The organism is Vibrio sp. 10N.286.51.B11 (genome assembly GCF_041469245.1).
Lineage (GTDB): Bacteria > Pseudomonadota > Gammaproteobacteria > Enterobacterales > Vibrionaceae > Vibrio > Vibrio crassostreae_C.
In genome coordinates this window covers 57,672-115,342 of sequence record NZ_JBFRKI010000030.1, presented here as the reverse complement: position 1 = coordinate 115,342, position 57,671 = coordinate 57,672, and the positions used below count along the sequence as shown (strand labels likewise).

Annotated in this window: 43 protein-coding genes and 2 pseudogenes (2 of these 45 cut by a window edge); 25 read left to right on the top strand and 20 right to left on the bottom strand. The window is 44.6% G+C overall.

Annotated features, from left to right (window positions below; translation table 11 throughout):
* From AB4154_RS15830 to speA, 3 genes are all read right to left on the bottom strand, one after another.
* Positions 1-4,426, bottom strand: partial view of a retention module-containing protein gene (locus AB4154_RS15830; RefSeq protein WP_372123517.1) — the 5' portion only. 20,528 nt of this gene lie to the left of the window's left edge; the window shows 4,426 of its 24,954 coding nt (coding positions 1-4,426); the start codon lies at positions 4,424-4,426; its stop codon lies off the left edge, out of view.
* 663 nt (positions 4,427-5,089) lie between these two features.
* On the bottom strand, positions 5,090-6,019 hold the full coding sequence (speB, locus tag AB4154_RS15825; protein WP_102456477.1) for an agmatinase: 930 nt from the start codon (positions 6,017-6,019) through the stop codon (positions 5,090-5,092).
* A complete protein-coding gene (gene speA / locus AB4154_RS15820) occupies positions 6,019-7,926 on the bottom strand; it encodes an arginine decarboxylase (protein ID WP_371692027.1) in 1,908 nt (635 codons plus the stop codon). The genes speB and speA overlap by 1 nt, the downstream gene beginning before the upstream one ends.
* Before the next feature lie 561 nt (positions 7,927-8,487).
* On the opposite strand from speA, the gene AB4154_RS15815 reads away from it, so the two are divergent.
* The 4 genes from AB4154_RS15815 to AB4154_RS15800 all read left to right on the top strand — a co-directional run bounded on the left by AB4154_RS15815 (position 8,488) and on the right by AB4154_RS15800 (position 13,920).
* On the top strand, positions 8,488-9,924 hold the full coding sequence (locus AB4154_RS15815) for a coniferyl aldehyde dehydrogenase (protein WP_372123515.1): 1,437 nt from the start codon (positions 8,488-8,490) through the stop codon (positions 9,922-9,924).
* Positions 9,921-10,499, top strand: coding sequence for a TetR/AcrR family transcriptional regulator (locus AB4154_RS15810; RefSeq protein WP_372123514.1), 579 nt, complete (start codon positions 9,921-9,923; stop codon positions 10,497-10,499). Before AB4154_RS15815 ends, AB4154_RS15810 begins: the two co-directional genes overlap by 4 nt.
* Positions 10,500-10,991: 492 nt before the next feature.
* Positions 10,992-12,566: an ABC-F family ATP-binding cassette domain-containing protein gene (locus AB4154_RS15805; protein ID WP_372123512.1), complete on the top strand. Its 1,575-nt coding sequence runs from the start codon at positions 10,992-10,994 to the stop codon at positions 12,564-12,566.
* A 115-nt stretch (positions 12,567-12,681) separates the two neighbouring features.
* On the top strand, positions 12,682-13,920 hold the full coding sequence (locus AB4154_RS15800) for a leucine-rich repeat-containing protein kinase family protein (protein WP_372123510.1): 1,239 nt from the start codon (positions 12,682-12,684) through the stop codon (positions 13,918-13,920).
* Between the two features lie 81 nt (positions 13,921-14,001).
* Here the strand turns inward: AB4154_RS15800 and AB4154_RS15795 are convergent, their stop codons facing one another.
* The 7 genes from AB4154_RS15795 to AB4154_RS15765 all read right to left on the bottom strand — a co-directional run bounded on the left by AB4154_RS15795 (position 14,002) and on the right by AB4154_RS15765 (position 19,348).
* Complete coding sequence (locus tag AB4154_RS15795; RefSeq protein WP_017063604.1) at positions 14,002-14,451, bottom strand: hypothetical protein; 450 nt, start codon at positions 14,449-14,451, stop codon at positions 14,002-14,004.
* A gap of 68 nt (positions 14,452-14,519) precedes the next feature.
* Positions 14,520-14,834, bottom strand: a complete 315-nt coding sequence (gene yqfB, locus AB4154_RS15790) for a N(4)-acetylcytidine aminohydrolase (RefSeq protein WP_017063603.1) — start codon at positions 14,832-14,834, stop codon at positions 14,520-14,522.
* A 210-nt stretch (positions 14,835-15,044) separates the two neighbouring features.
* Positions 15,045-15,398: a 50S ribosomal protein L20 gene (gene rplT, locus AB4154_RS15785; RefSeq protein WP_004733517.1), complete on the bottom strand. Its 354-nt coding sequence runs from the start codon at positions 15,396-15,398 to the stop codon at positions 15,045-15,047.
* Positions 15,399-15,440: 42 nt separating this feature from the next.
* Entirely contained in the window at positions 15,441-15,635 is a 195-nt protein-coding gene (gene rpmI / locus AB4154_RS15780; protein WP_004738430.1) for a 50S ribosomal protein L35, read from the bottom strand.
* Positions 15,636-15,739: 104 nt separating this feature from the next.
* Entirely contained in the window at positions 15,740-16,291 is a 552-nt protein-coding gene (gene infC / locus AB4154_RS15775) for a translation initiation factor IF-3 (RefSeq protein WP_076654893.1), read from the bottom strand.
* Between the two features lie 2 nt (positions 16,292-16,293).
* Positions 16,294-18,222, bottom strand: a complete 1,929-nt coding sequence (gene thrS / locus AB4154_RS15770; RefSeq protein WP_017059786.1) for a threonine--tRNA ligase — start codon at positions 18,220-18,222, stop codon at positions 16,294-16,296.
* A 382-nt stretch (positions 18,223-18,604) separates the two neighbouring features.
* Positions 18,605-19,348 carry a sporulation protein gene (locus tag AB4154_RS15765; protein ID WP_372123508.1) on the bottom strand — a complete coding sequence of 248 codons (744 nt, stop codon included), beginning with the start codon at positions 19,346-19,348 and terminating at the stop codon, positions 18,605-18,607.
* Between the two features lie 181 nt (positions 19,349-19,529).
* Between AB4154_RS15765 and hutC the strand changes: the two genes are divergently transcribed.
* From hutC to AB4154_RS15735, 6 genes are all read left to right on the top strand, one after another.
* Entirely contained in the window at positions 19,530-20,243 is a 714-nt protein-coding gene (gene hutC / locus AB4154_RS15760; RefSeq protein WP_017078663.1) for a histidine utilization repressor, read from the top strand.
* 113 nt (positions 20,244-20,356) lie between these two features.
* Positions 20,357-21,601, top strand: a complete 1,245-nt coding sequence (gene hutI / locus AB4154_RS15755) for an imidazolonepropionase (RefSeq protein WP_372123506.1) — start codon at positions 20,357-20,359, stop codon at positions 21,599-21,601.
* Positions 21,588-22,616 (top strand): formimidoylglutamase, encoded by a 1,029-nt coding sequence (hutG, locus tag AB4154_RS15750; protein WP_102393420.1) that lies wholly within the window; start codon positions 21,588-21,590, stop codon positions 22,614-22,616. Before hutI ends, hutG begins: the two co-directional genes overlap by 14 nt.
* Positions 22,617-22,694: 78 nt before the next feature.
* Positions 22,695-24,389: a urocanate hydratase gene (hutU, locus tag AB4154_RS15745; RefSeq protein WP_017063597.1), complete on the top strand. Its 1,695-nt coding sequence runs from the start codon at positions 22,695-22,697 to the stop codon at positions 24,387-24,389.
* Between the two features lie 14 nt (positions 24,390-24,403).
* The gene (hutH, locus tag AB4154_RS15740) at positions 24,404-25,936 is read left to right on the top strand and encodes a histidine ammonia-lyase (RefSeq protein ID WP_372123504.1); all 1,533 of its coding nucleotides are present in this window, start codon (positions 24,404-24,406) and stop codon (positions 25,934-25,936) included.
* 208 nt (positions 25,937-26,144) lie between these two features.
* Complete coding sequence (locus AB4154_RS15735; protein ID WP_017067089.1) at positions 26,145-26,870, top strand: DUF3581 domain-containing protein; 726 nt, start codon at positions 26,145-26,147, stop codon at positions 26,868-26,870.
* A gap of 91 nt (positions 26,871-26,961) precedes the next feature.
* Here AB4154_RS15735 and AB4154_RS15730 read toward each other — a convergent pair whose 3' ends face one another.
* Positions 26,962-27,423 (bottom strand): isoprenylcysteine carboxylmethyltransferase family protein, encoded by a 462-nt coding sequence (locus AB4154_RS15730; protein ID WP_017059772.1) that lies wholly within the window; start codon positions 27,421-27,423, stop codon positions 26,962-26,964.
* Between the two features lie 66 nt (positions 27,424-27,489).
* Positions 27,490-30,525, bottom strand: coding sequence for an FAD-binding and (Fe-S)-binding domain-containing protein (locus AB4154_RS15725; RefSeq protein ID WP_017066184.1), 3,036 nt, complete (start codon positions 30,523-30,525; stop codon positions 27,490-27,492).
* Between the two features lie 222 nt (positions 30,526-30,747).
* Here AB4154_RS15725 and AB4154_RS15720 point away from each other — a divergent pair, with 222 nt between their 5' ends.
* The 8 genes and pseudogenes from AB4154_RS15720 to AB4154_RS15685 all read left to right on the top strand — a co-directional run bounded on the left by AB4154_RS15720 (position 30,748) and on the right by AB4154_RS15685 (position 36,865).
* Positions 30,748-31,431 (top strand): DUF3334 family protein, encoded by a 684-nt coding sequence (locus AB4154_RS15720; protein WP_017059770.1) that lies wholly within the window; start codon positions 30,748-30,750, stop codon positions 31,429-31,431.
* Positions 31,432-31,640: 209 nt separating this feature from the next.
* Positions 31,641-32,330 (top strand): DUF2786 domain-containing protein, encoded by a 690-nt coding sequence (locus AB4154_RS15715; RefSeq protein WP_017059769.1) that lies wholly within the window; start codon positions 31,641-31,643, stop codon positions 32,328-32,330.
* Positions 32,331-32,429: 99 nt separating this feature from the next.
* Entirely contained in the window at positions 32,430-33,095 is a 666-nt protein-coding gene (locus AB4154_RS15710) for an OmpA family protein (RefSeq protein ID WP_372123534.1), read from the top strand.
* Positions 33,096-33,252: 157 nt separating this feature from the next.
* Positions 33,253-33,820, top strand: a pseudogene (locus AB4154_RS15705) (tetratricopeptide repeat protein); the annotation flags it as partial.
* Between the two features lie 80 nt (positions 33,821-33,900).
* Positions 33,901-34,338: pseudogene (locus AB4154_RS15700) on the top strand (hypothetical protein); the annotation flags it as partial.
* Between the two features lie 165 nt (positions 34,339-34,503).
* Positions 34,504-34,692 carry a hypothetical protein gene (locus AB4154_RS15695; RefSeq protein ID WP_017059767.1) on the top strand — a complete coding sequence of 63 codons (189 nt, stop codon included), beginning with the start codon at positions 34,504-34,506 and terminating at the stop codon, positions 34,690-34,692.
* Positions 34,693-35,042: 350 nt separating this feature from the next.
* Positions 35,043-35,450, top strand: a complete 408-nt coding sequence (locus AB4154_RS15690) for a SulA-like leucine-rich domain-containing protein (RefSeq protein ID WP_017055178.1) — start codon at positions 35,043-35,045, stop codon at positions 35,448-35,450.
* 311 nt (positions 35,451-35,761) lie between these two features.
* Positions 35,762-36,865: a phosphoribosylaminoimidazolesuccinocarboxamide synthase gene (locus AB4154_RS15685; protein WP_372123503.1), complete on the top strand. Its 1,104-nt coding sequence runs from the start codon at positions 35,762-35,764 to the stop codon at positions 36,863-36,865.
* 140 nt (positions 36,866-37,005) lie between these two features.
* On the opposite strand, the gene AB4154_RS15680 is transcribed toward AB4154_RS15685, so the two are convergent.
* Both AB4154_RS15680 and AB4154_RS15675 read right to left on the bottom strand, forming a co-directional pair.
* A complete protein-coding gene (locus AB4154_RS15680; protein WP_019821854.1) occupies positions 37,006-37,383 on the bottom strand; it encodes a hypothetical protein in 378 nt (125 codons plus the stop codon).
* 203 nt (positions 37,384-37,586) lie between these two features.
* A complete protein-coding gene (locus AB4154_RS15675) occupies positions 37,587-39,965 on the bottom strand; it encodes a helicase-related protein (protein WP_372123501.1) in 2,379 nt (792 codons plus the stop codon).
* Between the two features lie 183 nt (positions 39,966-40,148).
* Between AB4154_RS15675 and AB4154_RS15670 the strand changes: the two genes are divergently transcribed.
* The 3 genes from AB4154_RS15670 to AB4154_RS15660 all read left to right on the top strand — a co-directional run bounded on the left by AB4154_RS15670 (position 40,149) and on the right by AB4154_RS15660 (position 44,377).
* Positions 40,149-41,837, top strand: a complete 1,689-nt coding sequence (locus tag AB4154_RS15670; RefSeq protein WP_372123500.1) for an NAD-dependent malic enzyme — start codon at positions 40,149-40,151, stop codon at positions 41,835-41,837.
* Between the two features lie 172 nt (positions 41,838-42,009).
* Positions 42,010-42,810 carry a vancomycin high temperature exclusion protein gene (locus AB4154_RS15665; protein WP_017063589.1) on the top strand — a complete coding sequence of 267 codons (801 nt, stop codon included), beginning with the start codon at positions 42,010-42,012 and terminating at the stop codon, positions 42,808-42,810.
* A 196-nt stretch (positions 42,811-43,006) separates the two neighbouring features.
* Positions 43,007-44,377, top strand: a complete 1,371-nt coding sequence (locus AB4154_RS15660) for a DASS family sodium-coupled anion symporter (RefSeq protein ID WP_017059762.1) — start codon at positions 43,007-43,009, stop codon at positions 44,375-44,377.
* A 261-nt stretch (positions 44,378-44,638) separates the two neighbouring features.
* Here AB4154_RS15660 and AB4154_RS15655 read toward each other — a convergent pair whose 3' ends face one another.
* The gene (locus AB4154_RS15655; protein ID WP_372123498.1) at positions 44,639-45,934 is read right to left on the bottom strand and encodes a GGDEF domain-containing protein; all 1,296 of its coding nucleotides are present in this window, start codon (positions 45,932-45,934) and stop codon (positions 44,639-44,641) included.
* 303 nt (positions 45,935-46,237) lie between these two features.
* On the opposite strand from AB4154_RS15655, the gene AB4154_RS15650 reads away from it, so the two are divergent.
* Positions 46,238-47,062 carry a DUF2797 domain-containing protein gene (locus AB4154_RS15650; RefSeq protein ID WP_017063586.1) on the top strand — a complete coding sequence of 275 codons (825 nt, stop codon included), beginning with the start codon at positions 46,238-46,240 and terminating at the stop codon, positions 47,060-47,062.
* Positions 47,063-47,194: 132 nt separating this feature from the next.
* Here AB4154_RS15650 and AB4154_RS15645 read toward each other — a convergent pair whose 3' ends face one another.
* Together AB4154_RS15645 and AB4154_RS15640 are read right to left on the bottom strand one after the other, a co-directional pair.
* Positions 47,195-48,445 carry a sensor domain-containing diguanylate cyclase gene (locus AB4154_RS15645; RefSeq protein WP_017059759.1) on the bottom strand — a complete coding sequence of 417 codons (1,251 nt, stop codon included), beginning with the start codon at positions 48,443-48,445 and terminating at the stop codon, positions 47,195-47,197.
* Positions 48,446-48,791: 346 nt separating this feature from the next.
* Entirely contained in the window at positions 48,792-49,676 is an 885-nt protein-coding gene (locus tag AB4154_RS15640) for a LysR family transcriptional regulator (protein ID WP_372123496.1), read from the bottom strand.
* Between the two features lie 227 nt (positions 49,677-49,903).
* Between AB4154_RS15640 and AB4154_RS15635 the strand changes: the two genes are divergently transcribed.
* Complete coding sequence (locus tag AB4154_RS15635; protein WP_102398220.1) at positions 49,904-50,575, top strand: type 1 glutamine amidotransferase domain-containing protein; 672 nt, start codon at positions 49,904-49,906, stop codon at positions 50,573-50,575.
* A gap of 155 nt (positions 50,576-50,730) precedes the next feature.
* Here AB4154_RS15635 and AB4154_RS15630 read toward each other — a convergent pair whose 3' ends face one another.
* From AB4154_RS15630 to AB4154_RS15620, 3 genes are all read right to left on the bottom strand, one after another.
* Positions 50,731-51,966 (bottom strand): cysteine desulfurase-like protein, encoded by a 1,236-nt coding sequence (locus AB4154_RS15630; RefSeq protein ID WP_050621231.1) that lies wholly within the window; start codon positions 51,964-51,966, stop codon positions 50,731-50,733.
* Complete coding sequence (locus tag AB4154_RS15625; RefSeq protein ID WP_372073733.1) at positions 51,950-52,606, bottom strand: 2OG-Fe dioxygenase family protein; 657 nt, start codon at positions 52,604-52,606, stop codon at positions 51,950-51,952. Before AB4154_RS15625 ends, AB4154_RS15630 begins: the two co-directional genes overlap by 17 nt.
* 784 nt (positions 52,607-53,390) lie before the next feature.
* The gene (locus AB4154_RS15620; RefSeq protein ID WP_017059753.1) at positions 53,391-55,058 is read right to left on the bottom strand and encodes a diguanylate cyclase; all 1,668 of its coding nucleotides are present in this window, start codon (positions 55,056-55,058) and stop codon (positions 53,391-53,393) included.
* Between the two features lie 529 nt (positions 55,059-55,587).
* Between AB4154_RS15620 and trxB the strand changes: the two genes are divergently transcribed.
* Entirely contained in the window at positions 55,588-56,547 is a 960-nt protein-coding gene (trxB, locus tag AB4154_RS15615; protein ID WP_372123494.1) for a thioredoxin-disulfide reductase, read from the top strand.
* A 161-nt stretch (positions 56,548-56,708) separates the two neighbouring features.
* On the top strand, positions 56,709-57,671 hold the 5' portion of the coding sequence (gene cydD, locus AB4154_RS15610) for a heme ABC transporter permease/ATP-binding protein CydD (protein ID WP_017059751.1). Its footprint extends 822 nt past the window's final position; the window shows 963 of its 1,785 coding nt (coding positions 1-963); the start codon lies at positions 56,709-56,711; its stop codon lies beyond the right edge, outside the window.

Here is a 57,671-nt window from a genome sequence, read left to right as displayed (position 1 = left end):
TCACATCGATGGTATTGGTCGTTACAGTACCACCAGCCAAATCAGCAACATTCGGTTCAACGATATCTAATGTGCCGTTTTGCATGATTTGGACATCATCACCGATAGTCACATTGAGTTGAGACACCAGTGAATCATCACCATCTTTATCAACAGCGTAAACCGGCAGGTCAAAGCTTAGGTTGTTATTTCCTAGCCCATCAACGTGATCTAACGCTTCCAACAGTGTGAAGGTGTATTGACCGATATTGGTATCCGAAAAACTAATCGTGAACACGTTCGTTTCAACATTAGGCGCCGTCGTCACAAAGCCGATGTAGCCACCCGGCGTACTTGGGTCGACTTTCAACTCAACCGTCAGTCCATTCGATTTTAGAAGGCCGCCAATATTGAACTCAGTAGGTTCAATACGGAAACTCGTCACATCATCACTTTGGTTGGTGAAGGTAATCGTCTCAGTTTGACTGACCGCGCTACCGCTTGGTGCAGAGCCATCACTCAGATTGGTTTCCGACAAGTTCACAGTTGGCACATTATCAATGGTCGGAATATCACCATCGGTAATGGTCAGCGTGACGGTTGAGGTAAGCACATCGTTATCGGAGTCACTAGATGTCACCACGATTGATTTCACAATGTCTTCGTTCAGCGTGTGGTCGAGATTGCGGTTGGGCTCAAAGCGCACTTCGCCTTGAAGCGTGATGAATAGTTCGCCTTCAGTAAAACTGAATTGCTGTTCACCATTGTCATTCTGATCAAGGGTTCGTAGTTGACCGTCATAAGTAAACTGAGTGATCGTCGCGCCATCAGCACTCTGATTTGGCATCACATCAATGGTGTTAGTTGTTACCGTACCATCTGCAAGATTGGGCTCGACGATATCTAACGTACTATCTTGCATGATTTGAACATCATCACCGATAGTGACGTTTAACGGAGACACCAATGAATCATCGCCATCACTATCTACCGCGTAAACAGGTAAATCAAAACTGAGGTCGTTGTTGCCACGGGCATCTTGGTGGTCCAACGCTTCGATGAGTGTGAACGTGTATTCACCTAATGATCCAGAATTAAAGCTTAATGTGAATACTGGAGTTTCTACGTTCGTCGCACTGGTCGTAAAACCAATGTAGTCACCCGACCCTGCCGGGTCTTCACGTAACTCAACAGCTAAACCGTTCGATTTAAGATCATCGTTAGTATTGAACTCCGTTGACTCAATACGGAAACGAACCACATCATCACTTTGATTGGTAAAAGTAATAGTTTGAGTCGAGCTTACCGCGCTGCCACTTGGAGCAGAGCCATCGCTCAGGTTAATTTCAGAAAGCGTAACACTTGGAATAACATCAATCGTCGGGTTATCACCATCAGTGATCGTCAGCGTAATGGTTGAAGTCACCGGATCGTTATCGAAGTCGCTTGAAGTCACCACAATCGACTTCACGATATCTTCACTCACTGAGTGGTCTAGATCGCGATTAGGCTCAAAGCGCACTTCACCTTCAAGGGTGATAAACAGTTCGCCTTCTGTGAAGCTGAACTGCTGTTCTCCTGAAATACTTTGATCCAGTGTGTTTACGACACCGTCATAAGTGAACCGAGTGATCGTCGCGCCATCAGCACTTTGATTTGGCATTACATCAATGGTGTTGGTTGTGATTGTACCGTCAGCAAGATTTGGCTCGGTGATATCTAACGTACCGTCTTGCATGATTTGAACATCATCACCGATAGTCACATTAAGCTGAGACACCAATGAATCGTCGCCGTCCGTATCAACCGCATAAATAGGCAGATCAAAGCTCAGATCGTTCTTATCTAAACCATCTACATGGTCTAACGCTTCAAGCAGAGTAAAGGTGTATTCACCCAATGTGCTCGTAGAGAAAGCAATCGTAAACACTGGGATTTCAGCGCCCGAACCGTTGGTAATAAAGCCAATGTAAGTACCCGGATTAGCCGAATCTTCTTTTATCTCAACCGAAAATCCATTCGATTTAAGTGCACCGCCCACATTAAACTCTGTTGGTTCAATACGGAAACTTGCTACATCGTCGCTGCCTGCGGTAAAGGTAATCGTCTCGGTTGCGCTAACTGTACTTCCGCTGGGAGCAGAGCCGTCATTAAGGTTGGTTTCAGAGAGAGTCACAGGCGGGATCAAATCAATGATCGGATCTTGGCCATCGGTAATACTTAACTCAAGCGTCGAACTATCAGTATCCCCATCACCATCTTCGGCTAAAAATGAGAACTGTTTGACGATAGTTTCACTGCTTGAGTGGTCGATATCACGAGCGACTTCAAAACTGAAGTCACCGTTTAATGAGATAGTGACGACACCTTCAGTAAAACTGAAAATCTGGGTAGCATCGGGGAGCAGGCTTTGATCGAGTGAGTAATCAACACCGTCGTAGTTAAACGATTGAATTGTAGAACCATCTGCGCCTTCAAAATTGAACAGGTTATACGAAACAATAGTATCGCCCGCTAAGGTCGGCTCGGTGACTGATTCAACCTTATCAACTAATTCAACGACATCGTCTTTAACATTAACGAGGATCTCAGCAGCTTCTGGTGTGTTCGAACCTCCAGACAGTGCAGAACGGTCGCCATCGGCATCAACAGCATAAATTGGCAATGCAAAAGTTAACAGCGCATCTTCAGCGCCTTGATGAGAAAGTTCTTCATAAAGATTAAACTCATAGTTGCCCAATGAAGGGCTATCAATTTTAACGTCAAAGACCGTAATTCTCGAACCATTGACCTCAACATAACCTTCGTAAGTTCTTACACCGTTGGTTTCATCAATCAACTCAAGTAGCACAGCCTCGCCATTTGAAACCAAGGTGCCATTAGTATTAAATTCAGTGGGTTCTAGCTCATAATGGTCAATGATGTCACTTTCAAAAATGTCCGCGGTGATACTGCCAGTGCCAGACACTGGCGCCGTGCCCTCTTGTGAGCCGCCAACAATGCCCGCTTCATCAACATCAATACTGTCAACATTAGTAATAACAGGGCTATCGCCATCAGTAATGGCAATGTTGATCGTATTGGTTACAACATCTTGGTCAAAATCGGTAATCGTGATTGGCAAAGCGAACGTCAGTGAATCGGTACCCACTTGTTCTATCGGATTAGACTGCTCGAATTTATAGGTGCCATCGGTATCTAGAGAGATAGTGAGAACAACCTCACCTCGACCTTGGATGGACAGAGTAATCGTTGTTCCATCATCAGAAAGTCTCGCAAGCGTGTTTTGATTATCACTGAGCAACCCATCAAACTGGTCCAGTGCACTTGCATCAAATACGGCTGATTGAAGGTTATCACTACCAATATTTGAGAACGTCCCTTCGATTGCCGCGCTGCTAGTTTCAACGTTAGTGATATTGACACTTTCAACAGACGGATCTATCCCGTCAAACACTGAAACTTGTGCGTTAACGGGTGTTGCTAGCGGGTTCCCAGCGGTGTCTTCACCTTGAATATCAAAGGCAATATCTATTTGATCGCCAGTGTAAGAAACCTGACCACCGCCAACCGACGGTACATGATCAATCGGCTGGGAAATCGTTGTGGTTAGAGAAAGCTCAATGTTATTGCCAACACTGACGGCATCAATGTCGATACGTAATACTTCGTCGGTACCTTGAACACCAACGATAGAATTAGTCGTCGCGTCATAGGTGAAGATAACGGACTGACCACTTGAAGTAATGTCGCTGTTTAATTCACTAAGTAGTGAAGCGAGGGATAAAGTTTCTGGAATGAAAGAGTCAGGGGTGAGAGCTAAACTACCAGCAATAATCGTTTCTGTCGTTGTTACAGATTGGGGATAGGTATTGCCAGATATGGAGCCTTCAGTCAGTGTTTCACTGATTGATTGGCCACCTGATGAACGAGTGATAGATCTGAATTCTTCTCTGTCTTCATCAACAGTTTGTTCTGCTAGACCAGCGGTCTCAAAGAAAGTCGATGGATGAGTTTCAGTGTAGTTATAGTCAATCGTCACAAAGCCAGCATTTGCAGAACCTAGTCCGCCACCAGCAGCCGTTGCTTCTAAGATTTGAGTCGGATCAGCACCACCTAAAATGGCTTCTTGAATTGCAGCAAGGTCGTCTTCAGTGAAGGTTTCTGCGTCTGCTTGCTGTAAGTCAAAATTAACCTCACCAGCTATTGGGGCATCTACCCATGCAGCGTTTTCATCAACACAACCGACGCAATTCTCTGCAACCGGAATCGAATCATTCTGAACGCCTAATACAAGCTCTGACTTGTTGGCCGTAATCACGATCTCATTTTCACGGATGGTATCGCCAACTGAAACTTTTCTTGCGCTGCCGTCTGGCTTAACTACGACGACATCTCCACTCGTTGCTTCAACTACCGCAACCTGGCGCGAAACTTCAATATCCATACATCCCCCGTTGTCACAAAGCACTATTTTTAAGCGCTGTGAAAATTATTTGTAATAGCAATTTCAGGTTTTAATTGAACGCATACTTAGCTCTCATCAATGGCAATCCATTGTTATGCCCAATCGGCTTGAAAAGAGAGAAGTATTTCACCTGTTTTTTTATAGTTTACTTACCCTTAAGCCTAGTCTTCCCCATAAAAAATGCCATGTCTGTGCGAAGAGACATCTTTTCGCAAATCCAAGTATTCTTTCAAGGCTTAAAAACCCTAGTCAAAAGTTAGTAGGATGCTGATTAATATGCAAATGAGCGCGCAATATAAATACACATCTTCGTTTTATAAATATATACAGTAACAAAGTTGATAAATCATTAGCGAATACAGGGTATTAATAGCGGTAAGCTCTGCATCCTTAGTAAAGCAGAGGCAAGTCCCATCTTTGAGACACCTCTCAGAATCAATGTGATGATTTTTCGCTCACAAACCATGAGATAGACCGTAGAATACGAGCCTTTTAGCCTATTAGTTCACAGCCAAGAAAAGACTACTTACTGAGATGCGAGAATAGAATTTTTGTTGCTCGACAAAACAAAAAAGCCCACTAAGTTGAAACTTAGTGGGCTTTAAAATCAGTATGTAGCGTTACGCTTTTAACAATCAAACACTATGATTTAGCGAGGCGGTTCGCCGTCCAAACGTAAAGCAGCTCTAGAGCAATCGTCGCACCAGCCAATGCTGTAATCTCGCTTTGGTCATACGCAGGTGAAACCTCAACAACATCCATACCAACCATATTAATGCCCTGCAAACCGCGGATGATTTTCAGGACTTTATCTGAGTTCAAACCGCCGCATACTGGCGTACCTGTACCCGGAGCAAAAGCAGGATCCAGACAATCGATATCAAACGTTAAGTACACTGGCTTATTACCAACAATACCTTTCACTTGAGCAATGATCTCGTCAACGCTCATGTCATTGGCTTGCATCGCATTAATGACATTGAAGCCGTGACCTTCCTGCTTGTACTCTGTACGAATACCAATTTGCACTGAATGTTCAGGCGAAATTAAACCTTCATTTGGCGCATGGTAGAACATAGTACCGTGATCGTAACGACTGCCCTGACTGTAAGTGTCAGTGTGCGCGTCGAAGTGAATCAGAGCCATCTCACCGTACTTCTTGCCGTATGCTCTTAACAAAGGCAGTGTAATGAAGTGATCGCCACCTAAACCTAACAGAGTTTTACCACTATTTAGAATCGCATCAGCAGCCGCTTCTAAACGTTGAGTTAAATCTTCAGCATCACCGCAATCAAACACAAGATCGCCAGCATCAATCACCGAGGTATGTTCAAATACATTGAAGTCCCAAGGAAACTTTTTTCCTTCCCACGCCAAGTTTACTGACGCACGACGAATCGCATCAGGCCCCATACGAGCGCCCGGGCGACCCGACGTCGCCATATCTAACGGCGCGCCCAACACAACCACGTCAGCGTCGTTATCGATTGGGTTCTGCACCAGTGGACGACGCATAAACGTCATCGCATTGGAATACAGCGAGTAATCTGGTTTGGTAAATAGATCGTTCATTAAAAATCCTCAAGATAGGTGTAACCCATCAAGCCTTGCTCTAACTCTTCAAGTACGCTTTGTTGCTCTTGTGCTGGTACTTTCGCCGTGACCAAATCTCTGTAGTTCTGACGAATCAGATCTGTATCGATGTGAACATAACGCATCATGTCTTCAACCGTGTCGCCTTCGTTGATGTAATCGATGTTCGCTTCACCGCTTTCGTCAACGTTGACCACTACGCTGTGCGTATCACCAAATAGGTTGTGCATATCGCCCAAGATCTCTTGGTATGCGCCTACTAGGAAAAAGCCCATCAGATAAGGTTCATCTGGGTTCCATGCAGGAACTGGCAGTGTTGTTTCAATACCTTGACCATCAACGTACTGATCAATCGTACCGTCAGAATCACAGGTGATATCCAGTACTACAGCGCGTCGCTCGTCCGCATTATCCAAACCGCTCAGTGGCAACACAGGGAACACCTGATCGATACCCCACGCGTCTGGCAACGATTGGAACAACGAGAAGTTCACGAAGAACTTATCTGCTAGACGCTCGCTCAACTCGTCCAAAATAGGACGGTGGTAACGGTTCTTAGTGCTCATACGAGAGCTAAGTTCGTAGTTAATACGCAAAGACATCTGCTCTGCCCAAGCACGGTGCTGAAGATTCAGCATGCCTGTTGCAAATTGGTTGTGCGCTTCTGCGATATCACTCTGCGTGTCGTTATAGATCTCGATCAACGCTCGATCATCGTTACCTGCATCTAGTTCTAAAAAATTCTTCCACATGTTATTTAGCAACATTGGTGCATCAACTTCAGGCGCAGCCATATCTTCCGGAGAATAGCTTTCTGTACCGATCACGTTAGTAACAAGCACAGCGTGATGCGCAGTCAACGAACGACCAGATTCAGAAATGATCACAGGTTGTGGCTGATTGTAGAGCTTACAGATATCCCCTACTGTCATCACAATATTGCGAGCGTACTCAAGCAAGCCGTAGTTCATTGAGTTTGAAGATTGACTGCGTGTGCCGTCGTAATCAACCGCCAAACCACCACCAACATCTAAGTACTTCAATTGAGCACCGATATCGCGCAGTTCACAGTAGAAACGAGCCGCTTCACTCACACCATTTCGTACATCACGAATATTCGCCATTTGCGAGCCAAGGTGGAAGTGCACGAGCTCTAGAACATCCAGTTGATCTTCTGCTTTTAAACGTTCAATAACAGTCAGCACTTGTGATGCAGACAAACCGAACTTCGACTTCTCACCACCACTTGCTTGCCATTTACCTGCGCCTTGAGAAGCAAGACGAATACGCAAACCTAAACGAGGTTTCACACCAAGCGCTTTCGCTTCAGAAAGAACAAGATCAAGCTCAGATAGCTTCTCTAGAACGATAAATACTTTATGACCTAGCTTTTCGCCAATAAGAGCAAGACGGATGTATTCTCTGTCTTTGTAACCGTTACACACGATCACCGAGCTCGCTTTTTGAGCCAGTGCCAATACCGCTAATAGTTCAGGCTTGCTGCCCGCCTCTAAACCAAGCTGCTTCTGCTCTAATTGAGCTTGGCTCGCTAAGATCTCGTCAACCACTTCTTTCTGTTGGTTAACTTTAATCGGGTAAACAAGTAGGTAACGGTTATCGTACTGATATTCGTCGATCGCTTGGTTGAATGCGTTACAGATATTGTGCACACGTTGATGCACGATTTGAGGAAAACGCACAAGAGCAGGCAAACCAATATTTCTCTGCTCTAACTGTTTTACGATCTGACTAAGAGGAACTTGATGATCGGTTTCGCTCGGTGAAACATACACCTCGCCATTATCATCAATTCCATAAAAACCTTGGCTCCAGTGCTTTACATTATACTCAGCACGGATGCGTTCCAAATTAACCGAATTTTCCAATTCTAGAGACCTCACACTATAGGGCCATCGACAGAAGATACCTCATTGGAATAGCGAGGTATAACCCAACAAAAAACGTTCGAAAACGATTTGTTGGCTGCATTAACCGATATTATTAAGAGTGAGTCCAACCATTGATATTTGTGGTTACGATTACGTTTTTTTATCGTCGATCCGACTTAAAGTGACAGGTAAGGTATTACAAGGTTTTAGACCAAAAACCAGGCTGAAGCGCATGAGATTTAAAGCACTTTCTAACAAAAAATCAGGTGAATAAAATACCAAAGACACATAAAACTCTTGGCTAATCAGGTCAAGTTAAGTCAGGGTTTTGACAAATATGACCACTTCCCAATCTGAACTCTCGCTATCACAAACACTACTTGTATCCCACGATTCGAGGCCTATAAACACTTCGTTCTTCCTACTAAAACTCGCTCACTTCAATGTTGTAACCGCTCAATTTTTGAACTTTTCTCGCGCATACCTTGTATTCGGTTGGATATTCTTGTAATTTCAACTGACCAACCAATCGGTCAGCTTTCGAATTTAGGGGATACTATGAGCCATAATCTAGACCTTGAACCAAACACGTCGAGCATCAACGACATGGATCAAATGTTCAACCGACAAAAAGATCACTACCGCAATAATGTTAATCCTACGCTTGAGCAGAGAAGAAAAAATCTCTCTACCTTAAAAGCATTACTTATACGCTACCAAGAGCAATTGATTAACGCAGTGTCTGAAGATTATGGTCATCGCGCAAAACACGACAGCTTGATTGCTGATATCACCCCTTCTCTTCACCAAATTAATTACAGTGATAAGAACCTTAAGAAGTGGTTGAAGCCATCTCGTAGAAAAGCAGGCTTGATGCTGACACCAGCGAAGATCACTGTTCACTATCAACCGGTAGGCGTTGTAGGCATTATCGTTCCTTGGAACTTTCCCATAATGCTCTCTTTAGGCCCTCTGATCACTGCGTTAGCGGCGGGCAACACTGCAATGCTCAAGATGTCCGAGTTTACTCCTGCGACCAACCGAGTTTTGAAAACCATGCTGGCCGAAGGCTTTAGTGAAGATCAAGTCGCGATTATCGAAGGCGAAGCTGACGTTTCCGCTAAATTTAGCCAACTGCCGTTTGACCATATCCTTTTCACAGGCTCGACCTCTGTGGGTAAGCACGTCATGAGAGCAGCAGCCGACAACTTAACGCCAGTAACTTTGGAGTTAGGCGGCAAGTCTCCAACGATTATTGCGCCGGACTTTGATGTCGCTGACGCCGTTGAACGCATCCTGTTTGCAAAAAGCTTAAACGCTGGCCAGATTTGTGTGGCGCCCGATTACATCTTATTGCCACGAGAAAAAGTCGATGCGTTCATCACAGCTTATAAGCAATACTTCAAAAAGTTGTATAAAGCAGGCATTGAGAGCAAAGACTTAACTTCAGTGATCGATATGCGTCAATACAATCGTTTGAAGGGGGTGATTACAGATGCTCAATCTAAAGGCGCAGTCGTTCACACCGTCACCGAACAAGCGCAAGACGATGTAAACCACAGAATGACGCCGCACCTTCTCACCGAAGTGAACGACGACATGGTCGCAATGCAAGAAGAGTTGTTTGGCCCCGTACTGCCTATCGTTCCTTATGATTCTATTGAAGAAGCGATCAGCTACATCACAACAAGAGAACGTCCGCTTGCTTTGTACCTGATGAGTCATGATAAGCAGACTCAAGATCTAATCTTATCGAGCACGCACTCTGGCGGCGTGTGTATTAATGATTCTTTGGTGCATGTGGCTGCAGAAGACGCGCCGTTCGGTGGCATAGGCCCTTCAGGTATGGGACACTATCATGGCATTGAAGGCTTCAAGACCTTTAGTCATGCCAAAACCGTTCTAAGTAGAGGAAAAATCAACTTCACCAAGTTAATGCATCCTCCTTACAACAACCCAATCAAAAAACTGATGTTCAAAGTACTCAATAGATGATCACTAAAAGACAAAAAATCCTAGATGCTGCACTCTTGCTCTTCTCTCAACAGGGGCTAGAGGGCACATCTACTGGACAAATAGCGAAAACAGCTGGTGTGGCGAAAGCGACGCTGTTTCACCACTTCGAGAATAAATCTCTATTGATTGACGAGCTGTTTCGCGAGCTGAAGTTGGAGCTATTCTCTACCCTTCAACAACACACTGATATTGCTGAGCAGGATCTCTATCAAGCCTTTAAGTTCATGTGGATCACTGGGATTGAATGGGCACTAGAAAATCCGGTTGCGATGAAGTTCTTCACCAATGTTCATTTCGACCCAACAACTCAAACTCGAGAAGTGATCGTCTCGCAGATGTTCGCGTCGCTAGACGAGATCATTTTGAAAGGACAAGAAGATGGTGAATTGATGGTGTTAGACATTAACCTTGTTAGACACTTCATCCATAGCCACTTTCTGATTTGTGCAAACTGGCTTATTGAGCAAAACGAATCTCCACCAGAGCAAACATCGAAGTACATCAATGATAGCTTTGATATGTGTTGGCGAGCCGTTGGTGGGCAAACCAAGTAGCTTTAGTTCTAAGCTCCAAAATATAAGTTCTAGACTCAACTTATTTCCAATAATGATCACTAAAGCGCCACACAGGCGCTTTAATCATTTGAACACAATTTAATCACTTTAGCATATTGACTCAGAGTACGTTCTTTCAGTACCATCCCACCATCATTTCAAAAGAGAATAACGCCATAATGAAGTACTAACATCCTGACATCCGATTTATTTTTATAAAAATCATTTGGACACTCGGGGTTAGTGGGCGTTACTTCGTCATCTATTTTCGCGACAAATCAAGCTCTTAAAGATCCGTTTTTTGACAAGCTACATCTTTAAGATCAGCACCTTAAAGACAGAAATCTGATCAGCACTCTATTTCCTATCTTTGATTGGTACGCTACCTAAGTAACGTCTTTGGCGATCTATACATAGAATTCTGTGTAGGGTTCTATATAGAAAAAGCGCCTCACCCCTTTTACTCGTTTACACGTAAAGGGAGGTATTTTTATGCCTACTATATTAGCCAACAATCTCTCATTCCAACTCGATACTGGTGAGTGGTTATTCAAAGACATCACCTTTAATTTGAGCACTCGCCTCACCGGCCTAGTCGGAAGAAATGGGGCTGGAAAGTCACTACTTCTTTCGTTACTGATCGGGCAAAAACAACCCACAACAGGCAGTATTTCGCGCCAAGGTTCGATCGGCTTTTACTCTCAGTTGCCATCAACGCTACTGGATTCCGCCACCACCATCGCTGACTTCTTAGGGCTCACCGAAAAGTTAGATGCATTAAAAGCGATAGAGCAAGGGAGTTGCGAACTTCAGCACTTCAATATCGTTGGCGAGGATTGGGATTTACAAGCGAACACAAAGCAACTTTTAGCCACATTGAAAATAACCAGTGGGTTAACCACGCCGTGCCATACATTGAGCGGTGGGCAACTCGCCCTGTTACAGCTTCATCGGATATTCACATCAAACCACAACATACTGATTCTCGACGAACCTACAAACCATTTGGATAGCGACGGGCGCAATTGGTTACTCGAACAGTGTCAGTTGTTTGAAGGCAAAGTGCTTGTCGTCAGCCATGATCGAAGCTTATTGAGACACATGGAAGGGATCTATCACCTCAACAGTTTGGGCATGCGTTTCTACAAAGGGAATTACGATGATTACTTCACGCAAATGTTGAGTCAAAGTGAAGCACTGGACAAGCAGATAACGCATCACCAATCGGAAAAAAAACGACTCGAGCGCCAAGCTCAGACTAACAAGGAAAAAGCACAACAACGTGAGGCTCAAGGTAACCGACTCCGAAAATCGGGTAGCCAACCCAAGATATTATTGGATGCAATGAAAGATAAAGCAGGGCGAACCCAAGGTGCATCGGCAACAAGCCACAAGAACTTAAAGGATCAAAACCAACATAAGCTTCAATCTCTTAAAGAACAACAAGAGCAACTGAAGCCGCAAGCGTTGTACCTACAACAAGCGAATTGTTCTAAACAACACTCACTATTAAGCGTTGAAGAGTGTCGCCTGAGTTTTGGTTCTGGTGCTCCTATTAGCTTCTCTCTATCACAGGGAGAACGATGTTATCTAACTGGGGCTAATGGGTGCGGAAAGTCGACACTGTTAAAAGCGATTCACGGTCAACACGCCAATTATAAAGGCTCGATCAAGCGCTTGGGGGCGACCGTCTATTTGGACCAACACTTTGGCCTGTTAGACACCAACGATACGATGTTCGATAGTTTAATAACGCATAGCTTTGGATTAACAGAGAGCGACGCGCGAACCCTGCTAGCGGGAATTGGATTCAGGCGAGACTCGGTATATCGAAAAGTCGCTCACCTCAGTGGTGGCGAGAAAATGAAGCTAGCGATGTTGATCGTCAGCCATAAACAGGATGCCCCACTTCTTCTACTTGATGAACCAGACAATCACTTGGACATAAACTCAAAGCAAATATTGGCTTCGGCTCTACGTGAATACCAAGGTGCGTTCATCTTGGTCAGTCATGATAGCGATTTTGTTGAGGAGGTCGGCGTTAGCCAAAATCATATACAACTTTAACCTTCGTAAATTCGTTCACTTAGTTTAGTTAGGCGAGTATTCTTCCGGATACTCGCCTTTCTCGGTTGAGACAAGTAAACTACGCGCCTCGAACATCTATTCATAAGGCTAAGGTTTGCATACTCTAGAACAATTAAAATCAGGGCAACTTAAAGGTATTAAGCGTCTAAAACTATCAGAAGGTCTCACAGAGTTCCCTCTAGAAATCATAGAGCTTGCAGATTCTCTTGAGATCCTAGACCTTTCAGGTAATCAGCTGTCAGACCTACCAGCCGAGTTATCAAAGCTAACTAACCTGCGTATTATCTTCGCGTCGAATAACCTGTTTACGCACCTGCCTGATGTTCTAGGGTCACTTCCTAAGCTCGAAATGGTTGGCTTCAAAACCAACCAAATCAAAACCGTTAGCGAACAATCTCTGCCGACTCAACTACGTTGGTTAATCCTGACCGACAATGAGATTGAGGCCCTGCCTAGCTCACTAGGTGAAAGACCGCGACTACAGAAACTGGCATTGGCGGGTAACAAGATTCGCGTGTTACCAGAAAGCATGGAAAACCTATCCAACCTTGAGCTAGTTCGCCTGTCTGCAAACCAGTTGACTGAATTCCCAGAGTTCCTTATCAAGCTACCAAAACTGGCTTGGTTAACGTTTGCGGGTAACCCGTTTTGCAAACACCCTAGCAGCTTAGATAGCGTGCCTGCGGTTAGCTCTCAAAGCTATTCACTGAATCAAGTACTTGGCCAAGGCGCATCTGGCGTGATCTCGCATGCAAGCTGGCTAAACAGCGACTTCGATTTTCCACAGGAAGTGGCGGTTAAAGTGTTTAAAGGCGAAGTCACCAGTGACGGCTACCCACATGATGAACTGGAAGCGTGCTTGCAGGCTGGACACCATAACAACTTGGTAAAATCTATCGCCCAAGTAGAGGAACAAGATTACCTAGCTTTGGTGATGGAACTCATTCCAAACAGCTACTACAACCTAGGGCTACCACCAACACTCGAGACTTGCACGCGTGATACTTTCCCAGAAGGTTTCGAACTTTCAATTGCTCAAATCAATAGCATTACAGAGCAGATGATTGATGTGTTTGAACACCTTCATGCCAATAAAGTCTCTCATGGTGATCTATACGCTCACAACACTTTAGTGAACGAACAAGGTCAGATGATCTTTGGTGACTTTGGCGCTGCGACTATCTACGGCTACCTAACTGAAGAACATCAACAAGGTATTCGCCGAATTGAAGCACGTGCATTGAAGTACTTTATTGAAGACCTACTGACGATTTGTGCAAAGCAAGATCAAGACAGCGAGCTTTATACTCTATTGGCGAACTTCGAAGCTTAATAGAAGTATTCAGTCAGATTGAAGACAACAAAGCCAACATCACTGTTGGCTTTTTTATATGCTAATTAAACGAACCAGCGTTTAGCTTTCAACTTGAACAAGCTTCAAGTACGAATGCAGCTCTCCGCTCTTATACTCAACCGCAGAGTGAATATTAAGGTCAGCACGAGCCACAACAGCAAACTGGTAGCAGTTCTCACCCTTCAGAATCTCGACGTGTAACAAACCGTCTTTTAGTTGCCACTGCCCTGTTGTTTCAAATCGGTCGAACAAACGATATTCAATCAAAGAACCGTCAGCATTGAAGTGCACTTCAGTGATGTAACCGCCGGGGCAGCTCTTCACCCAAACTCGATTCTCGATATCACTGACCGTAAAGTTACGCCTTGTGTCACGCCACGCTAGAAAGCCTTCGCTATCATAAAGAGCAATGTCGAGATCAGTTCTAGAGATTAACGGCTGCTCATTTTGCTCACGACAATAAAGTTGAAGCAAAATTTGCTGAACTGTTTCGCTCTGTAATTCACTCATTGTGGCTTCCCTTTATCATTGCTCTGCGTTAGACGCAGTATTGATCAACAAATTCTATTTAAAGCGGGCTACACAAGCTCGTAAGAAACCACATACAGTTGAGAGATACCCGGGTAGATATCTTGAATCACGTCTTTCAGTACTTGCAGCGTCATGTTCTCTTGCTGAGCATGGAACTCACCTAAGTCATCAAACAAAATTGGCTCAACGCTGATGATCTTAAGATTACAGAACACACGGTCTTGCTCTAGCGTCGATACTTCCACAACACTGCCTGGCTGGTAGTCTCGCTCAGATTCATCACGAATAGTAATCGTCTTCTTGCCAGATAGGATGTCAGTTTCAAAACGTTCGAAGAACGTCATAGTGGTCGGTGCGGTCATTTATTTCGGTCGCTTTACATTTAAAGGTTAGGTAAATGTTTATATACCAGAATGCGTGTTCAAGCGAATAAAAATTAGGTGCGAGATGCGAGATGCGAGATGCGAGATGCGAGATGCGAGATGCGAGAGAGTATGGCAAAGCCAAATTACAGGCAATAAAAAAGGAGAACCGAAGTTCTCCTTTTCTTAAACCTTTAAGCTAACTCTAAATTATAGAGATGCTTTCGCTTTTTCAACTAGAACAGCAAATGCTGCTTTGTCGAATACTGCGATGTCAGCAAGAATCTTACGGTCGATCTCGATAGATGCTTTCTTTAGGCCATTGATGAAACGGCTGTAAGATAGACCATTTTGACGAGATGCCGCGTTGATACGTGCAATCCAAAGTTGACGGAATTGACGTTTCTTGTTGCGACGGTCACGGTAAGCGTATTGACCAGCTTTGGTAACTGCTTGGAAAGCTACGCGGTAAACACGTGAACGTGCTCCGTAGTAACCTTTAGCTTGTTTTAGAACTTTCTTATGACGTGCACGAGCTTGTACACCACGTTTTACGCGAGGCATTATGCTTCTCCTAAACTAAACGAATTTATAAACTAAAAAGAATTAAGCGTATGGCATCATACGTAGAACTTGAGCAACTTCACATTTAGGAAGGATCGAGTTCGGACGTAGCTGACGCTTGTTCTTAGTAGTACGCTTAGTCAGGATGTGACGTTTACCAGCGTGCTTAAACTTAATACCACCAGCAGTTTTCTGGAAACGCTTAGCAGCACCTTTGTTGGTTTTCATCTTAGGCATGATGAATAACTCCGCATTGTTGAGTTGTTAATAACATAGTAATTAGGGCGAATAAAACCCCGCAACCTGAGGCTGCAGGGTTCAATTACTTGCAAAGCCGTTAATTACTTCTTTTTAGGGGCCAACACCATGATCATCTGGCGACCTTCAATTCTCGTTGGGAAAGATTCAACTACTGCAAATTCTTCAGTATCCGCTTTCAAACGATTAAGAACGTCAACACCGATTTCTTGGTGAGCCATTTCGCGGCCACGGAAGCGAATTGTTACCTTCACTTTGTTGCCGTCTTCTAGGAAACCAGTCAGGTTGCGTAGTTTTACCTGATAGTCTCCAATATCAGTTCCAGGTCGGAATTTAATTTCCTTGATCTGAACCTGCTTTTGCTTCTTCTTCTGCTCTTTCGCAGCTTTGCTCTTCTCGAAGAGGAACTTACCGTAGTCCATCACACGACAAACTGGCGGCTCGGCGTTAGGGCTGATCTCTACAAGATCCATACCAGCTTCATTTGCAGCTTCCATCGCTTCAGCGATTGATACTACACCAACAGCTTCGCCGTCTGCGCCAGTTAGACGCACTTCACGAACGCCACGAATGTCACCGTTTAAACGGTGCTGGTTTTGTTTGGCCGGTTGTTGGCCACGTCTTCCGCCTTTAATAGCTATTCCTCCAGATTGAGCTTACGGCTTGAAACCTCGGCTTGGATGTATGAAATAAAGTCATCCACTTTAAATTTGCCAAGGTCCTTACCTTTACGTGTACGTACTGCAATTTCGCCGGCTTCCATTTCTTGGTCACCACACACAAGCATGAACGGTACACGTTTCAAAGTATGTTCGCGGATTTTAAAGCCAATCTTCTCATTTCTCAAGTCTGCTTTGACTCTAAATCCACTTTTTTGCAGTTTTTTCGTAATTTCTTGTACATATTCAGACTGTTTGTCTGTAATGCCCATTACAACTGCTTGTTCTGGCGCCAACCACGTTGGGAAGAAGCCAGCGTATTCTTCAATAAGAATACCAATGAAGCGTTCTAGTGAACCTAAAATCGCGCGGTGGATCATAACTGGCGTGTGACGCTCGTTATCTTCACCTACGTAAGTAGCACCTAAACGTTCTGGTAATGCAAAATCGAGCTGCACTGTACCACATTGCCAAGCGCGGTCCAAACAATCATGCAAAGTAAATTCAATCTTAGGTCCGTAGAACGCACCCTCGCCTTCTTGAATCTCGTATGCAATGTCCATTGCCTCTAGCGCTTGCTTAAGGTCAGCCTCTGCACGGTCCCACATTTCGTCTGAACCTACACGCTGTTCTGGACGAGTAGATAGCTTAACAACGATGCTTTCGAAGCCGAAAGTTGTGTAAGTATCGTAAACCATTTCAATACAAGCTTTAACTTCTTGTTGAACTTGGTCTTCAGTACAGAATACGTGAGCATCATCTTGAGTGAAGCCACGAACACGCATAATGCCGTGAAGTGCGCCAGACGGCTCGTTACGGTGACATGAGCCGAACTCAGCCATACGTAGCGGTAGATCACGGTAAGATTTCAAACCTTGGTTGAAGATTTGAACGTGACCAGGACAGTTCATTGGCTTGATAGCGTATTCACGGTTCTCTGAAGAAGTAGTGAACATCGCTTCAGCGTACTTATCCCAGTGACCAGAGCGTTCCCAAAGAACACGGTCCATCATTAATGGGCCTTTAACTTCTTGGTAATCGTACTCAGTCAGTTTTTGACGAATAAATACTTCTAGCTCACGGAAGATAGTCCAACCGTTGTGGTGCCAGAACACCATGCCTGGTGCTTCTTGCTGCATGTGGAATAGGTCAAGCGCTTTACCGATTTTACGGTGGTCACGTTTAGCGGCTTCTTCTAGGCGCACAAGGTGAGCTTTAAGTGCCTTCTTGTCGTGGAATGCAGTGCCGTAGATACGTTGAAGCATCTTGTTGTCACTGTTACCACGCCAGTATGCACCCGCTACGTTAAGTAGAGTGAAGTGCTGGCAGAAGCTCATGTTAGGCACGTGTGGACCACGACACATATCGATGTATTCTTCGTGATGGTACAGGCCTGGACGGTCATCTTTAGAAACGTTCTCGTCCAAGATTTCAATCTTGTAAGTCTCGCCGCGAGCTTCGAATGCGTCGCGCGCTTCCTGCCAGCTAACTTTCTTCTTAACAACCTGGTATTTGGTCTTCGCTAGCTCTTTCATGCGCTTTTCGATCTTTTCTAGATCGTCTTGCGTTAGAGAGTGCTCAAGATCGATATCGTAGTAGAAACCGTTATCGATAGTAGGACCGATCGCCATTTTCGCTTCTGGAAAAAGCTGCTTAACCGCGTGGCCTAAAAGGTGAGCACAAGAGTGACGAACGATCTCAAGGCCATCAACTTCATCTTTAGCTGTGATGATTTCTAGGCTTGCATCGTTTTCGATAAGATCACAAGCATCAACACGCTCGCCGTCTACACGACCAGCAATGGTAGCTTTCGCAAGACCAGGACCGATTGATAGGGCAACATCTAGAGTTGATACAGGGTTGTCAAATTGACGCTGACTACCGTCAGGAAGAGTAATAATTGGCATTATTTGTCCTTTACAGTGGTGTTGCACACCAAGCAACACATGAAAATGTTTAATATATGTCTTTCAATCAACGAGTACGCTGATTGGGGATATATGCATAATAAATATACCCACATAGAAGCAAATACAGATGCCACATCTGTGAGTAGCCGAACATTGTAACGAAATAATATGAAATGACAATGTTAGTCCCGCAGCACCACAAAACTATATGACTGAAATGTCTCTTCTATATAGATCCTTCTAACGCCTAACCCATAGTTCAATCAGTAATTCGTTGGCTTTATCTACAATACAAAAAAGCCGAATGGTTAAGTTCGGCTTGAAAAGTTGTATTGTCTCTATTAATTAATAGACAGAGCGACTGCTAACAGAGAGGGAACTACGCACTCATGATTCTTGATACAGCGTTGCGAATGTCTGAGTCGGCCGCATTAGCAGGTAAGCTGAATGAGATGTATTGGTCGCCGCGGAAGCTCATTGAGCGGTCGATTTCTGCTAGGCAGTGAACCATTGAACCTTCAACGATGAATGACAGCTCGATCTCTTTATTATTCATGAAGCCGCCGCTGCGAAACTCAATCTCTTGGTAACAGCCCGAACGAGAAGCAAAGCTGTTGCCTTTTAAGAAGCCCTTCTCTACGTCTGCTTTCACCATTGCCATGCCCGATGCTTCCACACCTTGGATAATTTTAGCGACTGTTGGCAGTGGATGAACGGAGATAAAGTCACGGTCTTTAGGATCAATCGCAAAGCCGATATCTAGGTTGGTTTCAACCCACACATGGCATTGGTTCATTTGTGCGTTCAACGCCGTGACTGGTGTTTCATCATTTAACTTAAGACGGTACGGCACCAATTTGGTTTCACCCGGTTGGATCACAAATGGTTCTACCGCTTGAATACGACCCAACGAAAAAGTTTCGTAGCTGGTGCTATCTTCCGTTTCGACTTTTACTTCTGTGTTGAGAACCAAGTTAATCAGGTCGATTTGTTGCTCAACGTCGCCACCAACAATGTGAACATTGCCAGACAACTCTCCACCTTGGAAAACTTCAATATTATCTAAGACGGTATCAACCTTTGCTGCACCGATGCCCAACGAGGCCTTTAATTTCTTAAACATATTATTTCCCTTTCTAATTATCTGATTTACGAATAGTTATTGCGTGACAATTTGCGACACTTGCCTCACAGAATCAAGCAATTTGCCCCATCTATGTTGAATAAGGTCACATTGCCCGAGGAAATGTTGAAATCGTGAAAAATTCCGTTACTCTATTTGTATAGTCAAATAAGGTTTCATTATGTCGAAAGCACCGCTCTACCTTCAGATAAAACAGTTCATAGACGAGAATATCACCAGTGGTCACTGGCCAGTGGGTTACCAGATAACCACAGAGCTAGAACTCACTGAACAGTTCAAAGTGAGTCGAATGACAGTGAATAAGGCCATTCGAGATCTGGTGTCTGAAGGTAAGCTAATCAGGAAACCAAGGCTGGGTACTTTTGTTTGTGAACCAGACGAAAAAGCACAATCTCCCCTGCTTGATATCAACAATATCGCGCAAGAGATCAAAGACCGAGGCCAAACGTATGCTAGTCAAGTTATCAAGCACGATAGTATCAAGGCTGATGAAAGCACCGCCACACGGTTAGGTGTAATGATCAATGCCGAAGTATTCTATAGTGAAATCATCCACTTTGCGGACAACGCGCCGATTCAATTGGAAGCGCGCTGGGTGAACTCTCAAGCCGCACCAAAATACCTAGAGCAAGACTTTTCAACCTCTACGCCCAACGAATACCTTTCAAAAAACTGCCCGTTGAGTGCTATAGAGCATACGGTTGAAGCCATTATTCCTGACTCTCAAATCAGAACGTCACTAAAACTTTCTGAATCAGAACCTTGCCTTCTTTTGAATAGAAGAACATGGAGTAAAGAACGTCTAATCAGCTTTGCATTGCTCTACCATCCTGGTTCTAAGTACAAATTAAGCTCCAAGATACTTCTAGATTAAAGAACATCATCCTGATCGCCGATCACATTTTTGCAACATCAACTTGATTCGGGTCAGCGTTTAGCCTATTTATTTGTATATACATTTAATGTTTAGCAAAGATCTAGGTGATTATGAATTTGATCCTCAAAAACGCACGAGTGGTCTCGATGAGCTCGGGAGCTGACGGTTATCAACCTTCTTCCCCGCAAGATATCGTTATCGAGAACGGTAAGATCGTATCCCTGTCACACTCAAGCGATGAGTCACTTCATTGTGAAACGGCGAGTGCTAGCCGCTCTGTTGATCACATCATCTACGACTGCAAAAACAAGCTCGTCACACCAGGACTGATTGATTGCCACACTCATCTGGTGTTTGCAGGTAATCGTGCCAATGAATTTGAACAACGGTTAAATGGTGTCTCCTACACCGACATCGCAAAACAAGGCGGTGGTATTTTAGCGACGGTAACGGCGACACGAGCCGCACAAGAAGCCGAACTGGTTGAGATGGCGCTGCCTAGATTAGACGGCCTGCTAAGAAGTGGTGTCACCAGCGTTGAAGTAAAGTCTGGCTATGGTTTAACACTTGATGACGAGCTTAAGATGTTACGTGCTGCTAAAGCCTTAGAAAACCACCGTCGTATTAAAATCACCACCACACTCCTTGCAGCACATGCTGTGCCACCCGAATACAAAGAGCAACCGGACAGCTATATCGATCTGGTTTGCCAAGAGATCATTCCTAAAGCTGCAGAGCAAGGGCTCGCCGATGCAGTTGACGTGTTTTGCGAATCTATCGGCTTCAACCTAGAACAAACCGAACGTGTATTTGCAGCAGCCAAAGCACATGGCCTCGCGATTAAAGGCCACACTGAACAACTTTCGAATATGGGTGGCAGCGCGCTTGCAGCTAAATACGGCGCACTCTCTGTTGACCATGTTGAATACCTTGATGAAACCGGAGTAAAAGCACTGGCAGAATCAGGCACAGTTGCCACCTTGCTACCCGGTGCTTTCTACTTCCTGAAAGAGACTCAACAGCCACCTATTGCTTTACTTCGTGAACACAAAATCCCAATGGCGATCGCGACCGACCTAAACCCCGGCACATCTCCCTTTGCAGACTTAACGCTGATGATGAACATGAGCTGCACCCTGTTTGGTACGACGCCTGAAGAAGCGCTACGCGGTGTAACTTGTAACGCGGCGGCTGCCATTGGTGAGTCACAAACCAAAGGCAAAGTCGAAATCGGTTATGCCGCAGATTTGGCTATCTGGAACATCGACCACCCTGCAGATCTAAGCTATCAAGTCGGTCTTCCTCACCTGCATAAACGCATTGTTAATGGCGAGGTGTGTCATGACTCAATCTAAATCCAACGGTATCCAAGAGAACGCAACAACCGTGCATAACTTTGTGTGGACCGGACGTAATGATCTTGAAGATGGCGCACTCGGTACTCGCGTTCATCACATTACCAAGCAAGTGCAAAGTAGTGAGTTAAGTGACAAGCTGACTGACGGTGATATCGCCTTGGTAGGCTTTGCCAGCGATGCCGGTGTTGCAAGAAATAAAGGACGCGTGGGCGCGAAACAAGCACCTAACTTGATACGCCAAGCGTTGGCGAATATGGCTTGGCACAGTGACGCACACATCGCCGATCTTGGTGATATCGAGTGCAATGATGGTCAATTAGAAGTCAGCCAAAAACAGTGTGCTTCTGTGATTGCCAATGCCTTAGCAACCAACAAAGTGATTACCCTTGGCGGTGGTCACGAGGTGGCTTGGGCAACGTTCCAAGGTCTCGCTGAGCACCTAAATAAAATTCAATCAGAACACAATCCTAAGATCGGCATCGTTAATTTTGATGCTCACTTTGATCTTCGTGAATTTGAAAGCGACATCACCGATGTTAAACCGAGCTCCGGCACGCCTTTTAACCAGATCAGTGATTACTGCCACGCACATCAATGGCCGTTTCATTACGCTTGTCTTGGTGTGAGTGCCGCCAGCAATACCAAAGCGCTGTTTAACAAAGCTGACCAACTGGGCGTGTGGTATGAACACGACCGCAACATGACCCAAGTGAATCAAGTCGCTCAACTGATCAAGTTACAAAAATTCATCGTTGAGTGTGATTATCTCTATCTCACCATTGATCTCGATGTTTTCCCCGCAGCTACTGCGCCGGGCGTAAGTGCACCAGCGGCAAGAGGCGTGAGCTATGAAGCGCTTGCTCCTTTTCTAGAACAGATTTTCCAACACAGTGAAAAACTCATTATCGCGGACATAGCGGAATACAACCCAGACTACGACGTCGATGGCCAAACGGCTCGATTAGCGGCTCGTTTATGTTGGGATATTGCCAGTGCAATGGCCAGCGACTAATCCAGCTATACCGATAACTACAACTACAACTACAACTACAACTACAACGATATAACGTGAAACAGAAGGAATTCCAAAATGACGGAACACCACAACAGTGACCCTCGTCTCGACACGACTCGCGAAATTCGCGCACCTCACGGCACCACTTTGCGCGCTAAATCTTGGTTAACAGAAGCACCACTGCGTATGCTGATGAACAACCTAGACCCTGATGTGGCAGAACACCCACATGCACTGGTTGTGTATGGCGGTATTGGTCGCGCGGCACGTGATTGGAAATGTTATGACAAAATTGTTGAAGTATTAGAGCGTTTAGAGGACGACCAAACGTTACTTGTTCAATCCGGTAAACCTGTGGGCGTGTTCCCGACTCATAAAAACGCACCTCGCGTACTGATCGCTAACTCGAACCTTGTTCCACACTGGGCGAACTGGGAACACTTCAACGAGCTCGATAAAGAAGGCTTGATGATGTACGGCCAAATGACCGCGGGCAGCTGGATCTACATTGGTTCACAAGGCATCGTTCAAGGTACTTACGAAACCTTTGTCGCTATCGCGAAGAAGCACTTCCAAGGTGAAGCAAACGGCAAGTGGGTTCTAACGGGCGGTCTTGGTGGAATGGGCGGCGCTCAACCTCTTGCTGCAACGATGGCTGGCTTCTCAATGATCGCAGTGGAGTGTGATGAATCACGAATCGACTACCGCTTGCGTACTGGCTATGTAGACAAAAAAGCCACCAGCTTAGATGAAGCGATGGCAATGATTAAAGAGTCAGACACGCCAATCTCTGTTGGCTTATTAGGTAACGCCGCAGACGTCTTCCCAGAGTTAGTTGAACGCAATATCACACCTGATGTGGTGACTGACCAAACCTCTGCCCACGATCCTCTTAACGGCTACTTGCCGCAAGGTTGGACGATGGAGAAAGCCGCACAAGAGCGCTCCATTGATGAAGCAAAAGTGGTGAAAGCCGCTAAGCAATCTATGGCGATTCAAGTACAAGCGATGTTAGACCTGCAATACCGCGGCGCAGCGACCGTGGATTACGGTAATAACATTCGCCAAATGGCACTGGAAGAAGGCGTAGAAAACGCGTTTGATTTCCCAGGTTTCGTTCCGGCTTATATTCGACCTTTATTCTGCGAAGGTATTGGTCCTTTCCGTTGGGCGGCACTATCTGGTGACCCAGAAGACATCTACAAAACAGACCAAAAAGTAAAAGAACTGATTCCAGACAACCCACATCTACATAACTGGCTAGATATGGCACGTGAACGCATTCAGTTCCAAGGCCTACCAGCTCGTATTTGTTGGGTTGGCTTGAAAGACCGTGAACGCTTAGGCCAAGCATTCAATGAAATGGTCAAAAATGGCGAACTTAAAGCACCGGTTGTTATTGGTCGTGACCACCTAGATTCAGGTTCAGTAGCAAGCCCGAACCGCGAAACAGAAGGCATGATGGATGGATCAGATGCCGTATCAGATTGGCCTCTATTGAACGCCCTTCTAAATACGGCAGGTGGCGCAACTTGGGTTTCTCTGCACCATGGTGGTGGCGTTGGCATGGGCTTCTCACAACACTCAGGAATGGTGATTTGTTGTGACGGCAGTGAAGATGCATCGCAGCGTATTGCTCGCGTACTTCACAATGACCCAGCAACCGGCGTTATGCGTCATGCTGATGCAGGTTACGATATTGCCAAGCAATGTGCCAAAGAGCAGAAGCTTGATTTACCTATGCTAAACGAAGAACTTCGTCGCCTTTAATGTCTGGAGAGAACATGTTGAACTTATTACTTAAGCCAGGACTTCTTGGCCTATCTGAACTTCGAAAAATCAGCCGTAGCCCTGTGAACTTATCACTCGATCCTGCAGCAATCCCGGATATCGAAGCGAGCATGCAAGTTGTCGAACAAGTGATTGCTGAAGACCGCACTGTGTATGGCATCAACACGGGTTTTGGCTTATTAGCAAACACCAAGATTGCGCCTGAAGATCTCGAAGTTCTACAGAAAAGTATCGTACTTTCTCACGCTGCGGGCATTGGCAAGTTCATGTCTGATGAAACCGTACGCTTGATGATGGTATTGAAGATTAACAGCTTGTCTCGCGGTTACTCTGGTATCCGCCTCAAAGTGATTAACGCTCTTATCGATCTTGTGAACGCGCAGGTTTACCCGTGTGTTCCACAAAAAGGATCAGTAGGCGCATCTGGAGATCTTGCTCCCCTCGCCCACATGAGTACCGTTCTGCTAGGTGAAGGCCAAGCACGCCACAACGGCAAGATCATCACTGGCTTAGAAGCAATGCAGATCGCAGGTCTTGAACCAATCACACTTGCGCCGAAAGAAGGCTTAGCGCTGTTAAACGGCACACAAGCATCGACTGCCTTTGCATTAGAAGGTCTGTTCGCAGCGGAAGACTTGTTTGCGTCTGCAACCGTATGTGGTGCAATGTCTGTTGAAGCTGCACTGGGTAGTCGTCGTCCGTTTGACCCTCGAATTCATCGCGTTCGTGGTCATCGTGGTCAAATGGATGCCGCGCTTGCTTATCGCCATATGCTTGATCAAAAGAGTGAGATTGGTGAATCACACACTTGCTGTGAAAAGGTTCAAGACCCTTACTCGTTGCGCTGTCAGCCTCAAGTGATGGGTGCCTGTTTACAGCAAATTCGTAATTCAGCAGAAACGTTAAACGTTGAAGCGAACTCGGTATCGGATAACCCACTGGTATTTGCTGAAGACGGCGACATTATTTCAGGTGGTAACTTCCACGCAGAACCTGTGGCAATGGCAGCGGATAACCTAGCACTTGCGATTGCAGAAATTGGTAGCCTTTCTGAACGAAGAATGGCACTGCTGATTGATAGCGCACTAAGCAAACTTCCACCTTTCTTAGTCGATAACGGCGGCGTTAACTCAGGCTTTATGATTGCTCAAGTAACGTCTGCTGCTCTGGCAAGCGAGAATAAAACACTGGCACACCCAGCTTCAGTAGACAGCCTTCCAACATCGGCAAACCAAGAAGATCATGTATCTATGGCAACCTTTGCGGGTCGTCGACTGCGTGACATGGCAGAAAACACCCGTGGCATCTTGGCTGTTGAATACTTAGCAGCAGCACAAGGCTTGGATTTTAGAGCACCAAATCTCTCTTCTCCTCGAGTAGAAGAAGCAAAACAGATACTGCGCGAGAAAGTCAGCTTCTACGACAAAGACCGTTACTTCTCTCCTGATATCGAGCAAGCTAACTTGTTACTCAAATTGTCTGTGCACAACCACTTAATGCCTGACGGTATTTTGTGTAGCTTTTAAGTCGTGAAATAACACGTCATATAAACAAGGGCTATCGATTAGCCCTTGTTGCATTGAGCCAGTCACCATATCCCCTGTAAAACTGCCACATACCATCCAACGTATTTATCTAATTGACTGATATATAAGCAAAGTTAACTGGATAGACCATTAGAACGAAGTTAGTTAGCTATAATCCACCCCAGATTTTATGACTAATAGCGATACTATGTTTCTGACACCTTACTTTTCTACTGAAGACAATCAATTTCAATTCACTCGTGAACAAGCAAGCCACTTTGCTAAAAAAGTAGCTGGCGATTTCAACCCGATTCACGATGAAGACAACAAGCGCTTCTGTGTACCTGGCGATCTTTTATTTGCAGTACTTCTGCAAAAAGAAGGCATCAGCCAAAAAATGCGTTTTGATTTTTCAGGTATGGTTGGTAACGGTATTGCGTTAAGCGTTGATAACAAGTGTGAAAAAGAGAGCTCACTTATCGATGCAAATGGTAAAGAGTACCTACACATGTCTTGTGAAGGAGAGAAGAGCCATGATCAAGCATTCATCGAGCACGTAGTAACAAACTACGTTAAGTTCTCTGGCATGAACTTCCCACACATCATGGTTCCTCTTATGGAAGAACAACAAATGATGATCAACTGCCAACGTCCTCTAGTGATTTACGAGAGCATGGAAGTTGAATTTACTCGCCTAGACCTGTCTCACCCAGAAGTTGAATTCTCTGGCGCGACTTTTGATGTTGAAGGCAAACGTGGCATCGTGACCCTGAACTTCGATTTCAAAGAAGACGGCGAAGTAGTCGGTAAAGGCGTGAAGCGTATGGTAGCAAGTGGCCTTAAGCCATACGACCAAGCTTCTGTAGACGACCTAGTAAACCGCTTCAACGAACGCAAAGAGATGTTTCTAGCTCAGTTCACAGCCGCTGCTTAATCAGCTCTAGAACAAGATCAATAAAGCCCAGCTTGATAATCTCAAGCTGGGCTTTTTTATTTCGATTACTAAGCCAGCACTCAAATCATCACTAAATCCAGCGTCTAACCTTTTGTTTGTAATCAACATATTCTGCGCCGAATAATTGTTCTAGTGCTCGCTCTTCGGGTTTGATTTGGAAGTAATTCATGTAGATTACGAAGCCAAAGCTAAGTAGTACACTGAAGATATTCTGGAAGAAGTAGCCAAAGCAAAATAGCAGGATGAACAACCCTAAGTACATTGGGTTTCGCGTGTAGCCAAAAATTCCACTGTCCACGACGGCTGAAGCGGTTTCTACTTTGATCGGGTTAACGGTGGTTTTCTGTTTTCGAAATTCCAATATGCCGGATATTCCGATCACACCACTCAATGTGACTCCGATTCCTAACACAATCATTCCATGAGGCAATGCCAGTGTCCCTTGGCTCAACTGTTGAGCGCAGAAGTATGATGCTACGAATACAATAATGAACAGTGCAACTGGTGGTACTTTTAATTCTAGAAATTTCATACTTTTCCTTATTAACATTCCTTTGTTAGTTTAGAAAAAAGCCCAGCAATTGCTGGGCTAAATGTATTAGAGAATTTTTGCTAGCGCCTGTAATGGGTGAGCAAGCTTCTCACCTTCAAAACGCTTCACTTGGCTGCGGCAAGAATAGCCCGTCACCAAGCAACGATCTTTTGGTAAGTCCTGCATTTGAGGCTTCCAGCTTAAACCATATATGTCTTTCGACATTTGTAGCTTATCGACTTCGTGGCCGAAAGTTCCCGCCATACCACAACAGCCGACAGGAACGCTGGTTAACGCCGCCCCAAAGTGTTTGAAGATAGTACCCCACTCTTTTTCAGCGTTCGGCATTTTGGTTTTCTCAGTACAGTGAGCAAACAAGTACCACATATCTTCACTTGCTGAGCGTGCTTCGAACTCACCTAGCGATGGCATTAACCATTCATGCACAGTAAGTACATCAAAGTCGCCGCGCTTGTCACCTAAGATCTCGACGTATTCATCGCGGTAACAAAGCACCAGTGCAGGATCAACACCGACCAAAGGAATTCCGATATCCGCCACCATCGACAAGAAATCCGAAGTCGATTTCGCCTCACGTGCAAAACGATTTAAGAAGCCCTTGATGTGCAACGCTTTACCATTCGGTTTGAACGGCAGCAGTACCGGAGTTTTGCCAAGTTTTTGAGCCAGAGTGACGAAGTCTTCAATCACCTCGGCATCATAGAAGCTGGTAAACGGGTCTTGAACGATCAGCACATGCTGTTTCTTCTGTTCAGAAGACAAGCCTTCTAAATACTGTAAATCGAAGAGTTGCAGCTCTTTACTCGCTAGACGATTTTTGAGCGTAGGCACCGACATCAATGGTGCATCAACATAACCGACCGTTTTAGCTGTTGCCGTTTGGATCCACTTTTGACCCAATGCAGCGTTGACTACTTTTGGCGCTTTCGCCATCAGCGGCAGCATGGTTTCAATGTTGGCAACTAGATAATCTTTTGCAGGGCGCTGGTAACGCGAGTAGTAGATGTTCAAGAATCGAGAACGGAAACTTGGTACATCGACTTTGATCGGACATTGACTCGCACACGCTTTACACGCCAAACAACCGTTCATCGCCTCATGAACTTCATGCGAGAAATCGTACTCATGGCGTTTGTTCATCGTATTGCGAACACGCTCAATCATAGTCTTAACGGGTGTGTTGTCTTTCAACGCTTCTTGCTCAAGGTCGAGAATATCAACGCCTTGTTCAGTCAGTTGACGCAACCACTCTCTTACCAAGCCTGCGCGGCCTTTGGGTGAGTGACGTCGGTCAGCCGTAACTTTCATTGAAGGACACATTGGCGAGCTAGTATCGTAGTTGAAACACAAGCCGTTACCGTTACATTCCATTGCTTGCTTGAAGCTGTCACGAACTTGTACGTCGATCTGACGGTCGTAGAAACCACGCTTGGTATCGGTGACTTTCACCAATTCAGCGTCACTTTCTAAAGGCGTACAGATCTTGCCGGGGTTCATCTTGTTGTGCGGGTCGAATGCTGCTTTAATACGTCTTAATTCGGTAAACAGCTCTTCACCAAAGAAGTCTGGGCCATACTCAGAACGGAAACCTTTACCGTGCTCGCCCCACATTAAACCGCCGTATTTCGCCACCAGCTTAACCACTTCATCAGAGACTTCATGCATCAATGCTTCTTGCATCGGGTCACACAGATCCAATGCTGGACGAACGTGTAATACGCCCGCGTCAACGTGACCAAACATGCCGTAATTCAACTCTTTTGAATCGAGTAACACTCTAAATTCAGAGATGAAATCCGCGAGGTTTTCTGGTGGTACACAAGTATCTTCAGCAAAAGCGACTGGCTTAGCTCGGCCTTTCGCCGCACCTAACAGACCCACTGCTTTCTTACGCATGTTGTAGATTCGGCCAATGCTCGCCAAATCGCTACAAACTTGAAAACCAATCACGCCGGCTTCTTCGCTTTCAACCATGGTTTCAAGGCGTGCAGTCAGCGCTTGAACTTGCTGTTCAACTTCCGCTTCATCTTGGCCTGCAAACTCAACCATGTTGATGCCAAGCATCTCTTTGTTCGGAACATCAGTCAGCAAATCGCTCACGGTGTGCCAAACGATGTCTTGCTTCGCTAGGTTCAATACTCTTGAATCTACCGTTTCAACAGACAGTGCTTTCGCTTCCACCATGAACGGCGCATTACGCAGCGCAGAATCAAACGTGTTGTATTTCACGTTAACCAGTGTGCGCGCTTTTGGAATCTTGGTTAGGTTTAACTTTGCTTCCGTGATGAATGCTAAAGAACCTTCAGCGCCACATAGAACGCGAGTTAGGTCAAAGCTGTCATCTTGTTCGTTGATTGCATTCTTTAGGTCATAGCCTGTTAAGAAGCGATTCAGCGGAGGGAATTTATCTAAGATTTGAGCGCGTTTGTCTCGACAAACCGCCTCTGTCACCGCAAGTGCATGGTGAGCGAATTCACCCTCTACAGGTAAGCCGTGTGATAAATCAGATTCTAGACATGAACCATCTGCGAACACCGCTTGCAGCGACAATACATGGTCAGACGTTTTGCCGTACTTCAATGACCCTTGGCCCGAAGCATCGGTATTGATCATGCCACCCAAGGTTGCTCGGTTACTGGTAGAAAGGTCTGGAGAGAAAAAGTAACCATAAGGGCGAACAGCGTCGTTCAATTGATCTTTAACGACACCAGACTGAACTCTTACCCAGCCCTCTTTCTCGTTAATCTCAAGAACCTTATTCATGTATCGCGACAGGTCAACCACGACACCTTTTGTTAAAGATTGTCCGTTGGTTCCGGTACCGCCGCCACGAGGGGAAAAAGTCACGCGTTCGTAAGCGGATTTAGAAACCACTTTACCGATAAGCACAACGTCTTGCGTTGTTTTAGGAAGGATGACCGCCTGCGGCAATTGCTGATAGACACTATTATCAGTCGCCACAGCCAAACGGCTAGAATATTGAGATTCAATGTCGCCAGTAAAGCCCGCTGTTTTTAGTTCATCTAAAAAGCGTACAACAACTGGATCGACATCAGCATTGAGTTGAAGTCTTGGTAACATTTGCTTCCTGCCCCTACTTCGCTGATCCTATCAGCATTGGGTTATCTGAGATTTTTAATAATTTTCTTTGAATTTCGTCACTTTACTACTATTAAGATCATATAAAAAGGTGATCAAATCAGAATCTCAGTGCAAGAATGGAGAAATAGTCACTTTCGTCTTAATTCAGTAACAATATACTGAATAACATTTTGTTTAAGACATCTCCACGAGCACATCACAATGAAAAAAAACAAAACAGTCACAACTGAAGATATCCTTCTTAAACTATGCCAATCAGTCTCAAGCGTACTGACTTCAGCGACGGCTTCTCAGGTGTCCTATTCAGCCATGGTTCAAAAGATCAACAAGACAAGCCTAAAGCCAGATTTTGGTTGCTTCGTTCTGTTTGACGGCGGCTTTTCTGGTCTCGTTGTTATTAATTTTACGTCCAAAGCAGCGCTAGAGATCTACACCAATTACATGCGCAATATGGGCATGCCTGAAAACGAGCTTGCTGTGCTTCATACTTCAGACGAAGTGGGTGATGTATTGGGTGAGTTGATGAACCAATTAGTTGGCGATTTCACCAATAAAATCCGCAAAGAGCTGCAAACCAACATCACACAAAACCAACCGAAAATGCTGGCTCTGAACAAGCAAGTTAACCTTTCTGTTGATACCAATCTCGACCGTCCACAAGCTCGTCGTGTGACCTTCTCTACCGCTAATAACAACATCTTCTACCTTGAGCTTGCGATGGATAAGACTGAGTTCATTCAATTAGAAGAATTTGAAATCGCAGAAGACGAATGTCCAGATAGCATTCTTGAGGCGACTCAGAAAAAAATGCAAGAAGCGAACAAGCCAGCTCAAAGCTCTGGCAATGATTCTGCGGCAGATCTACTCGATGAACTGGGTATCTAGTTTACGAATGCTCTAGACATATTGAAAAAACGTGTCACTAACGCCATCAATACGCTTGATGGCGTTTTTGTTTTTACCGCCAACTGGGCTCATGCAGTTCAATGTTCACCGCCTTCCTTGTTCATCAAACCAGTTTTGCCTTTCTGTTACCCGCGAAAACATGTAAAATGTTGGACTTTTAAAAATTTGCGGTACTGATTAAATTGTCGATGGATAAGAAAAAAGCCCTAAAGAAAATTGCCAAGTGTCTTGAGCTTGGAAATTCTGCGAACGTCAATGAAGCTGCCAATGCGATAAAAATGGCGCATAACTTGATGCTGAAATATGGTCTCGAAAAAGACGATATTGAATTTATCAAGATGGGGAAAACTCAGTCCAGTCACCTGTTACCTGCAAATATCAGTTCTACACTGCTGCGTGTTATTCGCGGTATCAACACCAAATTTGGCGTAGAAGCCGTATTGCTGAATCATAAAGGCCTCAAGCGTGTTGAGTTCATTGGTGAAGCCGACCGCGCGATCTTCGCAGCGTTCGCTTTCGATATCATTTATCGTGAACTGAATGAACACACCGGCCAATTCAGAAATAGCTTTGCTGGCTCTGGCACAGGGTCCTTAGAAGTGACACGCCGCGTGAACTCGTTTGTTTCAGGCTGGGTTGAAGGTGCGCTTGAAAAGCTACCAACCATTACTCCCGACGACGAATCAAACAACAAGATCAATAACTACATTGATAAAGAATTCAAAAATATCGACCGTGAAACGTTCAAGCAGCAACTGAGAGAAGCGATGAAAAACCTCACCGCCGATTATGAAGTTGGTTTGAAGAAAGGTCGTAAATTGTCTGTTAATCGACCAGTTGGCGGTACCCAGGCAGCTAAAAAGATAACTAAATCATAGAGCCACTTTACATTGCTTCGACGTATTGATAAAAACCATCAATAAGATTTACAGGACTATGTTTGTCACTCGGATTCATTCGTTTGACAGAAGTACATGATGGAGAAATACGTTAAAAAAATCACACTAGCCCTAGCGCTTACTATCGCTTTAACGGGTTGTCAGGCAACTCAACGCCAAAACGCGACAACTGGCGAATCTGAGGCTAACTCTGCAACTCAAGGCGCTCTAATTGGTGCACTCGCTGGTGCCGTTGCTGGTGCTGCAACTGGTGACTCTAAAGACCGTGGTAAACGTGCACTTATTGGTGCTGCCGGTGGCGCCGCTGTTGGTGGTATTGGTTACTACTTTGACCGACAAGAAGCTGCCCTTCGTGAAGAGCTAATGAATTCAGGCGTTCAAGTTGAACGTGTCGGTGAGAACCAATTTCTACTTCGCCTAGAAAACGGCATCGGTTTTGATTCTGGCTCTTACGCTTTGGAATCAAGCATTCACAATACCCTTCGCGGCGTTGCTCGCATCCTAGTTGAATACCCAGACACTAGCCTAGTGATTGAAGGTCACACTGACAGCGAATCGACGAACCAAATCCTTTCTGAGCGTCGAGCTGAATCTGTTCGTGCATTCTTGATCTCTCAAGACGTTGCTGCAGGTCGTGCTATTGCTCGTGGTAACGGTGAGCGCTACCCTCTATGTGACAATAACACCTCTCAAGGTCGTGCTTGTAACCGTCGCGTAGAAATTCAAATCTTGCCGCTTAAGTAGCACGATTAAAGCCCAGTCCATCTTTATCTATTGAATTAACCTCTATATAGTTGTTTATCAGTTATGTTACTCATTTAACGTGATAATAATAATCAACGACCATAAAGCGTATTCATACTGACATATCGATTCTGGGCTTTTTTACGAGACTTATCTTTTGCTGATCCTATCCAACATTCTGTCATCATCATTTCTTAGAACACTATTTCTAGCCCTCATCTTTTCCACGATTCAACTGTCCACCACACATTTCGTGCACGCAGCAAGCAGTGATGAATTTTCACTAGAATCACAACCTCAAGATCCAGTTTCTCAATACCAATTGGCTCAAGCTTATGAATCGGGTGTCGACGTTCCTGTTAGCACCAGTGATGCATTGTATTGGTACACGCAGTCAGCAGAAAACGGCAACCCAAACGCGCAATTTAGACTGGGTGAATGGTACTTGGCAGGTACAGGTGTTGAACAAAGTAACAAGCTTGCTTTGGAATGGTTTATTAAAGCGGCGTTGCAAGGTAACCAGCGCGCACCTATCGAGGTAGCAAAACTCTACGAATCCTCGCTAGAACAAGACCTCCTTCAACCATTAGATAAAGCGCAGCTATGGTATGAAGCAGCCTTAAAAGATAATCCACAAGCAGAAGAGGGCTACAACCGCATTTTGGAAGCACAATTCAACCAGCAACGTGCAAAACAGATCTCTTCAATAGAACAGCTCGATGACAGCATCGACTCTGAAATAGACACCAGTCAGGGGGTATCTAAGCACGTTCAATCTCACCAAGCATCACGCTCTAACCTCTCCAGTTCTAACCTAACTAGCTCTGACTATATGATTGGTGCTGCGTTGGCCGTGTTGATTTCAATCATCAGCATTATTGCGACGCTCGTTATCTCAAGAAAAAGACAAGCTCTAAAGTCGGGTGATTCGCGACAGCAACAACAATCACTTGAAGCGCAGCTTAGCTCGAAGGACCTTACGATTAAGCAGCAAAAACGCCAGCTGAACACTATGTTCCACGAATTGAAGAAGCAGAAAAACAGCAAAGGTCTGAGTAATTTGCAGGTGGCCTGCGCGCTATTTGGCTACACACCTAGCTCAATCCCCGACCAGAAAAGCATCAAGATCCGATACAAACAGCTATCAAAGATCTACCATCCAGATGGTCACGGATGTGACGAAGAAATGAAACGTTTGAACAATGCGCTAAAAACCATTTTACAAAATGTTACAAAACCGTAAACAAACACACATCTTCATTTTCCTAGATCTCAAAGATATCGATTTTATTGGTGTTGCAATCGATCCCCCTCTCAAAAATGGGTAACAAACTATTAACTAATGGGTCTTACTTGTGTCATAATTTTCGCCGAAAATACACCTGACTTAAACAGGTGAGGAGAGAATATGTTCACAATAGAAGGCGTTTGTGATTGGTGCAAAAAGCCAAGCCTAGTTAAAAAGCACGACTACCTAGATGGTAAGTGTCATCATGCATGTAACGAGTGCAATGATATTGCAACCATTGATGTTCGCCAGTTCAATATTGGTGAAATGGAAATGAGAGCAAAACTCTCCCAAGCGACATTGAGATAAGCAACACCGTGAAATATAAGAAAGCGCCTAAGGCGCTTTTTTTGTGCCTGTGGTTTTAGATCTTCTTTCTTCTTTCTTCTTTCTTCTTTGTTCTCTCTTCTATACAGGTATATACAGTACTTTTCTGCAAAAACCAGTGTATACACCTGTATAAAGCTCACATTTATTCAACTTATGATACAAAACAGCAGATTCATTCAAATTTAATTTATCGAATACTTTCAATGATTTAATCATTTACCATCCATAACCTCAAACGAAATCGTCCAATAATCCCGCAAAAAACGCTTGATCTTATAAGCAACTAAAACTACTGTATACACATACAGCATGTATATAGGGACAGCAAAATGATTCAAGCACACGTTAAAGCACAACACTCTAGCCCGCTAGTTCACTGCGCATTTACATCAGTTTCTCGTAAAAGCAAAAATTCAAACGAGGAAGCGTTGTTTGCAAGAATGGCGTTGCTGTCCAATCAACATCAGTGGTTACTGTTTACGGCTCAAACACCAAGACCATCGGCTAAGCAGCTTAAGCAACATAATGTTTGCTGCGACCGCGTTATTCATATGAAAGCCTCTCATCAAATGACTGAGGTAGAGACTGTCGAGAAAGCAATCCGCTCTAAGAATGCGAGCGCGATTGTTGCAAGTGCATCGATTGATCAGTTCAGCCAACAGTACCTAAGAACATTAGGGTTACGCTTTCAATGTGAAGTCTTCTTTATGGATGCAAATTCAGAGCGTATTCACTAAGCCACCTTGCTTAATAACATTTTGGCTCAAAAACATGGTCCACAAACATAGCTTAATCTTTTAGCTAACAAACTTAATTTAACTTAAGAAACAATTCGCCAAAACACAGTCCAAACATACTGCCTTCCCCTGCCCTACAATTCGCCCATTTTTTAGCGGATTGTTAGGCGGGGGTTTTTATTTAAACAACAGATTTAGCAATCGTTTGCTTTTTCTCTGGAAGCAAATAGTAGATTGGGTATAATGCCCGTCTAATCATGTGCACACCGCACTTCTCTGTATGACGTTTGATAAAAGATAGGAATGTCTAAATGAGCCTTGCTGATCAAGTTCTTGCCGTAAATGATGACCTACCAATCCGTACTGATAAACCTGTCCACAGTGGCAAGGTTCGTTCGGTCTACTGGTTAACTGAAGAAGATAGCCAACGACTAATTAAAGAGAAAGGCTACGATGTAGCACCAGATGCGCCTTTAGCAATCATGGTGATCAGTGACCGTATCTCTGCATTTGATTGTATCTGGCGTGGTGAAGGGAATCTTAAAGGTGTTCCAGGTAAGGGAGCGGCTCTGAATGCTATCTCTAACCACTGGTTCAAATTGTTTAAAGACAACGGACTTGCTGACAGTCATATTCTTGATATCCCTCACCCGTTCGTATGGATTGTACAAAAAGCTCGCCCAGTCATGATCGAAGCGATTTGTCGTCAATACATCACTGGTTCAATGTGGCGTGCATACGCAAACGGCGAACGTGAATTCTGTGGTATCGAGATGCCTGAAGGCCTTGAGAAAGACAAGAAGTTGCCTGAGCTACTGATCACGCCTTCAACAAAAGGGATTCTGAAAGGTATTCCTGGCGTTCCAGAAGCTGACGATGTGAACATCACACGCAACAACATCGAAGATAACTTCGCAGCATTCAACTTTACTCAAGCAAGCGACATCGCGCATTACGAAAAACTTCTTAAAGAAGGCTTCAACGTAATCAGCCAAGCGCTAGCAAAAGTAGACCAAACCTTTGTTGATACCAAATTTGAGTTTGGCTACGTCAACGATACTCAAGGCAAAGAAAAGCTTATCTACATGGACGAAGTCGGTACTCCAGATTCATCTCGCATTTGGGATACTCAGGAATACAACAACGGCAACATCGTTGAGAATTCAAAAGAAGGCTTCCGTCAGTTCTTGCTTAACTACTTCCCTGATGCCGACATTCTTTTGAACAAAGAACGCATGCCAGAACGTGAAGCATTGGCTCGTGACAATGAACTGCCTCTTGATTCGCTAATGTCTCTGTCTCGCACTTACCTTGATATCGCAGCGAAAATCACAGGTGCGGAGATCGTACTGAGCGAAAATCCTAAGCAAGAGATCATTGATGTACTACGCGCTGACTATGGTCTAATCGACTAGTCGCTTAATCTCAAAATAAAAAGCTAGAAAGCTAATAAGCTCGTAAACACAGATTTTAGATACTAAAAGGGCCTCAACATTGAGGCCCTTTTCACGTGTACGTTTTACTATTCCTGAGAGAGGTTATCGGCGAACTGAAGTTACAGCCTAATAGTGAACTCTTCTCCTGAATTACCCGCAATCACTAAATGACTGCGCGATTCAATATACTCGATCTGCTCTTCTTCAAGAGAATATGGCATCACCACTTTGAGCTCATTGATTCCTTCCAGCTTCGCGAGCTTGAGTAAGGTCACAATGTTCGACTCATCACTTTTACGCGTCGACATCGATTTCAATGCCATCTGCCATAAACGATCTTCAGGGCTTGCTAGCTCTTTAATGCTATCTCGCCAGACGGTACTAAACACTGGCGCAATTGTGGTGAGTGCTTCCAGAAAAGTCCATTTTTTACTGCATGAGGCGCCAAGAAATGTTGTGTAATCGAACTCTACACGCGTCTCTTCCTGTTTATCCATGATGTCCCCCGACACTTTGGCAACACAATATACTCAATATCTATCAACTCTTTCTTTATAGCAATAGGATATAGAAGAATAGTCTTTTATGACCTTTTGATTGGTTAAAAAGGCATATAAAAATCAAACTTGTAACAAAATAAGCACTGAAAAATCATATATGCACCTATTTGATTAATATTTTAGAGATAAAACTTATCCATCTATTTGATATCAATTATTCGGCTCGCTTTTTTGTACTGAATACGCCAGCCTGACCATGTCGGCAGCTCCCAACGTTTTGGCGATAACTTTCGACTACCCGATTGATAGTGAACGTAAATCAGCTTTCTCGCAGGCAAGTATTCTACATCGAGTTGCAAGTCGGCAAGGCTCAATGCAAACGGATATTTCTCCGAAAATTCTGAATAGAACCAAGTTGGAATGCCATCGAACGGTATGTCTGCGTGGTCAAACATTTCCAATTCGCTGACATCAGTAACACCTAACACTTCAAGCTGCTCTGTAAACCATAGCTCAAAGTTAATGTTCTCAATTTCTGGTGTGTATTGTGTTTGCTCATCGAGACCGAGTTTCACATACAGTTGCCAGTGTTTGATTTCTTGAGTGCGAACCTTTGCAAAACCGGGAAGCTGAACCCCACTTAACACAAGGTCGACGATAGGTTTTAACGATAGTTGCCCTTCAGCGGCGACGAGTTTGGTTGTAATCGTGCGGCCTGCGTACACCAATGCCATCTCGGTAAAAACACCATCATCATTCACAACGGTTTCGCCTTGCTCCCACTCTCCTAGTTCAGCATCAATGAGAAGCTCAAGAGGAATGGGTGTCGTGACCGTCGCTAAGGTCAGTGTTTGCTTAACGCCTCTTCCCGGCAAGCTGTGAGTATCCAACACCAACATCGCTTGTGCATTATCAGGGAAACGGTTCTGACGACCGAGCACCACTTCTAAAACACCATTGGCAAAGGCTTCTTTCCTTTTCAGTCGGCGCACAAACACCAGTTCAGGATGCAGATTCACAATGGTCTTGAGCAATTCAATGCGTTGGAAACGTGACGCGACTTCTAGCTGAGGAAGTTCAAATACCTCCCGCATTTGCTTCGCCAATCCTTGAGCTTCATTCAGAGCCTGTTGGTCGATGTCTAAATGCGGATATTCTCGACCGCGCACAATCTGAATCAACAGGCTTAAATCACACCCTTCCTTCTCTTGTTGCGCGAGCGCTTCAAGATGTTCTGCATTGTTTGGTAACTGATACAAGCGAGCAGGAACGGACAGCGCCGCAGTGAGATCAACCATCGCCTCTTTTAATGCTTTGGTTTTGATTCGAGTAACGATATCGGCATACAAAGCATCAATCGGCAACGGATACAGCTTTTTACCATGCTCGGTAACTTGATGGTCGGCGTTAATCGCTTCCATCGTCAGCAAGGTTTGAGTTGCACTGTTGAGTGATTTCTCTGGAATAGGGTCAAGGAAGGACAAGCTCTCAAGCGGAGATCCACAACATGCTGCGGCCAACATAGGTTCAGTCAGCTCTTCACGCTGCAATTCAGGCGGTGTGACTAACTCTAACGCCGCATGTTCACCATATAGACGCACGCAAACGCCATCCATTACCCTACCCGCGCGGCCAGCTCGCTGTTTGGCACTCGCTCGTGATATGGATTTAAGCATCAGTGTGGCTCTGCCATTACGCTGAACGGTGCGTCTCTCTAATCCTGAATCTATCACCACGCCAATGTCAGGAATGGTTAATGAGGTTTCTGCAACGTTGGTCGCAAGGATGACCTTTCTCAAACCATTACCTTCAGTATGGATATTCCGACCCGATAACGCTGAATCTCGCTCTTTATCACTGACCGACGCATGCAATTTAACAACTTGGATATCTGGATTTTTCGCTAAGGCTTGTTCGCATTGCACGATCTCTTTTTTACCCGGTAGAAAAACCAACATATCGCCAGAAGAAGCGATCAACTGATGATTAACTTCTTCCACGATGCGCTGCCCTAGATGTCGACTATCAGGCAGTGTTCTGGATTCATTCGCTCTGTGTTCAATCTCAACTTGATAAGTTCGCCCCTCGCAGCTAATTCGATTCGCATCCAAGTAATCAGCAAGACGCTCCCCTTCAATGGTTGCTGAAGTGATCACCAAGCGATGGCTCTCTTTTTGTCTCAGAATCGCCACCAGCAGATCAATGTCCCAGCGCCTCTCGTGAAACTCATCCACCACAATCACATCAAAACTGGCTAATCCGTCTTCTGATAACCAACGCAGCGCGATACCGGGCGTCACAAAAACAACGTTAGTTTGCTCGTTATACTCTGACTCAAGCTTAATCGCATAGCCCACTTTGCTACCCAACTTCTCGCCTGATCGCTGCGCGAGATATTTAGCCAGTGATGTACACGCGATGCGTCTTGGCTCCACCACTAACACTCGTCCATGTTGAGAGGCCCAAAGTGGCAGGCGCGTTGATTTACCTGATCCGGTTTCCGCCTCTACGACAAGGTGAGAATTAGCGATTTGTTCGTGGAATACGTTTTGATAAGCATCGATGGGAAGTAATGACATAAAATGGCGAGTAGCGAAAAAGTGTGAGCAAAGTATAACGAATTATCGTGTTGAAATTCGATAAGTGTGGGACAGAGGTAAGAGTATCATTTTGTTTGCTCAGATCGCGGAGAAACTATTTACAATTGAATAACTAAACCGTTATCATTTTTTAGTTACCCTTTCTCCCATATTAGGCATCCAATGAACAACGATAAACGCCCTCTATATATCCCTTATGCTGGTCCTGCTCTACTAAGTACACCTCTTCTAAACAAAGGCAGCGCATTCTCTGCTGAAGAGCGCAGTTCTTTCAACCTTGAAGGTTTGTTACCGGAAACAACCGAAACAATCCAAGAGCAAGTAGGACGTGCATACAAACAATATTGTAACTTCGAAAGTGATATGGATAAGCATATCTACCTTCGTAACATCCAAGACACTAATGAAACGCTTTTTTATCGTTTAGTTCAAAACCACATCTCTGAAATGATGCCTATCATTTATACGCCAACAGTTGGCGCAGCATGTGAGAACTTCTCAAATATTTACCGTCGTGGCCGTGGTCTGTTTATCTCATACCCGAACCGCGATCGTATCGATGACCTACTGAATAATGCGACAAACCACAACGTTAAAGTTATCGTGGTTACGGATGGTGAGCGTATTCTTGGTTTGGGAGACCAAGGCATCGGTGGTATGGGTATTCCAATTGGTAAGCTAGCACTTTATACAGCTTGTGGCGGTATCAGCCCAGCTTACATGCTACCAATCGTGCTCGATGTGGGTACTAACAACCCTCAACGTCTTGCTGACCCAATGTACATGGGCTGGCGTCATCCTCGTATTACGGGTGCTGACTACGATGCATTCGTTGAAGAGTTCATCCAAGCGGTTCAACGCCGTTGGCCTGATGCATTAGTTCAGTTCGAAGATTTCGCACAAAAGAACGCAATGCCACTGCTTGAGCGCTACAAAGATCGCATCTGTTGTTTCAACGATGATATCCAAGGCACAGCAGCCGTAACGGTTGGTTCTCTACTTGCAGCATGTAAAGCAGCAAACAGCAAACTTTCAGATCAACGCATCACCTTCTTAGGTGCGGGTTCTGCAGGTTGTGGTATTGCTGAAGCTATCATTGCCCAAATGGTGTCTGAAGGTATCAGCGATGCACAAGCTCGCTCTCAAGTTTACATGGTTGACCGTTGGGGTCTGCTACAAGAAGGCATGCAAAACCTGCTTGATTTCCAACAGCGTCTGATTCAAACCAACGAAAACACCAAAGACTGGGAAAGCGATGGCACTGGTTTCTCTCTACTAGACGTAGTTCGCCACGCGAAACCAACCGTATTGGTTGGTGTGTCTGGTGCTCCAGGTCTATTCAGCAAAGAAGTCATCAAAGAGATGAACCTACACAGTGAACGCCCTATCGTGTTCCCACTGTCGAACCCAACAAGCCGTGTTGAAGCGACGCCAAACGACATTATTCGTTGGACTGATGGCCAAGCACTTGTTGCGACAGGTAGCCCATTTGAGCCAGTCGTTCACAACGGCACAACTTACCCAATCGCTCAGTGTAACAACAGCTACATCTTCCCAGGTATTGGCCTTGGTGTATTGGCTGTGAATGCTTCACGCATCACTGACGAAATGCTAATGGAATCAAGCCGTGCACTTGCTACGTGTTCTCCACTAGCAATCAATGGCACAGGTGCTCTACTTCCACCATTGGAAGAGATCCACACGGTATCTAAGAAAATTGCTCTTGCGGTAGGTAAAAAGGCGATTGAACAGGGCGTTGCTCTAGAGATCACTGAAGAAGCACTGCAACAAGCGATTGACCAGCACTTCTGGCAGCCAGTTTACCGTCGCTACAAGCGCACGGCATTCTAATAAAGCGTACTGCGCTTGGAATAAAGAGCGTTAACGACTCTTATATGAGCCTCTGCAATTGCAGGGGCTTTTTTCTTTAAACTGTCTTGTCTTTTTAACTGATTTTTCTCATTTTTATTTGGTATTATCGAGCACTCAAAAATTAATGCTCAGTGAAAGGACCATACCGAGAGTGAAATTTGATTCTCACATTATCCGTAGCTACATAAAAAAAGCTTACAAAAAACTGCAAGGTTTTCTGTTTGGCGCTTTCCTCGTGTTCTTAGTAGGCAGCGCTGCGGTTATTGCGATCGATTATTGGGTTTCATGGCAAGCGGAAGATCGCATCATCTACGATATAGATGAAGTGCCCGAGCTTGAGGTCGCCGTTGTGCTTGGCACGAGCAAATATTTGGGTCGAACACTCAACGACTATTATAAGCACCGAATCGAAGCCGCGATTGAGCTGTTCGACCGTGAAAAAGTCGACCAGTTTCTGTTAAGTGGTGATAACGCTCATCGCTCTTACAATGAGCCGTGGACGATGAAACGCGACTTGCTGAAAGCGGGTGTACCCGATGAACGCATTAACCTCGATTACGCAGGCTTTAGAACCTTAGACTCGATTGTTCGCGCTAAAAAGATCTTCGACACCGACAACTTCCTGATCATTACTCAGAAATTCCACTGTGAAAGAGCACTATTTATCGCTAATTCTTACGATATTCATGCACAATGTTTAGCGGTTTCAGGCCCTACTCATCATTCAGGCACCTCTATCCGTTTGCGTGAAGTTTTTGCGCGTACCAAAGCCTTCTTAGATTTGTATATTATGGGGACAACGCCAAAGTTCCTTGGACCTAAAGAGCCCATTCAATCGAGTCCAAAACCGGAATCATTTCCGATTCCAAACCCTATGACTGACCCCTCTGTAAACCCTGTTGTAGATCCTACAACAAACCCTATTGCAGACCCAGCAGAGACAGATGTGTAGAAAACTACACATTTTGAATTTGTTGCCTCACATTTCCCCACTGTTACACAAAAACACACCAACACGCCTTTATTAACTTAAGTAACATTCTCCCAACAAAGTCTGACCCTACATCAAGCTATATACCTCGAAAATAATAAGCACGACTCAATGAAGTCGTGCACCAATAAAACGAGGATAACAAAAGGAGCGTCTTATGACGGCACTTGTTACTACACTGAAACACTGGTTGTTCACCCGCAACAGCATGATATTAATTGGTAATTTCACGCTATTCGCACTCTTGCTCAACACCCTTCCTTTCGAATCACAAGTCAATACTGGTTTGAGTATTCTCGTGTTCGTTGCGGTTCTATGGTTAACCGAAGCTATTCATGTCAGCATCACCGCTCTGCTCGTTCCACTCTTGGCTGTCTTGTTTGGTGTGTTCAATACGCCCGCTGCATTAGCGAACTTCTCGAACCCAATCATCTTCCTATTCATGGGTGGTTTTGCCCTTGCTGCTGCGCTCAACAAGCAAGAGCTCGATAAGGCGATTGCCGACAAAGTTCTGCTGATTGCAAAAGGCAGAATGTCGGTGGCGGTGTTCATGCTATTCGGTGTGAGTGCAGGCTTGTCGATGTGGATTTCGAACACAGCAACGACTGCAATGATGCTTCCCCTTGTTCTTGGCATCATGAACAAAGTTGACCAAAGTGAAGACCGCAACACGTACGTGTTCGTACTGCTGGGTATCGCTTACTGTGCATCGATTGGTGGTATCGCAACCTTAGTGGGTAGCCCACCGAACGCAATCGCCGCTGCAGAAGTTGGCTTGAGCTTTACTGAGTGGATGGCGCTAGGTCTTCCAATCTCAATGATCTTACTGCCAATCGCGATGATTATTCTTTACGTGATGACTAAGCCAAAGCTTGACCACAAATTCGAGCTAGACCACGCTCCCGTTGAGTGGACAAACAGCAAGAAAATCACACTGTCTATCTTCCTTCTAACCGTAACGCTTTGGATATTCGGTAAACCAATCAACGCAATGATTGGCGGATTCTCTAAATTTGATAGCTTAGTAGCGATTGGCGCAATTGTACTGCTTGGCGCTTCTAGAGCGGTGGAATGGAAAGACGTTGAGAAGACAACGGACTGGGGTGTTCTTATCCTATTCGGTGGTGGTATCTGCTTAAGTAACATTCTAAAAGCGACAGGAACCAGCGTATTCTTAGCACACTCACTAAGCGGATTTTTAGAAACAGCTGGCGTACTGCTTACGATTCTAGCCGTGGTAGCGTTCGTGGTATTCCTAACGGAATTTGCGAGTAACACAGCGAGTGCAGCACTTCTGGTGCCAGTATTCGCAACCATCGCTGAAGCACTTGGTATGTCGCCAGTTATTTTGTCTGCACTGATCGCTGTTGCTGCGTCTTGTGCCTTCATGCTTCCTGTTGCAACACCACCAAACGCAATCGTGTTTGGCTCGGGTCACATCAAGCAGAAAGAGATGATGCGAATCGGTATGGTGTTGAACCTAGTTTGTATCCTAGTTCTGACTCTGTTCGCTTGGATCTTCTGGTAAACACTAACGTTCTATAAGCGCATGCTTACAGGAATGCTCCCCTAAACTGGTTGAACTTCCCCCGGTTCAACCAAGACAAAAATGCCCGTTCAGCGTAAGCAAGCACTGAACGGGCATATAAAAACAAGAAACGCTTTCCCTTTTGGTGGCCCCGCGCCACCTTTTTTGTTTTGGCTTTTGGCTTTTGGGAGAAGAACCATAAAAACGCCACACGTCACATATGCACGTGTGGCTTATAAACTCATCAAAACAATTTTCAGATTAGTGACTCAAGATCACCTGATTTCGACCTGAATGCTTTGCTTGATATAAAGCTTCATCAGCGCGAGCAATAGTCTCTGTCACTCGCTCTTGTTTCATCTCGGCAACACCGATACTGCATGTCAGCGGATCGCCATGAACCCAAAGGTGCTGGCTGACTAAAAGTCGGATTTTCTCGGCCTTTCTTTGTGCTTCGCCAAGATCAGTCTCAGGGCAAAAAACAATGAACTCTTCACCACCCCATCTCACCAACTTGTCGGTAGCGCTGATCGAACTGCCCACCACCATGCTGAACTCACGTAGAATATGGTCACCCATTTGGTGTCCGTACTTGTCATTTACACTCTTGAAGTAGTCGATATCGAGATACAACATACCCAGCTTGCCATGTCCTTGCTTCACATGTTGTGACTGCATTTTCAACCAATCACGAATCGCGTGGCGGTTTAGTATTCCGGTTAACTCATCACGATGGGCCATCTCTGAAAATTCAAAATTCTGTTCTCTCAGTGCGCGATTGACGTTCTTTAAGTGGTGATGTCTTTTCTCTGCGATCACCATGCGTTTTCTTGAACGATGCAATTCTGAAAGTAAGAACACAGTACCTGTTCCGACCCAGGTAAACAGCAAGATCAAGAACAAGCTTTCCGCAGAGATATACGAGCCTTCAAACTCGATGCTGCGAATAACAATTCGATGATGGCCCAGTTTCGCACCAGACGCGGTAGCAAACTCGACCATATTCACATTCGAATATTCAGGTGCAGAGTGCTCTAATGCAATGTCGTTGTCAGCCAGCCACCATGTCATCACTTGCAGATTTTTGATCGGGATTTCAATCACACCACCATCGATTCCTGGAGAAAACTCCATCCCATTGTACTTGTGCGTGTACTCGTCATCAGGAACTGAATAAGCAGGGTTGTAGTTACGTAGATAGGTTCTCAAACGGCCACTAGAGTCAGCCTCCGCATGGTAATCAATGTTCACTCTAAAGGTGTGGTACTGAGAAAGGTCAAGGCCCGAGGTGATGTCAGGGTTGATACGAATCGACAGCCCACAGTAAGGCCACGGATACTCAGATTCTTTAAGTTCACAATCGAGAGTGTACTGTCCATTTTCATAAGATAACTGGGACGTACTGACTCCCCTATCAACTTGATCACTGGTCGCGATAAATTCATATTTATCAGGGGTAATTGCCGTTATCACACGATTTCCGCTCACACGGTAATACTGCACAATGGCAAGCGTTGCGATAACTAGAAAGATAACAATCTTATGGATCCACTTCACGTCTAAGCTTCCTGCTTAATATCCCTATAGTTGGGATTTCACGATAAAAAACAAGTTAGATAAATTAGTGATCTTAATACCAATAAATCACTAAAAAACGTTATATCACGCCCGAACAAAATGTCATACTATATTTTAATGCATGTATTTGCTGTTGATTATTCACGGCGAGAATCAAGTAATATTGCGTATAAAAACAGGCTCTATTTGTTATACTCATCGCATAATCATCGTTAACCGTACTGCCTGCTCACAGCGCAATCGAGTCGACGAAATAATAATCAAAATACAACGAGTAATGTCATGTCTTTATTAGCAAAAGGAACACTCAAAAAGATGAGTGCTTCCCTTGATGGCGCGGTTACCTACCGTTTGCCTGTAGGCGAAGAGTTTGTAGAGCTAAACCCTCTGATTGGTAAAACCATCAACCTTACCCATACCGGCAATATTTTTTGTTGTTCGTGTGGTAAGAAAACCAAGAAAAGCTACTCTCAAGGCCACTGCTTTGTGTGCATGAAAAAGCTAGCAAGCTGCGACATGTGCATCATGAAACCAGAGACTTGTCACTACGATGAAGGCACATGTCGTGAGCCTCAATGGGGTGAAGAGAACTGCATGGTTGATCACTTCGTTTACCTATCGAACACATCAAGCCTAAAAGTAGGTATCACTCGTCATACTCAAATCCCTACCCGTTGGATTGACCAAGGCGCGACTCAAGGTTTGCCTATCTTGAAGGTAAAAACACGTCAGATCTCTGGCCTGATCGAAGTTGAGTTAGCGAAGCACATTGCTGACAAAACCAACTGGCGCACGCTGCTAAAAGGCGATGGCGACGATATGGAGTTGGTAGAAAAAGCCAAAGAACTATTGCCATTGGTTGAAGATAAGATCCAAGAGATCAGAGCGAAGTTTGGTGACGATGCAATCGAGATTCTGAGCGAAAACATCACTTCACTGAGCTACCCGGTTGAGCAGCACCCAGTGAAGATTGTATCGCACAACTTTGATAAGAATCCTGAAGTGACAGGCGTACTTCAAGGCATTAAAGGCCAATACCTTATCCTAGATACAGGTGTGATTAACATCCGTAAATTTGGTTCTTACGAAGTGGAAGTGTCTGCATAACTTGTAGAACTTAAACGTTTCTTATAGTTAGAAGCGCTTAGTGAATAGCCAAAAAATAAAATGCCCTCAAGTGATGACTTGAGGGCATTTTTCGTTGTCGATCCTATTCGCTTTCGATGACGATTTTAGGCGTTAGAGCGCAACCACATCTCCGTCTACACAATTCTTGCCGTTGGCTTTCGCGCGATAGAGAGATTGATCGGTTAAATTCACGAGTGCATCAATCGTGACACCGTCTTCACAGGCTTGGCTATCACTGATTCCGATACTGACACTAGAATTAAATCGTAACTGTTCATCAATCTTAAATTCGGTTTGATTAAACTGCTCTCGGATCTGATCAGACACTTGACGCGAAATCTGAGGCGACGCATTAGGGATAAATACAATGAACTCTTCACCGCCCCATCGACCTGCGACACCGCCCACAGCCTCAACATTACGCTTAGTAATATCAGCCAATGCGCAAATTACCTCGTCACCCACCATGTGCCCGTAGGTATCATTGATCGATTTGAAGTCATCGATATCAAGCAGCATACACACTAAGTGAGTCTCAGAGACAAGGTGCTCTCTCAGCCACTCATAAATCGCCCTACGGTTAAGCAAATCCGTCATTTCATCGTAATTCGCTTGGTGTACCAACTGCTTTTCCAGCATCACCTTTTGAGTCACATCTTCGAGCACAACCTGAACGGCTGGCTGACCTTTCCAAGTAATCGCATTGTCGTAAATATTGAAGAACCGATGAACGCCGTCAAAGCCAATGTTTTCAACCACGGTACTAGTACCTGACAACTCCCCTGATACGATCGCGTGATAGTGCTTGCTGATGCCATCGGCATTCTGTTTTGGTACCAGTTCAAGGATAGAGTCCAGCTCTAATACTTGCTCGATGGAAGCCGCGCCTTGCATGTTGACCCAAGATTGATTAACCATCAGCGGCTTGAAATCTCGGTGAACCAAGATGCCCTGCCCAGATTGCATGATCATGTCGTGATACATCTTATCTTGCTCACGCACCGCATTTTGCAGCTGAATCGCAGGGGAAAGATCGATCACTGTGACTTGCAGTGCAGGTCTTCCCTGCCACTCCGTCACATGGTCGATAGAAAACACGGTGAACTCTCTGCCATTGCGATCAACATTGGTATAGGTGTGAACCTGAGGGTCGCGTTGACCACTGACCGTTTCAAGGTAATTTTGATAGGCGAGAACATGATAATCTTCTGAGATTAGATCTAGAAAGCTATCGATATTAGAAAGTAGTTCTTCGGGCGATTGGTATCCATAGATGCGAGCATAGTTAGCGTCAACACTCACTACATTCATATCTTGAATAGTTATTACACCGTACGTGGATTCGAAATTTATTGAAGACATTGCCAACTCCGCACTCTAGCTACACTTCATAAACTGGAGCATAACAACACATCCTGCCAACGCTTCCACAGAATCTATCACGCGTTAGGGACATTAATATGGTATCTAGTATATCGTACTGTTGCGAGCTTCTCTACAATTCAATCGCTAACACCAGTTATCAAAAGTAGACAAGCATCTCAATCCCATTATTCGCGTCAAAAAACAGAAATAGATAACCTATACCAATGTAACCATTATCTTTTTCTACTTTTGGCCTTGAACTGATGAAAGAATCCGCTCCCAACCACTTCAAATCCTGTTCGCTATTCTTTTAAACCTGCGCACTATTCTTTAAACCTACGAACTATTCATTCCAATCAGAGAAATATGAGACTAAGAAGTCGATAGCTAACCGTGCTCTCTGTGGAAGAAAACGACGGTTCTGATAAACAATCCAACTGCTTGTGCCCGCTCCCCAATACTCTTCTAACACAGGGACGAGTTTTCCATTGCTAAGACTGCCATTGAAACTGCTTTTAGGAAGATAAACGATGCCAAGCCCCTCTTCACATGCTTTCAGTACTGCGCTCGAATTGTTACTGCGCCAGCGTCCATGTACTCGCACTGCATTTAACGGTTTGCCCTCTTTCTCAAATAGCCACTGATCACTGTTGGCGGTAATGCAGCTGTGCATTTTTAACTGCTCTGGATGAGTGGGCGTACCAAATTGTTCTATATAGTATTTGCTTGCTGCCGCTGCCATCGGGCGATCAACCAGCTTTCTTGCCACCAATCCTGAATCGTCCAATCGACCATAACGAATCGCGAAATCGATGCCATCTTCGATGAAGTTAACCATCTTGGTATTGAAATTCATTTCTATGGTGAGCTCAGGATGATCTTTAGCAAATTCCATCAGCGCCGCGGCAACATGGTTCTCTGCAAATGCGCCCGCCGCACTAACACGTAAAGTACCACTCAACTGAGTTTGTTGAGACGTGACTTGGTGATTGGCCTGTTGCAGCCCAATCACCAAGTCTTTGCACTGTTGGTAATAAGTGTGGCCAGATTCAGTCAGGCTAACCATCCGTGTTGAACGCGCAAGCAGAGCCACTCCCACTCTCTCTTCCAACCTTGAAACCTGCCGACTCACATGGCTGGTACTGCAACCTAACTGTTTGGCGGCCGCTGAAAAGCCGTGGCACTCAGCAACTGCAACAAATTCGTTAATCCCTTCAAAGCTATCCATACTTAATCTACTCGTATTTTATCTTTGCTATATAGCAACAATGTTTTGCCTGTTTAGCATATTATCACCTAATTGGTTTAGAACTAGTATTAGAAACAACAAGACGGCGATAGCTAAGTAACAACGCGATACCAAGCTCTAAGCGCTAGCGCCTAACGAACAGCATCAGTGCTTAACGAAAAGCGTCAGCACCTAAATAAAAAAACAGCAGCTCAAAGGGACGAACCATGAAAAAAATACTAATTCCAGTGACTAACCACGCAACACTAGGCGATACAGATCAAGCGAATGGTACTTATGCGCCTGAACTGACTCATGCTCTCAAAGAGATCATTGCTGCGGGTTTTGAGTACGACATCGCTTCTATCAAGGGTGGTAAAGGCCCATTGTACGGAACCGATATTGAAGGGGATTCAGTAAACGCTGAGATCTTGGCTGATGATGACTTCCAAAACCGCATCAACAATACGATTCCTGTAAACCAAATTAATGCAGAAAGCTACGATGCTATCTTCTACCCAGGTGGTTTCGGTTTGCTTTCAGACCTAGCAACCAACGAGCAATTCGCTGCTATTGCGGCTAAGCATTACGAAGATGGTGGTGTGATTGCGTCAGTATGTCACGGCCCTGCGGCGCTGCTTCCGATTGTTTTAAGCAACGGCGAGAAGCTACTAAGCTCTAAATCGGTGACTGGCTTTACACGTGAAGAAGAGATCGACTTTGGCACCATCAACGACATTCCGTTCCTACTGGAAGAGTCTCTTGCTCGCAGCGCAGCGCGTTTCAACAAGGTTCAACCTTGGCAAGAGCTTGTGATTGTTGATGAGCGAGTAATTACAGGCCAGAACCCAACTAGCGCACACGCAGTGGGTGTAGCAATTGTTGAGCAGCTTTCTTAGTCGAATCGCTGTATTGATTAGGTCACAGGCGATAACTAAATAAGCGCGCTGAAACGAAAAAGAGCATATTTCCTACTCACTATTCATGAGAGAAGTATGCTCTTTTCTAATTCTGTCGCTATTAAGTGCTCGTGACTTCTTGCTAATTACTTCTACTAATGGCTTCGCAAGATCCCTTCAAGCACATTGAACAACAAGTCGATCTCTTCAATCGAGTTGTAATGCATACAACCAATACGCACCACGCCCTGCTCTTCAATACCCAACTGTTTCACCAAACCTAATGCGTAGAAATGTCCGTTCCACACACAGATATTATGTTCACCCAGCTTCTTGGCGATGAACTCTGGAGAATGGTTTTCAAAGGTAACCGCAAAGGTTGGCGTTCTTAGGTTCGAATCAAACTCTGTTTTCCCGTAAAGCTTTGCCCCTTCAAGATCAGACAAGCGTTTAAGGAAGTACTCACTGAGCTGGCTTTCATGCTTATTATAAAGCGCGTAGCTTTGCTCTAAACGAGAACGCAATGAGTCGGTTGGCTCACCGAATTGCGCCAAGTAATCTACCGCCGCAATCACACCTGCAAGGCCTTCAAAGCTTTGCGTACCTGTTTCAAAACGGCCTGGGCCAATATTGGTTGCAGGCTCAACCTTGTAAGGCTTTAACGTGTGTAGCCATTGAGGTGCAACATAAGCAATGCCCACATGCGGGCCGAAGAATTTATACGCTGAACACGCTAAGAAATCACAATTCAGCTGCTGAACATCGATCAAGTGATGTGGCGCGTAATGAACGGCATCGACATAAACCTGCGCACCATGCTGATGTGCAAGCTCAATAACTTTTGCCATGTCGACAATAGAGCCAGTCGTGTTCGAAGCAAACGTCACCGCGACAAGCTTGGTTTTCTCGTTCAACAGTGACTCAAAATGCGCCATATCCAAACTGCAATCTGACTCGTCGACACGAACCTGGCGAACTATCGCGCCTTTGTCGTCTGCCGCTTGCTGCCAGCTCGATACATTTGAGTAATGGTCTAACGCCGTGACGATAACTTCATCGCCCTCTTTCCAATCGCGGCTGATCGCTCGGCTAAGTTGGAAGGTCAGAGATGTCATGTTCGCACCGAACACAACGTTACCAGAAGACTCCGCATTAAGCAGTGCTTGCGCCGCTTCTCTCGCTTGCTGCATTAAGCTTGTGGTCTTTTGGCTAGAAAAATAGTGGCCGCCTAGGTTTGAATTAAAATGCCCTAGGTATTCGGTCATTGAAGCTAAAACATTCTCAGGCACCTGAGAGCCACCCGGACCATCAAAAAAGGTCACAGGCTTGCCGTTATGATATTGGCCTAAAGCACTAAACTGTTGGCGCACATCATTAAGAGTGAAGGACATTACGCGCATCCTTAGCCGTTAGCACAAACAAATCCATGTAACCCATCTCATCGTGGTCTATAGTGCGAATTGGTTGTGCGTTGTGCCACAACTTGCTGTCTGCAAGCATCGTAACATCGCCGTTTTCAAGCACTTTTCTAAAGAATGGCGCTTCATGAGAATCTTGGTATAGCATGATTTCGCCACCCACAATGTTATGACGGTTCACACCAATTAACGCGATGTGGTCGAAGCCATCTTGGTGCACGCCTTCTGGCGCAACCTGCGTCTCTTCATAAATGGCAGCGATACGAATTTGGTGGATTTCGATTTCTTGTCCGTCTTCAAGCCCGTTGGTTTCAATAAACAGTTCACACATCTCTTGCATGCCTTGGCTGCTTAGAATTGGTGCTTCAATCGGCTCGAACTGACGAACAACATCACCTTGAAAGTGATTAATGTTTTCAGACTGAACAAAGTTATGTTTGTCTAGCTCAACGACTTGTCCATTACTGAATTGAACCACCGAGTACCTTCTCAATCGAAACTGGCCATCCGCATGCTCTGTACTTGGTAGCTTAGAGAATGAAGGTGACAACTCCTCAACTGCGTGGTTACTGAGGTGGGTAATATGTAGGGTATTTTCGTGAGCATGTAACATCATCGACTCCTTAATGATTGTTAATTTACTTTCGATATTTAACGTTTTGTTTACATAAAGGATACTTGAAGATCTTGTCAAATCAACATTAAACAATCATTTATCCCGTCAGATTTAATAATTCAGACACTAAATCCAACCTGAAATCAAAAAGCAGTGTATAACACCAGAATAAAAGATGACCAACTCTTAAAACTAGCACACTCCACTAGCTAGTTATAAATCCCTGCAAATTTAAATTTAACGATATTATAAACTAGCAAGCTATGTTTCATATTGTGTCAGCCCTTTCGCTTCAATACGCCAGCCTCCTTACATGAACTCAAGCACCACGCTCGCCATCATTCATTTCTATGCTTTTGCACAGCGAAATACGACCCACCTATCAGTTGGCAAGCTATTGATTATTTACACAACAAACTGAAATTGGTTAATTTATGAGTACGCCAGAAACCAAACGCCTTTGCTTGCGCGTCTGGAACAGGTCGAGTTCGGGGGGGAACTCGGCCGCCCTCAAATAGAGTGCTTTCTAATAAAACCTACAATTATAAATGATGCGTTTATTTGGAATATGATGGTCTGCCTTTATGTCCTAACTTAGAATTCGTTAAAAATAGGCGACTATAAAGATTGGGAATGTTCTACACAAAACAGATGAGAGGGTAAGCAAGCTTGAAAGGTTGGTTGCTAAAAGAGCCACCTTTGGTGACATTTACACCAAAAGTCAAAACGAAAATAAGTTAACTAGACTTAAAACGATTCACTTAGAAAATAGGGAATTTAGCTAACACTCAATTTCACTGGACTGATTTTTAAAACCGTTCTTCGAGCGCTTCTGCTGGTACATTCGCTGGTCAGCTAAGCTCAAACACTCAGAAAAATTGACACATTCAAAACTAGATGCGCTTCCAAAACTGAGGCCAGACTGAGGCCAATCAGCACTGCGAATTTGCTCTTCCACCTGAGTCACTCTAAGCTCAATCTGAGAATAGAGAGCCTCAACTTGTTTCTCTTTATCCACTTTCAACAACCAGATAAATTCGTCGCCACCAGCTCGATAAACCATTCCAAGGTCTGTAAATTTTTCTCGCATCATGCGGCTGGTGTATTCTAAAAAGCGATCCCCTTCATCATGACCATAAGTATCATTAATCGATTTAAGGCCATCACAATCGATGAAGACGATACAATAGGAATGATGTACTAATTGTTTACTCGCATCATTAAAATCCAGCCGGTTTCCAAGCCCCGTTAAACTATCCACCCTCGACTGGATATAGGTTTTCTGATGTTGATGTTGTTGAATCCGCAACCATTCAGTCAGTGACAATAAAATGCAGGTACAATCTATTGCTAATGCAACAACAACGATGACTTCTGTCGATCTCTGAGTCGGCAATGGTGCAAAATGCGCAAAAATGTAATATACCAAAGCCGTGCCATAACAAAGACCACCGATCAAATAATATTTAGCGACAAAGTTTCGTTGATAAACCATCAATACGCCAGTCACTATCATTGTCGGCACCCAGATTGCCGCAATTAAATGGGACATAACAAAAGTCAACGAAAACGGGGCAAAGACATTAATAAACCCGATAATGACACACAGCCAACTAAAGGCCTGAAAGGTAAGATTAATACGAATAAAATGCTGCGGAAATCCAAACAATAATCTTGTGTAATAGCAAGAAAAAGCAACCGCAAACGGAAACAATACCATTCCAAAATAAACTGGGTTCCAGCTTTGGCTTGATAATAAGTACCCCCAAGCGCCTGAAGCGGCGAACCATCCCAGGCCATGTAGCCCAACATAACCAGCACAAGCCAGTGTGACTGGATGTTTAGTTTGAAAGTAACAAAAAAGAGCGAAAACTCCCAACGTTAGCATGACAGTAATAGAAGCTAATGTGAGCGTATTGTTGCGGAAAACGTGAATATAAAATGGATATTCAGGTTGAAGAGTGAAGTTAACTGCCTTTGGAAATTTCTTTGCTTCCAAGTAGAGCCAAAGTGTTCCAGATTCCTCCGCATTCAATATTAACGGGAAGCTTTGCCTATGCAGATGCAAGATACTCTTGTTACTTAATTGGCCAAAATCAAGTATTCGCCTTACTTGACCATTTGTTGATTGCCAGTACCCCCAACCTTGATCCAAATAGTTTGCACGGAGTGTAACTATTTGTTGTGACGACTTGATATCGGAGTTGGCCAAATCAACTCTCAACCCAAACGCCCCTTCACCACCAAATATCGTTTCAATCCTTGGAGAGGATTCAATGTGTTTTTTTAATATGGGAAAATCGACTGGATCAGATAACAAAGGCATTTCATACCATCTTACAGCTTCATTAGCTAACACAGATTGTTCCCCGCTGACCTGCAGCGGAGAAGCAAAAACCGAATTCAGGCACACAATAAACACATTGATAAAAAGGATTAGAATCTGCATAGAGTTCAAATAATTCCGCGCAATATATAAATATCAATAATAACACATACAAAAAAATAACAACTGAGAAACACTCAACAGTTCAAGTATTAACCAACATTACACCTGTTTGTAATCATGCCGTTCATACTAAAAGTGCGTCTTGTGGTCGCTTATCTGCACGCTAATTTTGATGAATTCTTGCAGCGTCTTTTAACGCAAACTTTTTAAAATAAAACATAGGATTCAGGTTCTCTTGTTTTTCTACTCATCAATGTATACGCAAAAAAGTAAATACTGCTATAGAAACACCATGATCAAGAAGGCCCTAAAAGTGAGCAATATGCATAGCTGTTTGCAAGAGCACTTTCCTTGACTTATCGCTATTGATCTAAGACACAGGATTACAAGACCATCATTTAGTTCGGTTATGTTCTAACGTATAACGATTAATTACACTTCTGCCCTTGTTTAACCTTTTATTGCCTCCATATTTTCCATACAATCCTAAGCGATTATAAATAAAAACAATTTCAATTTCGGAGTCCTCATGAGCGACGTAAAGCACTGTAATTTATTGATTCTTGGTTCTGGCCCTGCTGGCTATACAGCTGCAGTTTACGCTGCTCGTGCAAACCTAAACCCTGTACTTGTTACCGGTATGCAGCAAGGTGGTCAGCTTACAACCACAACAGAAGTGGAAAATTGGCCGGGTGATCCTGAAGGTTTAACGGGTCCAGCTTTAATGGATCGCATGAAAGAGCACGCAGAGCGCTTTGAAACAGAGATCCTGTTCGACCACATTAACGAAGTCGACCTATCAAACCGCCCTTTCCGTCTTAAAGGCGATTCTGGCGAGTACACGTGTGATGCGTTGATCATCTCAACAGGTGCATCAGCTAAGTACCTAGGTTTAGAGTCTGAAGAAGCATTCAAAGGCCGCGGCGTTTCTGCTTGTGCAACGTGTGATGGTTTCTTCTACCGCAACCAGAAAGTAGCGGTTGTTGGTGGTGGTAACACGGCGGTTGAAGAAGCACTTTACCTGTCTAACATCGCGTCTGAAGTTCATCTAGTTCACCGTCGTGACACGTTCCGCGCTGAAAAGATTCTTGTGAAGCGTTTAATGGACAAAGTAGAGAACGGCAACATTGTTCTTCACACTGATCGCACGCTAGACGAAGTTATAGGCGACGACATGGGCGTGACTGGCGTTCGTATTAAAGATACTCAGTCTGATAAGACAGAAGATATCGAAGTAATGGGCGCATTCATTGCTATCGGTCACCAACCAAACACTGAAATCTTCAAAGGCCAAGTGGATATGAAAGATGACTACATCATCGTTCAGTCTGGTCTTGAAGGTAACGCAACACAAACTAGCATCCCAGGCGTGTTCGCTGCAGGTGATGTAATGGACCACAACTACCGCCAAGCAATCACTTCTGCTGGTACAGGTTGTATGGCTGCACTGGATGCTGAACGCTTCCTAGATGGCCTTAACGATAAGTAAATCTGAGATTGCAGATTTGATTATCGGTGCTCTCGCCTCAGTAGATGCAGGGCGTCATCACATTTTGTTGTAAATCCCTAGAGCCCAGTGGTATATCCACTGGGCTTTCTTTTGTATACTAGCCGCCCTCAACAAATAATAATTATCATTAAGCCTTCATAATGGATAAGAAAAAACAACGCAGCTTGAACAAGTGGCTTAAGCAACAGAGTAAGTTAGCGAAACGCTGGCTTATGATTGCGATTAGCCTTGGCGTACTTTCAAGCGTGTTCTTAATTGCTCAAGCAGCTCTTCTCGCCTCTATTCTTCACCAGCTGATCATCGAAAATGTCGATAAATCTGAACTGGTTGGTCATTTCGCAGGCTTGGCATTATCGGTCGTTGGCCGTGCTGGCTGTACATGGGGACGTGAGATCGCAGGTTATCGCTGTGGTGAACAGATCCGTGTCTACATCAGGCAACTGATCCTTGATAAGTTACGTGAGTTGGGCCCTGCTTATATCAAAGGCAAACCTGCGGGTACGTGGGCAACCCTGTTGCTAGAACAAGTCGAAGACATGCAAGACTTCTTCTCTCGTTACTTACCTCAGATGTCTTTGTCGGTAATGATTCCATTCATTATTTTGGTTGTGGTGTTCCCAGTAAACTGGGCAGCAGGACTGATCTTCTTGATTACTGCTCCACTGGTACCAATGTTCATGGCACTTGTGGGTATGAAAGCAGCCGATGCAAACCGTAAAAACTTCAAAGCACTGCAACGTCTTTCTGGTCACTTTTACGACCGTTTGCAGTCAATGACAACCATCCGTCTATTTGACCGCACAAACGCTGAAACAGAAGTATTGAAAGGTGCATCTGAGGTGTTCAGAACGCGCACCATGGATGTATTGAAGATCGCTTTCTTGTCGTCTGCAGTACTTGAGTTCTTCACGTCTATCTCGATTGCGATGACGGCGGTTTACTTTGGTTTCACTTACATCGGCGAGCTTAACTTCGGCCACTACGGCGTTGGCATTACGCTATTCGCAGGTTTGTTTATCCTTATCTTGGCGCCAGAGTTTTACCAACCTCTGCGTGATTTAGGTACTTTCTACCATGCGAAACAACAAGCGGTTGGCGCAGCG

Bases quoted from the DNA above. Each gene is read 5' to 3' on its own strand.
- speB (WP_102456477.1), bottom strand. From the start codon at position 6,019: ATGAACGATCTATTTACCAAACCAGATTACTCGCTGTATTCCAATGCG.
- AB4154_RS15815 (WP_372123515.1), top strand. From the start codon at position 8,488: ATGAGCCATAATCTAGACCTTGAACCAAACACGTCGAGCATCAACGAC.
- AB4154_RS15810 (WP_372123514.1), top strand. From the start codon at position 9,921: ATGATCACTAAAAGACAAAAAATCCTAGATGCTGCACTCTTGCTCTTC.
- AB4154_RS15805 (WP_372123512.1), top strand. From the start codon at position 10,992: ATGCCTACTATATTAGCCAACAATCTCTCATTCCAACTCGATACTGGT.
- AB4154_RS15795 (WP_017063604.1), bottom strand. From the start codon at position 14,451: ATGAGTGAATTACAGAGCGAAACAGTTCAGCAAATTTTGCTTCAACTT.
- yqfB (WP_017063603.1), bottom strand. From the start codon at position 14,834: ATGACCGCACCGACCACTATGACGTTCTTCGAACGTTTTGAAACTGAC.
- rplT (WP_004733517.1), bottom strand. From the start codon at position 15,398: ATGCCTCGCGTAAAACGTGGTGTACAAGCTCGTGCACGTCATAAGAAA.
- rpmI (WP_004738430.1), bottom strand. From the start codon at position 15,635: ATGCCTAAGATGAAAACCAACAAAGGTGCTGCTAAGCGTTTCCAGAAA.
- thrS (WP_017059786.1), bottom strand. From the start codon at position 18,222: ATGCCAATTATTACTCTTCCTGACGGTAGTCAGCGTCAATTTGACAAC.
- AB4154_RS15765 (WP_372123508.1), bottom strand. From the start codon at position 19,348: ATGTTTAAGAAATTAAAGGCCTCGTTGGGCATCGGTGCAGCAAAGGTT.
- hutC (WP_017078663.1), top strand. From the start codon at position 19,530: ATGTCGAAAGCACCGCTCTACCTTCAGATAAAACAGTTCATAGACGAG.
- hutI (WP_372123506.1), top strand. From the start codon at position 20,357: ATGAATTTGATCCTCAAAAACGCACGAGTGGTCTCGATGAGCTCGGGA.
- hutG (WP_102393420.1), top strand. From the start codon at position 21,588: ATGACTCAATCTAAATCCAACGGTATCCAAGAGAACGCAACAACCGTG.
- hutU (WP_017063597.1), top strand. From the start codon at position 22,695: ATGACGGAACACCACAACAGTGACCCTCGTCTCGACACGACTCGCGAA.
- hutH (WP_372123504.1), top strand. From the start codon at position 24,404: ATGTTGAACTTATTACTTAAGCCAGGACTTCTTGGCCTATCTGAACTT.
- AB4154_RS15735 (WP_017067089.1), top strand. From the start codon at position 26,145: ATGTTTCTGACACCTTACTTTTCTACTGAAGACAATCAATTTCAATTC.
- AB4154_RS15730 (WP_017059772.1), bottom strand. From the start codon at position 27,423: ATGAAATTTCTAGAATTAAAAGTACCACCAGTTGCACTGTTCATTATT.
- AB4154_RS15725 (WP_017066184.1), bottom strand. From the start codon at position 30,525: ATGTTACCAAGACTTCAACTCAATGCTGATGTCGATCCAGTTGTTGTA.
- AB4154_RS15720 (WP_017059770.1), top strand. From the start codon at position 30,748: ATGAAAAAAAACAAAACAGTCACAACTGAAGATATCCTTCTTAAACTA.
- AB4154_RS15715 (WP_017059769.1), top strand. From the start codon at position 31,641: ATGGATAAGAAAAAAGCCCTAAAGAAAATTGCCAAGTGTCTTGAGCTT.
- AB4154_RS15710 (WP_372123534.1), top strand. From the start codon at position 32,430: ATGGAGAAATACGTTAAAAAAATCACACTAGCCCTAGCGCTTACTATC.
- AB4154_RS15695 (WP_017059767.1), top strand. From the start codon at position 34,504: ATGTTCACAATAGAAGGCGTTTGTGATTGGTGCAAAAAGCCAAGCCTA.
- AB4154_RS15690 (WP_017055178.1), top strand. From the start codon at position 35,043: ATGATTCAAGCACACGTTAAAGCACAACACTCTAGCCCGCTAGTTCAC.
- AB4154_RS15685 (WP_372123503.1), top strand. From the start codon at position 35,762: ATGAGCCTTGCTGATCAAGTTCTTGCCGTAAATGATGACCTACCAATC.
- AB4154_RS15680 (WP_019821854.1), bottom strand. From the start codon at position 37,383: ATGGATAAACAGGAAGAGACGCGTGTAGAGTTCGATTACACAACATTT.
- AB4154_RS15675 (WP_372123501.1), bottom strand. From the start codon at position 39,965: ATGTCATTACTTCCCATCGATGCTTATCAAAACGTATTCCACGAACAA.
- AB4154_RS15670 (WP_372123500.1), top strand. From the start codon at position 40,149: ATGAACAACGATAAACGCCCTCTATATATCCCTTATGCTGGTCCTGCT.
- AB4154_RS15660 (WP_017059762.1), top strand. From the start codon at position 43,007: ATGACGGCACTTGTTACTACACTGAAACACTGGTTGTTCACCCGCAAC.
- AB4154_RS15650 (WP_017063586.1), top strand. From the start codon at position 46,238: ATGTCTTTATTAGCAAAAGGAACACTCAAAAAGATGAGTGCTTCCCTT.
- AB4154_RS15645 (WP_017059759.1), bottom strand. From the start codon at position 48,445: ATGTCTTCAATAAATTTCGAATCCACGTACGGTGTAATAACTATTCAA.
- AB4154_RS15640 (WP_372123496.1), bottom strand. From the start codon at position 49,676: ATGGATAGCTTTGAAGGGATTAACGAATTTGTTGCAGTTGCTGAGTGC.
- AB4154_RS15635 (WP_102398220.1), top strand. From the start codon at position 49,904: ATGAAAAAAATACTAATTCCAGTGACTAACCACGCAACACTAGGCGAT.
- AB4154_RS15630 (WP_050621231.1), bottom strand. From the start codon at position 51,966: ATGTCCTTCACTCTTAATGATGTGCGCCAACAGTTTAGTGCTTTAGGC.
- AB4154_RS15625 (WP_372073733.1), bottom strand. From the start codon at position 52,606: ATGTTACATGCTCACGAAAATACCCTACATATTACCCACCTCAGTAAC.
- AB4154_RS15620 (WP_017059753.1), bottom strand. From the start codon at position 55,058: ATGCAGATTCTAATCCTTTTTATCAATGTGTTTATTGTGTGCCTGAAT.
- trxB (WP_372123494.1), top strand. From the start codon at position 55,588: ATGAGCGACGTAAAGCACTGTAATTTATTGATTCTTGGTTCTGGCCCT.